This window comes from Sphingopyxis sp. HIX (assembly GCF_001468285.1).
Taxonomy (GTDB): domain Bacteria; phylum Pseudomonadota; class Alphaproteobacteria; order Sphingomonadales; family Sphingomonadaceae; genus Sphingopyxis.
The window spans coordinates 1-53,414 of sequence record NZ_LNSB01000002.1 but is presented as its reverse complement, the minus strand read 5'-3'; the positions used below and the strand labels follow the sequence as shown (position 1 = coordinate 53,414).

Annotated in this window: 69 protein-coding genes (1 of these 69 running past the window's edge); 17 read left to right on the top strand and 52 right to left on the bottom strand. The window is 62.9% G+C overall.

Annotated elements, in window-relative coordinates:
• The 4 genes from ATE62_RS01640 to ATE62_RS01625 form a co-directional block, all read right to left on the bottom strand.
• Positions 1–145: the start of a thiolase family protein gene (locus ATE62_RS01640; RefSeq protein ID WP_058454404.1), read on the bottom strand. 1,121 nt of this gene lie to the left of the window's left edge; 145 of the gene's 1,266 nt are visible here — the first part of the coding sequence; the start codon lies at positions 143–145; its stop codon lies off the left edge, out of view.
• A 75-nt stretch (positions 146–220) separates the two neighbouring features.
• Positions 221–1,234 (bottom strand): NADP-dependent oxidoreductase, encoded by a 1,014-nt coding sequence (locus ATE62_RS01635; protein WP_058454273.1) that lies wholly within the window; start codon positions 1,232–1,234, stop codon positions 221–223.
• A 72-nt stretch (positions 1,235–1,306) separates the two neighbouring features.
• Positions 1,307–2,053, bottom strand: a complete 747-nt coding sequence (locus ATE62_RS01630) for a ferredoxin reductase (protein ID WP_058454272.1) — start codon at positions 2,051–2,053, stop codon at positions 1,307–1,309.
• Positions 2,046–2,651: a sulfite oxidase-like oxidoreductase gene (locus ATE62_RS01625; RefSeq protein WP_024350792.1), complete on the bottom strand. Its 606-nt coding sequence runs from the start codon at positions 2,649–2,651 to the stop codon at positions 2,046–2,048. The genes ATE62_RS01630 and ATE62_RS01625 overlap by 8 nt, the downstream gene beginning before the upstream one ends.
• Before the next feature lie 302 nt (positions 2,652–2,953).
• Here ATE62_RS01625 and nadE point away from each other — a divergent pair, with 302 nt between their 5' ends.
• From nadE to ATE62_RS01595, 6 genes are all read left to right on the top strand, one after another.
• Positions 2,954–3,835, top strand: coding sequence for an ammonia-dependent NAD(+) synthetase (nadE, locus tag ATE62_RS01620; RefSeq protein ID WP_058454271.1), 882 nt, complete (start codon positions 2,954–2,956; stop codon positions 3,833–3,835).
• Positions 3,836–4,069: 234 nt separating this feature from the next.
• Positions 4,070–4,543: a peroxiredoxin family protein gene (locus tag ATE62_RS01615; RefSeq protein WP_024350794.1), complete on the top strand. Its 474-nt coding sequence runs from the start codon at positions 4,070–4,072 to the stop codon at positions 4,541–4,543.
• Between the two features lie 3 nt (positions 4,544–4,546).
• Positions 4,547–5,038, top strand: coding sequence for a DM13 domain-containing protein (locus ATE62_RS01610; protein ID WP_024350795.1), 492 nt, complete (start codon positions 4,547–4,549; stop codon positions 5,036–5,038).
• An 8-nt stretch (positions 5,039–5,046) separates the two neighbouring features.
• Positions 5,047–6,306: an MFS transporter gene (locus ATE62_RS01605; RefSeq protein ID WP_058454403.1), complete on the top strand. Its 1,260-nt coding sequence runs from the start codon at positions 5,047–5,049 to the stop codon at positions 6,304–6,306.
• 76 nt (positions 6,307–6,382) lie between these two features.
• Positions 6,383–7,108 carry an AzlC family ABC transporter permease gene (locus ATE62_RS01600; protein WP_024350797.1) on the top strand — a complete coding sequence of 242 codons (726 nt, stop codon included), beginning with the start codon at positions 6,383–6,385 and terminating at the stop codon, positions 7,106–7,108.
• Positions 7,105–7,401 (top strand): AzlD domain-containing protein, encoded by a 297-nt coding sequence (locus ATE62_RS01595; RefSeq protein ID WP_058454270.1) that lies wholly within the window; start codon positions 7,105–7,107, stop codon positions 7,399–7,401. The genes ATE62_RS01600 and ATE62_RS01595 overlap by 4 nt, the downstream gene beginning before the upstream one ends.
• 106 nt (positions 7,402–7,507) lie before the next feature.
• Here the strand turns inward: ATE62_RS01595 and ATE62_RS01590 are convergent, their stop codons facing one another.
• From ATE62_RS01590 to ATE62_RS01560, 7 genes are all read right to left on the bottom strand, one after another.
• Entirely contained in the window at positions 7,508–7,957 is a 450-nt protein-coding gene (locus tag ATE62_RS01590) for a hypothetical protein (protein ID WP_024350799.1), read from the bottom strand.
• A 76-nt stretch (positions 7,958–8,033) separates the two neighbouring features.
• Positions 8,034–8,561: a hypothetical protein gene (locus ATE62_RS01585; protein WP_231729214.1), complete on the bottom strand. Its 528-nt coding sequence runs from the start codon at positions 8,559–8,561 to the stop codon at positions 8,034–8,036.
• Positions 8,562–8,700: 139 nt separating this feature from the next.
• Positions 8,701–9,669 (bottom strand): magnesium and cobalt transport protein CorA, encoded by a 969-nt coding sequence (locus ATE62_RS01580; RefSeq protein ID WP_058454268.1) that lies wholly within the window; start codon positions 9,667–9,669, stop codon positions 8,701–8,703.
• The gene (locus tag ATE62_RS01575) at positions 9,666–10,370 is read right to left on the bottom strand and encodes a glutathione S-transferase N-terminal domain-containing protein (RefSeq protein WP_024350802.1); all 705 of its coding nucleotides are present in this window, start codon (positions 10,368–10,370) and stop codon (positions 9,666–9,668) included. The genes ATE62_RS01580 and ATE62_RS01575 overlap by 4 nt, the downstream gene beginning before the upstream one ends.
• 134 nt (positions 10,371–10,504) lie before the next feature.
• Entirely contained in the window at positions 10,505–11,044 is a 540-nt protein-coding gene (gene msrA / locus ATE62_RS01570; RefSeq protein ID WP_058454267.1) for a peptide-methionine (S)-S-oxide reductase MsrA, read from the bottom strand.
• 1 nt (position 11,045) lies between these two features.
• Entirely contained in the window at positions 11,046–11,489 is a 444-nt protein-coding gene (gene msrB, locus ATE62_RS01565) for a peptide-methionine (R)-S-oxide reductase MsrB (protein WP_024350804.1), read from the bottom strand.
• Between the two features lie 148 nt (positions 11,490–11,637).
• On the bottom strand, positions 11,638–12,513 hold the full coding sequence (locus ATE62_RS01560) for a LysR family transcriptional regulator (protein ID WP_024588018.1): 876 nt from the start codon (positions 12,511–12,513) through the stop codon (positions 11,638–11,640).
• A gap of 226 nt (positions 12,514–12,739) precedes the next feature.
• On the opposite strand from ATE62_RS01560, the gene ATE62_RS01555 reads away from it, so the two are divergent.
• From ATE62_RS01555 to ATE62_RS01545, 3 genes are all read left to right on the top strand, one after another.
• Positions 12,740–13,966, top strand: a complete 1,227-nt coding sequence (locus tag ATE62_RS01555; RefSeq protein ID WP_058454266.1) for a bifunctional alpha/beta hydrolase/OsmC family protein — start codon at positions 12,740–12,742, stop codon at positions 13,964–13,966.
• Complete coding sequence (msrA, locus tag ATE62_RS01550) at positions 13,932–14,531, top strand: peptide-methionine (S)-S-oxide reductase MsrA (RefSeq protein WP_024350807.1); 600 nt, start codon at positions 13,932–13,934, stop codon at positions 14,529–14,531. The genes ATE62_RS01555 and msrA (ATE62_RS01550) overlap by 35 nt, the downstream gene beginning before the upstream one ends.
• 184 nt (positions 14,532–14,715) lie before the next feature.
• Positions 14,716–15,369, top strand: coding sequence for a ZIP family metal transporter (locus tag ATE62_RS01545; RefSeq protein ID WP_231736032.1), 654 nt, complete (start codon positions 14,716–14,718; stop codon positions 15,367–15,369).
• 20 nt (positions 15,370–15,389) lie between these two features.
• Here the strand turns inward: ATE62_RS01545 and ATE62_RS01540 are convergent, their stop codons facing one another.
• Positions 15,390–15,884, bottom strand: coding sequence for a MarR family winged helix-turn-helix transcriptional regulator (locus tag ATE62_RS01540; RefSeq protein WP_230450755.1), 495 nt, complete (start codon positions 15,882–15,884; stop codon positions 15,390–15,392).
• Positions 15,885–16,196: 312 nt separating this feature from the next.
• The gene (gene rpiA / locus ATE62_RS01535; protein WP_058454264.1) at positions 16,197–16,898 is read right to left on the bottom strand and encodes a ribose-5-phosphate isomerase RpiA; all 702 of its coding nucleotides are present in this window, start codon (positions 16,896–16,898) and stop codon (positions 16,197–16,199) included.
• 258 nt (positions 16,899–17,156) lie between these two features.
• On the opposite strand from rpiA, the gene gap reads away from it, so the two are divergent.
• The 5 genes from gap to ATE62_RS24065 all read left to right on the top strand — a co-directional run bounded on the left by gap (position 17,157) and on the right by ATE62_RS24065 (position 20,147).
• Entirely contained in the window at positions 17,157–18,164 is a 1,008-nt protein-coding gene (gene gap, locus ATE62_RS01525) for a type I glyceraldehyde-3-phosphate dehydrogenase (RefSeq protein WP_058454262.1), read from the top strand.
• A gap of 141 nt (positions 18,165–18,305) precedes the next feature.
• Positions 18,306–18,527: an XRE family transcriptional regulator gene (locus tag ATE62_RS01520; RefSeq protein ID WP_197430705.1), complete on the top strand. Its 222-nt coding sequence runs from the start codon at positions 18,306–18,308 to the stop codon at positions 18,525–18,527.
• A 92-nt stretch (positions 18,528–18,619) separates the two neighbouring features.
• Positions 18,620–19,129, top strand: a complete 510-nt coding sequence (locus ATE62_RS01515; RefSeq protein WP_058454261.1) for a MarR family winged helix-turn-helix transcriptional regulator — start codon at positions 18,620–18,622, stop codon at positions 19,127–19,129.
• A 35-nt stretch (positions 19,130–19,164) separates the two neighbouring features.
• Positions 19,165–19,671: a YkgB family protein gene (locus tag ATE62_RS01510; protein WP_058454260.1), complete on the top strand. Its 507-nt coding sequence runs from the start codon at positions 19,165–19,167 to the stop codon at positions 19,669–19,671.
• An 11-nt stretch (positions 19,672–19,682) separates the two neighbouring features.
• The gene (locus ATE62_RS24065) at positions 19,683–20,147 is read left to right on the top strand and encodes a DUF6314 family protein (protein ID WP_082657592.1); all 465 of its coding nucleotides are present in this window, start codon (positions 19,683–19,685) and stop codon (positions 20,145–20,147) included.
• On the opposite strand, the gene ATE62_RS01505 is transcribed toward ATE62_RS24065, so the two are convergent.
• The 7 genes from ATE62_RS01505 to ATE62_RS22710 all read right to left on the bottom strand — a co-directional run bounded on the left by ATE62_RS01505 (position 20,127) and on the right by ATE62_RS22710 (position 24,840).
• Positions 20,127–20,414, bottom strand: coding sequence for a YeeE/YedE thiosulfate transporter family protein (locus tag ATE62_RS01505; protein ID WP_269433194.1), 288 nt, complete (start codon positions 20,412–20,414; stop codon positions 20,127–20,129). The genes ATE62_RS24065 and ATE62_RS01505 overlap by 21 nt on opposite strands.
• 51 nt (positions 20,415–20,465) lie before the next feature.
• Positions 20,466–21,059, bottom strand: coding sequence for a plasmid pRiA4b ORF-3 family protein (locus ATE62_RS01500; RefSeq protein WP_231729031.1), 594 nt, complete (start codon positions 21,057–21,059; stop codon positions 20,466–20,468).
• A complete protein-coding gene (gene tnpC, locus ATE62_RS22715; RefSeq protein WP_197412009.1) occupies positions 21,056–22,600 on the bottom strand; it encodes an IS66 family transposase in 1,545 nt (514 codons plus the stop codon). The genes ATE62_RS01500 and tnpC overlap by 4 nt, the downstream gene beginning before the upstream one ends.
• Positions 22,601–22,718: 118 nt before the next feature.
• A complete protein-coding gene (tnpB, locus tag ATE62_RS01490) occupies positions 22,719–23,075 on the bottom strand; it encodes an IS66 family insertion sequence element accessory protein TnpB (protein ID WP_058454258.1) in 357 nt (118 codons plus the stop codon).
• A complete protein-coding gene (tnpA, locus tag ATE62_RS01485; protein ID WP_082657577.1) occupies positions 23,072–23,464 on the bottom strand; it encodes an IS66-like element accessory protein TnpA in 393 nt (130 codons plus the stop codon). The genes tnpB and tnpA overlap by 4 nt, the downstream gene beginning before the upstream one ends.
• A gap of 71 nt (positions 23,465–23,535) precedes the next feature.
• A complete protein-coding gene (locus ATE62_RS01480) occupies positions 23,536–24,213 on the bottom strand; it encodes a YeeE/YedE thiosulfate transporter family protein (protein ID WP_082657593.1) in 678 nt (225 codons plus the stop codon).
• 27 nt (positions 24,214–24,240) lie between these two features.
• Positions 24,241–24,840 carry a MarR family winged helix-turn-helix transcriptional regulator gene (locus ATE62_RS22710; RefSeq protein WP_231729033.1) on the bottom strand — a complete coding sequence of 200 codons (600 nt, stop codon included), beginning with the start codon at positions 24,838–24,840 and terminating at the stop codon, positions 24,241–24,243.
• Positions 24,841–24,987: 147 nt separating this feature from the next.
• Between ATE62_RS22710 and ATE62_RS01475 the strand changes: the two genes are divergently transcribed.
• Positions 24,988–25,890, top strand: coding sequence for a LysR family transcriptional regulator (locus ATE62_RS01475; protein WP_058454400.1), 903 nt, complete (start codon positions 24,988–24,990; stop codon positions 25,888–25,890).
• Here ATE62_RS01475 and ATE62_RS01470 read toward each other — a convergent pair.
• From ATE62_RS01470 to ATE62_RS23500, 29 genes are all read right to left on the bottom strand, one after another.
• Positions 25,887–26,126, bottom strand: coding sequence for a DUF2274 domain-containing protein (locus ATE62_RS01470; RefSeq protein WP_081651912.1), 240 nt, complete (start codon positions 26,124–26,126; stop codon positions 25,887–25,889). The genes ATE62_RS01475 and ATE62_RS01470 overlap by 4 nt on opposite strands.
• Positions 26,126–27,262, bottom strand: coding sequence for a TrbI/VirB10 family protein (locus tag ATE62_RS22705; protein ID WP_269433359.1), 1,137 nt, complete (start codon positions 27,260–27,262; stop codon positions 26,126–26,128). The genes ATE62_RS01470 and ATE62_RS22705 overlap by 1 nt, the downstream gene beginning before the upstream one ends.
• Before the next feature lie 80 nt (positions 27,263–27,342).
• A complete protein-coding gene (gene trbG / locus ATE62_RS01455) occupies positions 27,343–28,392 on the bottom strand; it encodes a P-type conjugative transfer protein TrbG (protein WP_058454256.1) in 1,050 nt (349 codons plus the stop codon).
• On the bottom strand, positions 28,389–29,072 hold the full coding sequence (trbF, locus tag ATE62_RS01450; RefSeq protein ID WP_024350821.1) for a conjugal transfer protein TrbF: 684 nt from the start codon (positions 29,070–29,072) through the stop codon (positions 28,389–28,391). The genes trbG and trbF overlap by 4 nt, the downstream gene beginning before the upstream one ends.
• Positions 29,072–30,427, bottom strand: a complete 1,356-nt coding sequence (gene trbL, locus ATE62_RS01445; protein ID WP_024350822.1) for a P-type conjugative transfer protein TrbL — start codon at positions 30,425–30,427, stop codon at positions 29,072–29,074. The genes trbF and trbL overlap by 1 nt, the downstream gene beginning before the upstream one ends.
• 4 nt (positions 30,428–30,431) lie before the next feature.
• A complete protein-coding gene (gene trbK-alt / locus ATE62_RS22700; RefSeq protein ID WP_070154328.1) occupies positions 30,432–30,818 on the bottom strand; it encodes a putative entry exclusion protein TrbK-alt in 387 nt (128 codons plus the stop codon).
• A gap of 11 nt (positions 30,819–30,829) precedes the next feature.
• On the bottom strand, positions 30,830–31,600 hold the full coding sequence (trbJ, locus tag ATE62_RS01440; RefSeq protein WP_029660577.1) for a P-type conjugative transfer protein TrbJ: 771 nt from the start codon (positions 31,598–31,600) through the stop codon (positions 30,830–30,832).
• Positions 31,597–34,050 (bottom strand): conjugal transfer protein TrbE, encoded by a 2,454-nt coding sequence (gene trbE, locus ATE62_RS01435; protein WP_058454255.1) that lies wholly within the window; start codon positions 34,048–34,050, stop codon positions 31,597–31,599. The genes trbJ and trbE overlap by 4 nt, the downstream gene beginning before the upstream one ends.
• A gap of 11 nt (positions 34,051–34,061) precedes the next feature.
• The gene (locus ATE62_RS01430; RefSeq protein WP_027297074.1) at positions 34,062–34,343 is read right to left on the bottom strand and encodes a VirB3 family type IV secretion system protein; all 282 of its coding nucleotides are present in this window, start codon (positions 34,341–34,343) and stop codon (positions 34,062–34,064) included.
• Positions 34,343–34,672 carry a TrbC/VirB2 family protein gene (locus tag ATE62_RS01425; RefSeq protein WP_432215183.1) on the bottom strand — a complete coding sequence of 110 codons (330 nt, stop codon included), beginning with the start codon at positions 34,670–34,672 and terminating at the stop codon, positions 34,343–34,345. Before ATE62_RS01425 ends, ATE62_RS01430 begins: the two co-directional genes overlap by 1 nt.
• Before the next feature lie 2 nt (positions 34,673–34,674).
• Positions 34,675–35,655, bottom strand: a complete 981-nt coding sequence (gene trbB, locus ATE62_RS01420; protein ID WP_058454254.1) for a P-type conjugative transfer ATPase TrbB — start codon at positions 35,653–35,655, stop codon at positions 34,675–34,677.
• A 169-nt stretch (positions 35,656–35,824) separates the two neighbouring features.
• Complete coding sequence (locus ATE62_RS01415) at positions 35,825–36,256, bottom strand: hypothetical protein (protein ID WP_024350828.1); 432 nt, start codon at positions 36,254–36,256, stop codon at positions 35,825–35,827.
• A 9-nt stretch (positions 36,257–36,265) separates the two neighbouring features.
• A complete protein-coding gene (locus ATE62_RS01410; RefSeq protein WP_058454253.1) occupies positions 36,266–38,251 on the bottom strand; it encodes a conjugal transfer protein TraG in 1,986 nt (661 codons plus the stop codon).
• Positions 38,252–38,276: 25 nt separating this feature from the next.
• Entirely contained in the window at positions 38,277–40,016 is a 1,740-nt protein-coding gene (locus ATE62_RS01405) for a relaxase/mobilization nuclease domain-containing protein (RefSeq protein WP_058454252.1), read from the bottom strand.
• A gap of 244 nt (positions 40,017–40,260) precedes the next feature.
• Complete coding sequence (locus ATE62_RS01400) at positions 40,261–41,022, bottom strand: lytic transglycosylase domain-containing protein (protein WP_058454251.1); 762 nt, start codon at positions 41,020–41,022, stop codon at positions 40,261–40,263.
• A gap of 3 nt (positions 41,023–41,025) precedes the next feature.
• Positions 41,026–41,373 (bottom strand): DUF736 domain-containing protein, encoded by a 348-nt coding sequence (locus ATE62_RS01395; RefSeq protein WP_058454250.1) that lies wholly within the window; start codon positions 41,371–41,373, stop codon positions 41,026–41,028.
• Between the two features lie 46 nt (positions 41,374–41,419).
• The gene (locus ATE62_RS01390; protein WP_058454249.1) at positions 41,420–41,965 is read right to left on the bottom strand and encodes a S26 family signal peptidase; all 546 of its coding nucleotides are present in this window, start codon (positions 41,963–41,965) and stop codon (positions 41,420–41,422) included.
• Entirely contained in the window at positions 41,962–42,483 is a 522-nt protein-coding gene (locus ATE62_RS01385; protein WP_058454248.1) for a DUF2840 domain-containing protein, read from the bottom strand. Before ATE62_RS01385 ends, ATE62_RS01390 begins: the two co-directional genes overlap by 4 nt.
• Positions 42,480–42,734 (bottom strand): hypothetical protein, encoded by a 255-nt coding sequence (locus ATE62_RS01380; protein ID WP_058454247.1) that lies wholly within the window; start codon positions 42,732–42,734, stop codon positions 42,480–42,482. Before ATE62_RS01380 ends, ATE62_RS01385 begins: the two co-directional genes overlap by 4 nt.
• A complete protein-coding gene (parA, locus tag ATE62_RS01375; protein WP_027297065.1) occupies positions 42,731–43,369 on the bottom strand; it encodes a ParA family partition ATPase in 639 nt (212 codons plus the stop codon). Before parA ends, ATE62_RS01380 begins: the two co-directional genes overlap by 4 nt.
• Before the next feature lie 208 nt (positions 43,370–43,577).
• Positions 43,578–44,465: a replication initiator protein A gene (locus ATE62_RS01370; protein ID WP_058454246.1), complete on the bottom strand. Its 888-nt coding sequence runs from the start codon at positions 44,463–44,465 to the stop codon at positions 43,578–43,580.
• Positions 44,466–44,478: 13 nt separating this feature from the next.
• A complete protein-coding gene (locus ATE62_RS01365; RefSeq protein ID WP_024350838.1) occupies positions 44,479–44,763 on the bottom strand; it encodes a helix-turn-helix transcriptional regulator in 285 nt (94 codons plus the stop codon).
• A gap of 126 nt (positions 44,764–44,889) precedes the next feature.
• Positions 44,890–45,222 carry a DUF2285 domain-containing protein gene (locus tag ATE62_RS22695; protein ID WP_223850426.1) on the bottom strand — a complete coding sequence of 111 codons (333 nt, stop codon included), beginning with the start codon at positions 45,220–45,222 and terminating at the stop codon, positions 44,890–44,892.
• 115 nt (positions 45,223–45,337) lie between these two features.
• Positions 45,338–45,646: a transcriptional regulator domain-containing protein gene (locus ATE62_RS24095; RefSeq protein WP_072492857.1), complete on the bottom strand. Its 309-nt coding sequence runs from the start codon at positions 45,644–45,646 to the stop codon at positions 45,338–45,340.
• 115 nt (positions 45,647–45,761) lie between these two features.
• The gene (locus ATE62_RS01355) at positions 45,762–46,064 is read right to left on the bottom strand and encodes a DNA -binding domain-containing protein (RefSeq protein ID WP_058454244.1); all 303 of its coding nucleotides are present in this window, start codon (positions 46,062–46,064) and stop codon (positions 45,762–45,764) included.
• A 78-nt stretch (positions 46,065–46,142) separates the two neighbouring features.
• Complete coding sequence (locus ATE62_RS01350) at positions 46,143–46,385, bottom strand: helix-turn-helix domain-containing protein (RefSeq protein ID WP_027297061.1); 243 nt, start codon at positions 46,383–46,385, stop codon at positions 46,143–46,145.
• A 167-nt stretch (positions 46,386–46,552) separates the two neighbouring features.
• Entirely contained in the window at positions 46,553–46,879 is a 327-nt protein-coding gene (locus tag ATE62_RS01345) for a DUF736 domain-containing protein (RefSeq protein ID WP_027297060.1), read from the bottom strand.
• Between the two features lie 556 nt (positions 46,880–47,435).
• The gene (locus ATE62_RS01340; protein WP_058454243.1) at positions 47,436–47,879 is read right to left on the bottom strand and encodes a hypothetical protein; all 444 of its coding nucleotides are present in this window, start codon (positions 47,877–47,879) and stop codon (positions 47,436–47,438) included.
• Between the two features lie 143 nt (positions 47,880–48,022).
• Positions 48,023–48,190 (bottom strand): hypothetical protein, encoded by a 168-nt coding sequence (locus ATE62_RS23500; RefSeq protein ID WP_167541743.1) that lies wholly within the window; start codon positions 48,188–48,190, stop codon positions 48,023–48,025.
• A gap of 313 nt (positions 48,191–48,503) precedes the next feature.
• Here ATE62_RS23500 and ATE62_RS01335 point away from each other — a divergent pair, with 313 nt between their 5' ends.
• The gene (locus tag ATE62_RS01335) at positions 48,504–48,713 is read left to right on the top strand and encodes a hypothetical protein (RefSeq protein WP_058454242.1); all 210 of its coding nucleotides are present in this window, start codon (positions 48,504–48,506) and stop codon (positions 48,711–48,713) included.
• A 14-nt stretch (positions 48,714–48,727) separates the two neighbouring features.
• Entirely contained in the window at positions 48,728–48,946 is a 219-nt protein-coding gene (locus tag ATE62_RS01330; protein WP_027297057.1) for a hypothetical protein, read from the top strand.
• A 24-nt stretch (positions 48,947–48,970) separates the two neighbouring features.
• On the opposite strand, the gene ATE62_RS01325 is transcribed toward ATE62_RS01330, so the two are convergent.
• From ATE62_RS01325 to ATE62_RS01315, 3 genes are all read right to left on the bottom strand, one after another.
• On the bottom strand, positions 48,971–49,894 hold the full coding sequence (locus tag ATE62_RS01325) for a DUF2493 domain-containing protein (protein ID WP_027297056.1): 924 nt from the start codon (positions 49,892–49,894) through the stop codon (positions 48,971–48,973).
• A 296-nt stretch (positions 49,895–50,190) separates the two neighbouring features.
• Positions 50,191–51,225, bottom strand: a complete 1,035-nt coding sequence (locus ATE62_RS01320; protein ID WP_058454241.1) for a DUF7146 domain-containing protein — start codon at positions 51,223–51,225, stop codon at positions 50,191–50,193.
• Entirely contained in the window at positions 51,225–53,075 is a 1,851-nt protein-coding gene (locus ATE62_RS01315; protein ID WP_231736042.1) for a strawberry notch C-terminal domain-containing protein, read from the bottom strand. The genes ATE62_RS01320 and ATE62_RS01315 overlap by 1 nt, the downstream gene beginning before the upstream one ends.
• Positions 53,076–53,414: the final 339 nt, after the last annotated feature.

Genomic DNA, 53,414 nt, shown 5'->3' with positions numbered 1-53,414 from the left:
GATCGGGCTCCGCAAGCTTCGCCATTTCTTGGACGACTGGCACTGACAATGAGGCCGCGTCATAATTTGCCAGCGCTCCTCCGCCACGGCCGAATGGTGTCCGCAAGCCTGCGGCTATGAAAACTGGTTCAGCGAAGCGGCTCACGGTGATCTCCCAAAGCAAAAGATTTTAATTAGACGAGGTGGCGTGGTGCGGTCCGCTGACGGCAGGCGCCGCCCGTCAGGGCGTCTCCCCATCCCTGAGGTCGATGACCATCTTTCCGATGTTTTTTCCGGCGAAGAGATCGAGGAACGCCGAAGGGGTTCTCTCGAGGCCGTGAACAACCGTCTCCTGCCATTTGACCTTCCCATCGGCGATCCACCGGGTGACGTCGCGCTGGAAATCCTCCCAAACCGACATGTTGTGGATGGTGACGAAGCCTTGCAGCAGGAGGCTCTTCTCAATAACCGCATAGATATTGCGGGGACCGACCGGCTCGCTATTGTATTGCTCGATCATTCCGCACAGAGCGAAGCGTGCGAAGTCATTGGCCGCCTCAAGCGCCGCTTCCAGGTGCGTGCCACCGACGTTGTCGAAATAGATGTCGACACCCTTAGGCGCAGCTTCGCGAAGTGCTGCGACCATGTCGTCCGTATTCTTGTAGTTTATCGTGGCATCAGCGCCTGCTTCCTCGCGCAGCCAACGCAATTTGTCCTCGCCGCCCGCGGACGCAACGACTCGGCATTCCTTGATCTTTGCGATTTGGACAGCGAGCGATCCGACCGAACCCGCTGCTGCTGACACGAACACAGTTTCGCCAGCTCGCGGCTTTCCGATCTGGAGCATGCCGATGTAGGCGGCGAAGCCTGGGAAACCGAGCGGGCCCAGATACGCCTGCTCTGGAATCGTCGTATCGATCTTAGTAGCGGATGCGGCGTCGATGATCGCGCGGTCGCGCCAGCCGGCAAAGTGGCTCACGACCTCGCCAGGGCTGAACCGTTCATCCTTGCTTTCGACTATGACGCCGATCGCGGCGCCATCCAGAGGCTCGCCAACTTGGAAGGGCGGCATATAGCTTTCTCGACCGGTCATGCGGCCGCGCATGTAAGGGTCAACGGAGAGCCACCGGTTGGCGACGAGCAGTTGTCCTCGCTCTGGCGCGGGGAGATCCTGCTCGACGAGTTCGAAGTTGTTGGCCTGCGGTAGCCCTTCGGGACGACTTTTAAGGTGAAATTGACGGGCCATGATGGTCATGCGCGAAGCCTTTCCCGGACAGAGCTTGAGCTGGGCGCTCCCGCGTGATGGGATGCGATCATCTGGCCGCCCCTACCCACCGTAGCGCTCGGTCTTGATGATCGAGACGCCCAGCCCTGCCGACAATGCGCTGTCCGTCGCGATGTTGACGAAACCGTTCGACCCGCAAACGAACACGTGGCCCGGGTCGCGACCGAGACGTGCGATTGTCGCCTGGACCATCCCATCGTCGATCCGTCGGCCATAGTCCGAGGCGCGCGTTGGCGCTTCTCGCGTAATCGCGAGCGTCAAGATGAACGTGGGATCGCTCATCTCGATTGAGTGGAGTTCGCTGGAGAAGAGCACGTCCTCAGCGGTTCGCGCCGACAAGAGCAGAGCGACTGGAACGGCCTGTGCCGATGCCCGACGCTGCCGGATCATCGCCATCAGCGGCACCACGCCTGAACCTGCGCCGATCAGCAGCACCGGCTTGTCGGTAGGCTCGGGCCAAAGAAAGTGGCCTCCAAGCGGTCCCCTGAGTTCGATCTCGTCGCCGGCTGCGGCGACGTCGTGGAAGAATGGCGAAACTTCGCCATTCGGCAGGCGCTCGATGGCGAGTTCCAGGATCGGTGAAGAGCCCGCCGACGATGCGATCGAATAACTGCGCATCGCCTGATAGCCGTCTGGGGCGGTCAGCCGGACGTCGACGTGCTGGCCTGCTGTATGGACGAATGGTTCCTGCAACCGCAGGAAAAAGCTCTTGATACTCGGTGTCTGTTGGACGATTTCGTCGATCACGCCTGACTGCCACGACGCGGGTTGCGCATCGAACTCAGTCATGGGTGTACCGTTGCTCGCGCCACGGATCACCGTAGATGTGATAACCGCGCAACTCCCAGAACCCGGCCTCGTCGCGAGTGGTGAACTGCAGCGCATTCACCCACTTGGCGGACTTCCAGAAGTAGAGATGCGGAACAAGAAGGCGCGCCGGTCCGCCATGGTCGCGGGGAAGCGGCTGGCCCGCGTAGCTCAGCGCGACCATAGCTTTGCCGGACAACATGTCCGCGAGCGGAACATTCGTCGAATAGCCATCGTAGCAGTGCGCGAGAACGAAGTCTGTTGGCTGTTTAACTTCAGCGTCAGCGAGGATGTCCTCGATCAGCACGCCTTCCCACTTCGTGTCGAGCTTGGACCAGGACGTGACGCAGTGAATGTCTTTGGTCACTTTGGTCTTTGGAAGGGCGTTGAATTCACTCCAACTCCAGACCTTCACGGGTCTCGGACCGATCTTGACCGTGAACTTCCAGTCGGACGTCTCGATACGAGGCGTTGGCCCAGCGGTAAGAACGGGAAAGTTCTCCACGAGATGTTGACCTGGCGGAATACGGCCCTCGTGGTCGCCGCCTGAACCGCGGCCGGTGAAACCTCTGGTGACCATGCCGAACCCCCTTGCTCGTCACGACAGACCGACCGACTTCATCTCAGGCTAATGCGTAGATGACCCTCGCAAAGGAAAGATATCGAGCGGATCGCAAAGCTGATGTTCAGACAACCGGGTGTTAAATCAGTAGAGACACGCAATTCATCACTATGACTCGCGATAATCCCGCCTCGACTATAGCTTTATATCAGACTGCTTTCCCAATGCCCTGTCGCTATAGTTTCGATAGCTTTGAATCGGTATTGCGTGAGCGTTATGGCTCGTGGGACAGAGAAGCTTCGCGAGGTGAGGTCGCCAGCATGCGACTGCGGCGTGCCCAGGAGGTCGTCATTCCCATCCAAGACGAGATTATCGCAGCGCTCGGCGTTTCGGCGTCGTTCGATGCCCGACGCGAGGCGGTAGAACGCGCCGCCTTCCTCCGCGACTATCTGAGGTCGTCGGGGCAGCGAGCGTATGTGCTTGGAATCAGCGGCGGCGTCGATTCCCTGACGGCGGGCCTAATCGCGCAATCGGCCGTGAAGGATCTGCGTCAGATCGGGTACGAATGCGAGTTTGTAGCGGTGCGGCTGCCCTATGGCGAACAGATGGACGAGCGCGATGCTCAGCTTGCCTTGTCAGCCATCAGGCCCGACCGCGTTGCGGTGATCAATATAAAGCCCGCGACCGACGCGCTGTGGAGCGAGATGACAGGCTCCAATTACGAGTCCGCCGACCCCGGCCTGCGCAGTACGGTGCTCGGGAACATCAAGGCACGCCAACGGATGGTCGCCCAGTTTGCTCTCGCGGGGACCCTGGGCGGCCTTGTGATTGGCACGGACCATGCAGCCGAAGCGGTGATGGGTTTCTTCACAAAGTTCGGCGATGGCGCGGCCGATGTTCTCCCTCTCGCCGGTCTCAATAAGCGGCGCGTTCGCGCGATCGCGTCTCATCTGGGCGCCCCGGCGGAACTGATCAGTAAGGTTCCCACGGCAGATTTGGATGACGCGATGCCGTTACACCCCGACGAAGACGCCTACGGCGTGACCTATGATGAGATAGACGATTACCTCGAAGGAAGGGGTGTGGCCCAGGCGGCGGTCGAGACGATCCAAAGAGCGTACCGAGCCACCGCGCATAAGCGCGCGCTGCCTGTGGCCTCCAACGTGCAGCTTCTGGCGCCGCAAGGGTCGAACGGACGCTAAATTTGCTCCCGCCTAGGACATAGAAACTATGTCACGCCGCTATTGGAAAAGACCGGCGTTGGAATTCATAGTCATCCACGTAAACTCGTGGCCTCGTCGGGTATAGTCGAGACAAGATTTTGGTCTTATCGACTATTTGACGCTCGGGCCGTGGGGCGGTGAAGTATAGCAGTTCCCCTGCGCTCGCGAGTTTTCGCTGCACGTCGGGCACATGCTTCGTGTTCGGAGAGAGGGATGAGCGCGGCCGATCGTCAAGCGCCAGAGCTTCGCATTCATCGGTGGATCGCCGTGGATGGAAGCGACCTTCAGACGCCGATCAAGCTATCGGATCTTGGCGTAGGGCCGAAGATCCTTTTCGCGTTTCAGCACTGGTGCAGGGGCTGCCATCTGCATGGGTTTCCCACACTGCAGAAATTGCATGGTGCGCTGGAGTCCAGAGGCGTCGGATTCGCAGTGATCCAGACGGTCTTCGAAGGAGCGCACGAAAATACATTCGACAAGTTGCGCATCAATCAGGTGGAGTACCGTCTCCCCGTCGCCTTCGGGCACGACGAACCGCCGCCTGGTGCTGCGTTTCCAACGTTCATGGAGGATTACCGGACACGGGGAACGCCGTGGTTCACGGTCATCAATGCCGACGGTCGCATCGTCTTTTCGGATTTCCACCTGGACGCGGATCGTTTGGTGGCAAATTTGGAGAGCTCGTGAAACATGCCACGGTGGCTCATTCTAGCCTGCACCCACTTCGTCGTTGGCATCACAGGCTTTGCTGCCGGCATCTACACGCTGCCTATCCTCACCGCGCCGGCGTCGCCCACTGAAGCTGCGTTGAGGAGTTCGACGCCTGAGGCGCTCTATTCGGGAAAGCTTTCTCGTGATCTAGCCGGCAGCGACCTGCTGCACTGGGGTGAAGGCGAAGTGCAGATCCTGCCTCACCGGATCGCACACATCGGCCGTCTCTCTCCCGGGCCGGACTACAAGCTTTATCTCGCCCCGCACTTCGTCGAGACCGAGGAAGCGTTCCTCGCGATCAAGGACGCGTCGGCCCGGGTCGGCGATGTGAGGACGTTCAACGGCTTCATTATGGAGGTGCCCGCCGACATCGACGTTCGCGACTACAGCGCCGTTGTCATCTGGTGCGAAGCCTTTGATCAGTTCATCAGTTCTGCGGCGTATCAGCCTCCGCGCCAGGCTCGGAAATGAGTCAGGCGATGAACAGCGTGAAGGCGGCCTGCGCGCGGGGGCTCGTTTTGGCGCCGGTCGCAGCGCTATTGTTGAGCGTCGCCACGTTGCTCTTGGGCAATGGTCTACTGGGTACGCTCCTGATCGTGAGGGCTGGGGAGGAAGGCTTTTCAGCTCAAACGATCAGCGCGATGATGTCCCTATACTTTGCGGGCTTCACCATTGGCGCTCTCACGCTGCCCAAGATGATCGTGTCCGTGGGCCATGTGAGGACTTTCGCTGGCTTCGCCGCGATCGCCTCAATGACGGCTCTTCTTCATGTCGCATTCGTGGAGGCGAACGTATGGATGCCGCTTCGCCTTGTGACCGGCTTCGCCTATGCAGGCATGATCCTAGCGACTGAGAGTTGGCTCAACGCGCACGCGATTCAATCCACGCGCGGTCAGCTTTTGTCGATCTTCGGCGTTGTTTCGATGGGTTCATGGGCCCTTGGTCAAGCGCTGCTCAACATCGCGCCGCCTGCAGACGTGACGCTATTCCTGTTCGTCTCGCTGCTGATATCTGCGGCCGTCGTCCCCGTCACGCTACTGCCCAGTCATCCCCCGGCCGAGGTTCAACAGGAGCCCGTCGCCTTTCGCGATCTCGTTGCAATTTCGCCCCTTCCGTCGGTCGGCGTTTTCCTAGCCGGCCTGGCCATCGGCGGCTTCTGGGGACTAGGCCCCAATTTTGCGCAGAGGATTGGCCTCGATGTGGGCGGCATTTCTGCGTTCATGGCTGCGGTCCTTGGTGGAACGCTCGTGCTGCAGTGGCCATTGGGATGGCTATCGGACCGCGTGTCGCGGACACTCGTCATTGCCGGCGCCGCCCTGGCTTCCGCGGCGGCTGCGATCGGCGTAGCGCTGGCTGCGGAGGCGCCTCTGCCTGTGCTACTTGCGGCGGGCGCGCTGTTCGGCGGCTTCGGTATTCCCATCTATTCGCTATGCCTTGCCGTTGCGAATGACGACCTTCCTGCGGGTCGGCTGCTGGGGACCGCTCGCGGACTTCTCCTACTCAACGGGATCGGAACCGCCGCCGGGCCGCTCATCGGAGGCCTGGTGATGGACCTCCTCGGCCCTGGCGGCCTGTTCCTCTACGCAGCGGCACTGCTGACTGCCCTGGCGGTCTTGGCCGGTGTCCGCAGGCACTCAGACCGCTCGGTCAAGACGAGAGCAACACGCTGCCCGAGCACGGCGATGATCACCGGGTCGCTCGACGCGATGATACGAACCCCGGCGGATCAGCGCCGCTGAGACGCCTATGCCGACGACCGAAGGATTGCCAGTCGGCTGTTAGAGGAGCCTGGCTGAGAACAAGGCGGAACGTGTCATGGATGAGAGCGTGAACGCTCTAGCCGCGAGAAACGCATACGAGGCTAAACGGGGGGCGATCGCCATCCTCCCGTTGGCCTTGGGGGCCAGCGTGTACGGCTTGGCCTTTGGTTTCCTGGCCGTACAGGTAGGTTTCCCGTGGTGGGGCGTCGCGATCATGAGCGCCTCTACCCATGCGGGCTCTTCGCAAATCATCGCGGTTGAGCAGTTCGCTTCCACAGGTGTCGTGTTGGGCGCGGTTCTGGCCGGTGCGTCACTCAACCTGCGCTATGTCGGCATCATCGCCTCTTTATCCGAGGTGTTGGCCGGCTTGTCGCTGAGGAAGAAGCTCTTCGCCATCCACATTACTGGCGACGAGAACTGGGCTTTGACGATGTCCGAGCGGGCGAAGTCCCCCGATGTCGGAGCACCATTCCTCATAGGCTCAGGGCTGGTGAACATCTCCATGTGGACAGCCTCCACGACGCTCGGGGCCTTGCTTGGCGCCGCGCTGCCCGATCTCGGACGCTTTGGCCTGAGCTTCGCGTTCACGGCGGCCTTCATTGCGATGGCGCGAGGTCTGTGGCGGGGACGTTCCCAAGTTCTGCCATGGACCATGGCCGCGGCAGCGACCATGGCCGTCATCTCGCTCGGCATGCCCAAAGCTTACGGGATCATCGTCGGCGCATTCTTCGGCTTGGTGGTGACCTTCTTGAAGCGCAGGATCGAGGCGGCAGCCCGATGAGCGCTTCGCACTGGGGTGTTGTCAGTTTGCTCGTTGTGGCTGCGTTTGCGATCCGGGTCGCCGGATTGATTGCCGGTGAACGAATTAGGGTTTCCAGGCAGGCTTGGGTTCTGGACGAGTTGCCTGGGCTGATCGTGGTCAGCTTGGTCGCGTCGTCGTTGATCGGTCAGCCACCTCCAACCTGGATCGCGGCCGGTGTCGCGCTGGGTGCAGCGATCGCCACGAACCAGGTCATCGTGGCGATGGTATTGGGAATGCTCGCCTACGCAGGTCTGGGGTGGCTTAGCTCGTAAGTGCCGATCATCTGAGAGAAGCGGCAATGGGGAGGCCGGATGTCGTCCAGTAAGGCTGCGAACGTCGATGGCCCGCACTCACGATCCGAGGACCGCGGGTCCTCGCCTACGCAACAGCCTCCACGGTCAAATCGCGGCCATTGAACTGCACCGTTTCCCCGGCTCGCGCGCCTTCGATCGCCTCGTAGATCGGGGCCATCGTCGAGATGCCCATCAGTTCCTGCCCATGACAAATGAACCTGCCAGTCGAGACCGAAATGACGAAGTGCTTACCGGACAGCTTGACGACGGCGCCTTCCGAGACTTCTGACTTTGGTCCAAAATCGATTGTCCGGAGTTTGTCGAGCTTATCAACATAGTCATCGAGAGTGTCATCGAGCGCCTCAGCAAAGTCGCTCGCCACCTCGGCTTGCGCCTGCTCGTCGTTCTCGATCGGCTCGCTGCGATCGAGGCGCGCGGTGGAGACGTAATCCAGATACTTCTTGCGAGCGCTTTGCAGCGCCGCGGTTTCAAGCGACAGCATTGTCTCGCGAATATGGTCCTTGTTCCAGTCCATCTCTGCCTCGTTATTTTTGACCTTAAGGGGCATCCCATCCATCGTTGGGGTCTGGGTTTCCCGCGCTCCGCCGACATCATTCGTCGGTAATAACGTCTTCGCCCTGGTAGGGAATCCTGATCAGCCGGGGATCCCGAATAATGCTCGTCACGAGCCAGACGTATGATTGTTCTGCTGTATCGAAGCCGAGGATGCTGAAGGCTCCCCCGAACGGGCATGCCGGAAAGTCAGGGAAGCCTTCCCGCAAAACGTAACGCTCAGGGTCGCGATCAAACTCGCTTTTGTAGACTTTGCGCAGCCCATGCTTGCTCGGCACGTCGGCGTCACCGGCCGGAGCTGTTTCACGATGCTCAAGAAGCCGTTCGGACAGGTCACGGTGACATATCTCGTCGAACACATCGAAGGCATCGATAAGCAGACCTTTATGCTCGGTCGCCGGATCTGTGATGGCGTAGATGTTCGAGGCGTCTTCGGCTCCATCGCCGCTCTCAAGGCGTAATGCGGCATCGACACGAATGCTGCACGCGTCGAGGGTCGATCCGAGTTCGAGATCGACAAGAGCGCCGTCCTTCACACGGTACTCTCGGTCATAGCCCTTAGCCACGAAGGACTGTACGGCGTCCAGAACGTCTCTCACTGGAGTTGTCATCAATGCACCTCGAGTTCGGATTGTAGGGGTTGCGCGCCGACCGAAGGCGCGCTTTGGCTCCGTGACCGACCAGCACTGAAGATGCGGAGCACCATCATAGCCACTTGGCTCGCTTGAAGCGGACGAACAGGAAAAGACAGAACGTCAGCATTAGGCCGAGCACGACGAAATAGCCGTAAGCTGTGTCCAGCTCCGGCATGTTCCTGAAGTTCATTCCATATATGCCCGCGATGGCCGTAGGGACCGCGAGGATCGCCGCCCAGGCAGCGAGCTGGCGCGTGATGACGCCTGTCCTCTGCGCCTCAAGAAGGCTGCTGAATTCGAAGACCGTGGACAGCACCTGGAGGAGGCCATCGACCATGGACTGGACCCGATCGACATGGTCGGCGACATCGTTGAAGTACGGCCGCACCTCAGCGCTGATGCACGGGAAATGTCCGCGAACGAGCTTGCGCACCAGTTCCGCCATAGCGCCAAGGGTTCGCTGGAAACGCGTCAATTCGCATCGCAAGCCGAAGATGCGCGCGACCTCCGCCCGCCCCAGGAAGTCGTCGAGCGATCGCCTCTCCATCGCGAGCACGTCGTCCTCGATCATTTCGAAGATCGGCAGATACTGATCGACGATGCGGTGAAGGATGGCATGCAGGACGTAGTCGACACCCTTACCAAACTGAGCAGGCGAACCCTCAAGCTGCTCGCGAAGATTGCCAAGCGCTCCGGCGTTGCCGTGACGCACGGTGATCAGATGGTTGTGACCAGTGAAGATCGCGGTCTTGCCGTAGCGTATGCGGTCCCCAACCAGCTCGGCCGTCTGAGCGACGACGTAAAGCTCGCCGTTATAGACTTCGAGCTTCGGCGGGCACATCGGATGCATCGCGTTATCAATCGCCAATGGATGCAGATTGTAGGTCGACTGAAGCGCCCTGAGTTCGCTTTCCGAAGGCTCGCTGAGCCCAATCCAGCAGAAGCCAGATCGGTTCTTGTCGAGCTCAACCCGCTCGTCGATAGCGACTTCGCGGATGCGGCGACCCTCGTCGTAATAGTAAGCGGCGATGACGCTCATGCGGGCCTCGCAGGGATAACCAGGCCCCGCTGCACGGCTGGTCGAGCGAGGCCGCGATCCAACCAACCCCGGACGTTCCGGTGTTCGGCGATGCGCAACAGGTCACCGGCGTCATAGGTGCTGACCAGGGCATTGACCCAGCCGAGCGTCGCGATGTCGGCGATGGAATAGTCGTCGACGATCCACTCGCGCCCATCCAGCTGGCGATCCAAGATCCCCAGCAGGCGCTTGGACTCGTCGGCGAACCGTTGCTGAGGCCGCTTGTCCTCGTAGTCCTTTCCGCCCCAACGCAGAAAGAAGCCCAGCTGACCGAACATCGGGCCGATCGCCGACATCTGGAAGAATACCCAACTCAGCACCTCATAACGCCTGGCTTGTCCCGGTGGGATCAATCGGCCCGTCTTCTCGGCGAGGTAAACGAGGATCGCACCGGACTCCCAAACGCCGAGCGGCTCACCATCGGGCCCTGACGGATCGATGATCGCAGGGATCCGCCCGTTTGGGTTCAGCGACACGAAAGCGGGGTCTTTGGCCTCGTTTGTGCTGATGTCGATAAAGTGCGGCTCGTATGGCAGGCCGGTCTCCTCGAGCATGATGGAGACCTTGACGCCGTTGGGCGTGGGCGCTGCATAGAACTGCAGGAGATCGGGATTGGAGGCAGGCCAGCGCTTGGTGATCGGATATGACGAAAGGTCTGGCATGCTGGGGCAATCCTACCAAATCGATGGCCGGCAAGCGGCATGACCGCTTGAGGGGCCGTACGAGGACCGCATCGTTCGCCGATGCGGTCCCATTGCTTGCGATGCAGAGCGCTATGTCGCGATAGGCGCTGCAGCTATTCTGCTGCCGCTCCGGTGGTAGGCTGGGTAGCACCAGCGTCTTGACGCTTGGGGAGCACCCAATTCGCGCGCGGAAAATGGCACGTGTAACCGCCCGGGCGCTTCTCGAGATAGTCTTGGTGCTCCGGCTCCGCTTCCCAGAAATCGCCGACAGGCTCGACTTCGGTGACGACTTTGCCGTCCCACAGTCCGGAGGCGTCGACGTCGGCGATCGTCTCCTCGGCGACCCGCTTCTGCTCATCGTCCACATAGTAGATGCCGGATCGATAGGAGAGGCCGCGATCGTTGCCTTGCCGATCTTTCGTCGTCGGGTCGTGGATCTGGAAGAAGTATTCCAGGATGTTACGGTAACTTGTCGCTGCCGGGTCGAAAATGATCTCGATCCCTTCAGCGTGAGTACCGTGATTGCGATAGGTGGCGTTCGGGACGTCGCCACCGGTGTATCCGACGCGGGTCGACACGATGCCGGGCTGCTTGCGGATCAGATCCTGCATGCCCCAAAAACATCCGCCTGCGAGAACAGCGCGCTGATGCATGTTACGCCTCCTCCACCTGATCGAGATATTCGCCGTAGCCCTCGGCTTCCATCTCATCGCGCGGGATGAAGCGAAGGGCGGCCGAGTTAATGCAATAGCGCAGTCCGCCACGGTCGGCCGGACCGTCGGGGAACACGTGGCCGAGATGGCTGTCGCCATGGACCGATCGAACTTCCGTCCGGACCATGCCGTGCGAACTGTCCCGCACCTCGTTCACGTGCGCGGGGACGATGGGCTTGGTGAAGCTGGGCCAGCCGGATTTCGACTCGAACTTGTCCGTCGATGCGAAAAGCGGCTCTCCGGACACGACATCGACGTAGATGCCCGGTTCTTTGTTATCGTTGTATTCACCGGTGAAGGCTCGCTCCGTGCCGTCTTCCTGGGTGATCCGGCGTTGCTCGGGGGTCAGGCGGTCGATCGCTGCCTGAGACTTTTCAAACTTCATGATCGTCTCCAATACTTGGTTTCAGGGCCAAGGCACATTACGGACATCTTATCTTGCTTGACGGTCACCTCGACTATCGCAGTGCCAATTATATTTATCCAATACGCTGTGCGTATAGTTTCGATAGCTCCGCTGTGATCAGCGGCGTTCAGTTCCACGCGTATCTGGCCGCCATCTGCGCGATCTTCCTGATCTCAACCGGCGCCGTGGAGCCAGAGACCGTCGCGATCACGACCTCTCGCTCGAGGACAAACCCATCGATCGGACGCGTAACCAGACCTTGGGCTGTAGCCGACCGCTCCGGAAGGATGCATATGGCCTCGCCGTCTGCGACGACCCGTTGCACCCAATCGTCACGATCGGACCGGAAGCGCGGCCGCATCAGCACCTCCCGTCGTGCGAAATGGTCTAGGATCTGCTCGCGAAACTCACACTTCAGACGATCAACGAACGGGAACTCCAACAAGTCCTCGCCTCGCACGATATCGCTCGCCGCGAGCGGGTGTTTCGCGGAACAGCCGAGTACGAAGCGCTCACGGAACAGAGGTCGCACATCAAGCTTGCGGTCCGGCCGCGTCTCGCGCGGCAGGATGCATGCGTGATACTTGCCCGACAGCACCTCCGATGTGTCTTCACTCGCCCCGAGCGAATGCATCTTGATCTCGATCGATGGCACTTCTGCCAACGCGCTTTCGAAGAAGGCCGTGAAAAGCTTCGGCCCGACGGTCGGGGCGACGGCTACGTCCAGCACCCGGTGCCTCCCCATGGCCCAGTTTTCAGAATGATGCCGAACACTTTTCATCGCGACTAACATGCGCCGAAACTCAGCCTCCACGTCCTGGCCAAGGCCGGTGAGACGGCTGTTCTTCCCATCGCGATAAATGAGCGGACCGCCGAGCTCTTCCTCCAAGCGGCGGATCGCGCGTGTCAGGCTTGGCTGGGACACACCGCTCAACCGCGCCGCTGCTGTAAAATTCAGCGTCTCGGCCAAGTTGATGAAATAGCTGACCTGATTGAGTTCCATAGCCCTTCGGCCTGCACGCCGTGAATGATGCCGCTTCCAAGACCGGTCTTTTCGACCGCCACCAGAAGTATGCGCGACGCATATAATCACGCTTTAGGGGCTTGTCTATATGCGCCACGCATATAAAAAGAATGTCTTGGACGGCTAGTCCGGGCCTGATGGCGCTTCCGCCAGGGCCCAAGGGTTCCGGTGCACCCACTAAGTCGCCGTGGGAGGCTCGACGCTTATGACAGGAAGACCGTTCACGTTTCCCGGTGGTGGAGGCTCTGATCTAACCGGGTATTTGGAGGCGCCCGAAGGTACGCCTCGCGGCTGGGCTATTTTCGCCCATTGCTTCACTTGCGGGAAAGACAGCCGCGCCGCCGTGTACATCGCACGCGCCCTCTCGCGGGCTGGCATCGGCGTCTTGCGGTTCGACTTCGCCGGCACAGGGATCGAGAGTTCTGCGGATGAAGCGATAAGCTTCGCTTCCGACGTCGATGATCTTAAGGCCGCCGCGGAGGCCATGGCTGTCGCCGGTAAGGCCCCCTCCCTCCTTGTCGGACACAGCCTGGGCGGCACGGCTGCGATCGTAGCCGCCGCCGACTTGCCGGATATCGCAGCGGTAGTGACGATCGGCGCCCCGGCTGATCTTCAGCATATATTGCGCGTCTTTCAACCTGCCGACCTAGACGCGATAGCGAGCGAGGGCGAGGCATCGGTGGATATTGCTGGCAGGCCCTTCCTGATCCGCCGCAGTTTCCTTGAAACGGTCGACGAAGTGGACATCGAGAGGTCTATCGCTGCCCTTCGACGTCCGGTGCTTGTGATGCATTCACCGGTGGATCAAGTCGTGGGTATCGAGCACGCCTCGCGCATCTTCGTCGCGTCGCGCCATCCCAAGAGCTTTGTTTCGCTCGACACGGCCGATCACCTTCTCACCGATGTCGAAGATGCGAATTACGCCTCAGCTATGGTCGCAGCGTGGGCAAGCCGCTTCCTGCCGCCGCTCGCGGCGGACCTTCCACAAGTCGAGTTAGCGAATGGAGTCGTGGCGTCGGAAACGTTGGCGGGGAAGTTCCAACTCACGGTCCGTAGTGGCGAGCACACGCTGTTCGCCGATGAACCAGAATCGGTCGGAGGTCTCGGCAGCGGCCTGTCTCCTTACGAACTGGTGTCGGCCGGACTGGCAGCCTGCACGGTGATGACAATGCGTCTTTACGCGAACCGCAAAGGCTTCCCGCTGGAGCGAGCGACGACGACCGTGCGACACGAGAAAGTGGCGGACATGATGCCTCCCGACCGCTTCACGCGCACCGTCTCTCTCGATGGGCCGCTCAGCGATGAACAGCGGGCGCGCATTCTGGAAATCGCGGATCGGTGTCCGGTCGACCTGACACTCGTCCGAGGCTCGGATGTGCAGACCGAACTTTCGAGCGATGCGCAGCCTGCAGGTGCGGCGCCGGCGAACTGATGTGGTGCACAGAGCGGAGGTTGATCGGATGCAGAGTCTGCCCACTACCGACCAGACGCCGACGCGAACCGAGCGAGCGATACTTGCGGGTGGGTGTTTCTGGGGCCTCGAAGATTTACTTCGCCGCGCGAAGGGCGTCGTGACGACGCGTGTCGGCTACATCGGCGGCGAAATGCCGGACCCGACTTACACGAGACACCATGGTCATGCGGAAGCGGTGGAGGTCACGTTTGATCCTTCGATACTGACATATCGTGCTCTCCTGGAACTCTTCTTCCAAATCCACGATCCGACGACATACGAGCAACAAGGTAACGACGTCGGGCCAAGCTATCGGTCCGCGATTTTCTACACGTCTGAGAAGCAGATGGACGTTGCTCTGGAGACAATCGCCGAGATCGAAGCGTCGGGGCGCTGGCCGGGACCTGTCGTGTCCGAGATCAACCCGGAAGAGCCGTTCTGGGAGGCCGAGCCAGAGCATCAGAAGTACCTCCAGCGTCGACCCGGCGGCTATAGCTGCCACTTCGAGCGACCGGCTTGGCGATTGGACCGAGCGAAACGATGAGCGCGCTGGGACGATCGTCAACGATACGGACGCGAAGGCGCTCGCCCCGCGTCGCTAGGTCAGCTGGGTTCTTGCGATGATACCCGAATACGTAATCGCCGGCTTGTGGGGGCTTTTGTCAGGAAGCGGACTTCTGGTCGGGGCGGTACTTGCGGACGTGCTGTACGGGCGACTCACTCACCGCATGATCTCAGCGGTGATGGGCTTCGGTGGTGGTGTGTTGATTGCCGTGGTCGCTACCGAACTCATCGGTGATCGCGTGTCGGCTGGCATGGGACCCTTGGCGATCTTTGCGCTGCTCGCAGGGGCCGCAATCTTCAGCGGCACAAACTGGTTTCTCTCTGGCAGGGGCGCGAAGCATCGAAAGCGATGCGGTGAATGCACCGAGCAGGCCACTGAACAGGAGCGCCGCGGTAGCGGTGCTGCGATTGCGTTCGGCAGCGTTCTCGACGGCATTCCAGAGGCCCTCGTAATTGGGATGTCCGTGGCTGGCGGAGGCAGGATCAGCCTTGCAGTGGTGGCAGGCTTCTTTTTGGCTAATGTGCCACAGGGTCTGTCGAGCACTTCCGGAATGAAAGTCGCGGGCCGATCGCGAAGCTATATCTACGCGGTCTGGATCGGTATTCCGTTACTTGTTTGCATCGCCGCCGGCACGGGAAACCTTCTGCTCGGCTCGGCGTCCACTCAGGCCCCTGCCATTCTCTCGTTCGCAGCCGGCGCGGTCATAGCGATGCTGGCGGAAGCGATGATCCCTGAAGCTTTCGAGAAGGCGCCGCCGTTCATAGGCCTGATCACGGTCGTGGGGTTTCTGGCGGCGTATCTCATCGCTCAACACTGAAACCTGCGACTTCCAGAGCTCTAAGCCTCGCCGCCGTTCTCGCGGTCTACGCCGCGCTCGTGCAACTCGGCATCGATTGGGCAATTCGTGCAGCCCTCGTAACAGCACAAGCGGCAGATGCGGTAGGAATGCTCGAGGTTTTCCAGGCGATCGCGCAGCACGCGTTCAGCAATGCTGTAAAGAGCGTCCAACTCGGTAGGGGTGAGGATCGATAGTCCCTCAGCGATCACCTTGTCGCGCGAGGCCAAGACCGCATCGCTCGCGACCTTGCCAGCCTCTGTAAGATGGAGGGACCGCGTGCGCCCGTCAGTCGAATGCTCGCGCCGCTCGACCAATCCCTCCGTCGACAAACGGTCCACCAAGCGGACGGTCGCGGCATGAGAAAGTCCCACCCCAACTGACAGCATGCGGATCGATAGCCCTGGCTTATGGGCAATCAACGCAAGCGCCGAGGCGGCGGGTCCAGCTTCTGGCGCCCGCGATGAACTAGCGCGAACGATGTCGTCGCTGATCATGAGTGCGAACGCCCCAAAGATATTTCGATCTCGAGGTCCATCCATTGCCCCATCTATATGTGCGCGAAGCATAGACAGCAAGCCATACCCCTCCAATGCCAAGGGATCGAGGTGACCCGAAAGCAGCGTCTTTACAACGGCTTAGGACGTGCTGCGGATTGCGCGGAAGATTGAAATCCGGGATCTGGGTCGTCCGGTCGCATAAAATGGCGATACCTGGCGGCTATGGATCGGTGTGGGCTGTCGCGATTTTGGCTCCCAAAACGGCCGAATCACATCACCCCTGCGCCAGGGGCCATCCCTCGTCGGCACCTATTGGCGCGGTTCGGCGGTATGCTCTCTGCGCCGCACCTCGACCGTCTCGCCGCGTCCGATCACGACAGTGTCAATCTCGCTGAGAAACAAGCCGTGCTCCATGACGCCGGGGATGGCATCGATCGCTCGGGCGATCTCAATTGGCCTAAGGCCCTCGCCGAAGGCTGCATCCAAGATGTGATTGCTCTGGTCTGTGAGGAATGGTTCTCCCTCGACCGAGCGAAGCCCCACACGGGCTCCAAGGTTGGCAAGATGCGTTCGAACGAACTCGCTCGCGAAGGGCACGACTTCGACCGCCAGAGGAAACTCGCCGAGCCGTCGAACGACTTTGCTTGCGTCTACGATCACGATCATCCGGCTAGAAGCGGCAGCCACGACCTTCTCTCGGAGCAAGGCGCCGCCACCGCCTTTGATCGCCTGAAAGTGGCAATCGATCTCGTCGGCGCCGTCGATCGTGAGGTCTACCGAACCGAACTGCTCAAAAGGAACGAGCGGCACCGCGAGACGACGAGCGAACATTTCGGTCGCTCGGGAGGTGGCGACAGCGGTGATGCGAAGGCCCTGCCGAATGCGGTCGCTCAGGCTTTGAATGGCATACGCTGTTGTGCTTCCGGTCCCAAGTCCAACGAACATGCCGTCTTCGATCTCGTCGACCGCTCTAGCTGCAGCCAGCCTCTTCTCTGCTTCTCGGTTAGACATCTAACGCCACTTCATCTCGCCGGCATGCGTGCCATCACCAGGTCGATTATGAAACCGGGCGGCGCAAACCTAATCCTCCATGCCGACATTGCCTCGTTGACCTGCAGCCAACAGACGGATAGGTCTATGCGTGGCGCATACATAATGTGGATGGTCTGATCGGCAAGCTTTCGCTGCTGGAGACGACCACCGTATGCCAGGCGGCACTGAGCGAAGTGCGTATGCCGGAGCCAGTTCGGCGAACCAGGGGACACAGGCATGACGGTCAAGGTCGCAATCAACGGTTTCGGTCGGATCGGACGACTGGCCTTACGGTCGATCGTCGAACTACGGCGTGACGACATCGAGGTGGTTGCGATCAACGACCTCGGGCCGGTTGCTACGTTGGCGCACCTCCTGAAGTACGATTCAGTTCACGGCCCCTTTCAAGGATCGATAGCCACCGGCGAAGACTGGATCGACATCGGGTCCGGTAAAATCAAAGTGTCTTCGGAGCGCGATCCATCAAAGCTTCCGCATAACGAGCTTGGAGTCGACGTGGCGCTCGAATGCACGGGTTTGTTCACCTCCAAGGAGAAGGCTGAATCGCACATCCGTGCGGGAGCAAAGCGCGTGCTCGTCTCCGCGCCCAGCGAGGGCGCAGACAAGACGATCGTCTTCAAGGTCAATCACGAAACGCTGACAACCGATGATGTCGTCGTATCGAATGGCTCATGCACCACGAATGTCCTCGCGCCCGTCGCGAAGATCCTGAACGATCTATGTGGCATTGAGCGGGGCTACATGACCACGGTTCACGCCTATACCGGTGACCAACCGACGCTGGATACGGTGCATAAGGATCTCTACCGCGCACGGGCAGCCGCGCTGTCGATGATCCCAACCTCGACCGGAGCCGCGAACGCAATCGGACGCGTGCTGCCAGAACTGAAAGGCAAGCTCCATGGCTCGTCAATCCGCGTGCCAACGCCGAACGTATCGGTCGTCGATCTCGCTGTTTCCGCATCCCGGGAGGTCACGATCGACGAAGTGAACGACGCCATTCGTCAGGCTGCGAGTGGTCCTATGAGTGGGGTGCTCGCTTACACGACAGAGCCATTGGTGTCTGTGGATCTGACCCACCGGACCGAATCCTCGATCGTCGCGCTACCCCAGACCGATGTCGTCGATGGCCGGATGGTTCGCGTGCTTGCTTGGTACGACAACGAGTGGAGCTTTGCGACACGCATGGCGGATGTCGCCGTGGTGATGGCGAAGCTCATCTAGCGGATCGGTTGCGGGAAAAGTCGGATCTTGGCGACAAGATGCGTTCGCGAAACGGAGGCATTGAACATGAATGGGCCACTAGCACGTGCAGCGAGAGCGCTCATTCAGTGGCCGCGATCACATGTCGCCAAGATCGCAGGCTTGGAGGAAGAGGCGCTAGCTCAATTCGAAGCCGGCGCCAGCGTGTTTGCAGCCTCGGATCTGACGCGGCTGCGGGACGCGCTCGAACGCGGCGGCGCGGTCTTCATCGGCGAGGACAATAGCGGAGGGCTCGGCGTGAGGCTTAAATTCAACGCCAAGGATGTGCGTGCGATCAATCGGATGGAGGGCGAAGGTGGGCCGGTAGGCACCGACGACGTCTAAGCCTTCCAGCGAACGCTTGTACTCCGGCAAGAGGCTCGACACCGGCCCACAGATATTGTATGCGCGACGCATATATTGCGTGAGTCGCGGCGATGGATGACCCCTCGGATCGCTTGATCAACATCTTTGGCGCGCTGTCTCAAGCGGTGTCTGACCGCGTGCGCTTGGCGATCGCTGAAGCATTCAATGCGGGGGGCGAGACGGCCGCGGCGTTGATCGCGATCGGTCACGCGCCAGGAATGTCGATCGGCCAGGTACGGCAAACTCTCCGGCTTTCGCATGCAGGTGCAGTTCGCGTCGTCGAGAGGCTAGGCGAGCAAGGCCTGGTGGCGAAATCGTTATCGCCCTCTGACCGCCGGGTAGTTCATGTCTCGCTGACCTCGCGTGGTCAGGTGGAGCGGACCAAGCTGCTAGGTCTGCGGAACGCGGCGGTGTCCGAGCTGCTGAGCAAAGTGTCGGCTGACGATCGCGTCGTGCTGGAGCGGGCCGCGGACAACATCCTGTCGTCGCTGTTCTCGGACCTCCACGGCGGCTTGGCAATCTGTCGTCTGTGCGATCAGGCCCGGTGTGCCGATTGCCCAGTCGGCCACCATCGTCCGTGACGCCCTGACGATCATCCCCTTTTGAGGAGTTCGATATGAGTATTTTCGATCGGTATGAATTGCTTGTGCCCGAGCGCAGTCGGAAGGAACTGGCGCTGTTGAGATGGGCGCTCGTGATCGTTTTCTCTTGGTTCGGCGCGATGAAATTCACGGCTTACGAGGCCGATGGCATCGCCCCTTTCATCGGCCATAGTCCGATCATGAGTTGGCTGGGTATGTTCGGGGTACAGGGCCAAAGTTACTTTGTCGGCGTCATCGAGCTGTCGACCGCAGTCGTGCTGGCCTTAGGGGCTTTCCGCCCATCCTTCTCAGCGCTTGGCGCGCTTATGTCGGCGGCGACCTACTTCATCACCCTGACCTTCTTTTTTACGACGCCTGGGGTCGGGGAGCCGACTGCCGGAGGCTTTCCTGCGATATCCGCCGCTCCTGGCCAGTTTCTGCTGAAGGACGCAGTTTTGCTGGCGGCATCACTTGTGCTGCTGCTTGCGTCGGTCCAACCCAAAAATGAGCGCCTTGGGCCGATGACCATCGATCGGTCGTGAACATAGGCACGATGGTCTTGGACACGCTCCGTGGAGAGTGGGCGCTTCGTCGCAACGTCGATCCGACGGGCGAACAACTGATTGGCGACGCGGATTTCGCTTCGACAGGTGAATCCGCGCTCACCTATCGAGAAAGCGGGATACTTCGGCTTCGGGATGGCCGCGAACTCTCAGCGTCTCGGCAATATCGGTACTGCGCGGTCGGCCACCGAGTAGACGTTCAGTTCGCAGACGGACCGAACACCGGGAAGCTGTTTCTCAACCTTGCATTCTCGCGCAAGAATTGGGGGTACGAGGCAACAGACACCCACTTCTGCGGTGACGACGCCTATCACGCTTTTTACCGAATTCTCGACGCAGGATCTTTCGAGACAGTTATAGGGGTCATTGGTCCACGAAAGGCGTACGACCTGCGGAGCCGGTACTCAAAGGTGTCACCAACGACGCCGGACCGTCTACTTTTTCCCCTGGCCTGACGCGCCGTTCCTGGCCAGTCTGTCACGCGCTTCGAATCCGAAAACGATCGTGGTCGTCATCACAAGGTAGGCGACTATGCCGCCCGGAGAAAGCGTAGGCATTGCGGCAAGGATTAAAGCGTCGTTGCCACCGGGTATCAGGCCGATGCCTATTCCCATCAACGCGCCGCCGGCGATCGACCGCAGGATGCCGGCGGCCGTCGGCCGCTGGAGACGCAAGCGACCCTGGCGCACGGATGCCGTGATGGCTCCCGCAACTGAGGCAATGACCGCAACCAGTGCGTAAGCGCCGACGGAAGGTGGCGTTGACGCGGCCTGTCAGGCTTTGCGGCGTGTCCGCGGCGCCCATTTTTTCGCGAGCGCTTCCAGCCTTGCCTCGATCAGTGGGATATCGGGCTGGGCGTTGGGATCATGGTCGTCGCCGAGGGTATCGAGCGCTTCTTCATGATATTCATGCTGGGGGTCGCCGAACGCTTCGAGTTTTTCGGCGTAACCCCATGGGCCGCCACAGTCCTCTGGCGGCCGCATGCCTACTGCATTGAGAATGAGCGGATATGTCAGGTGCGGGCTGGCCGCGCTGACGCGCTCGATCTTGACGCTATGCTCCCAGGCGTCGCCAAAGTCGTAGAGATATCGGAAGGTCTTTCGCCTGGTGTCCGCCAGAACCTGAGCGAGAGTGGCCTTACGGGCATCGAGCGGTCCGTCGAAGCCATATTCAGGATCAGGGATGCCGAAGCCGGTTTGCCCGAAGCTCATTTCCCACAGGTGAGAGTCCGTCCAGGAGAAGGCAGTCTGGAAGACGGTGTGCAGACGATCGAGCCGGATATTGAGCGGCACCTCCAGCGTTCGGCTGACGATGGGCGGGACATCGTCCAGCGTAATCTTCATCCGCACGACAGTGCCGTTGCTCACGCAGCCTTCTCCAGATCGTTGGTCAGCCTTGATGCCTGCCAGTTCCACGGCAAGAAGTCATCGATCCGATTGATCGGGTGATCACCGATGCGCTCGATGACGTCAGTGAACCATGCCTCGGGCTCGACGCCGTTGAGCCGGCATGTGCCCGCCAGGGCGTAGAAGAGCGCCGCCGCTTCTCCCCCCTTCATGGAGCCGACGAACATCCAGTTCCGGCGCCCGAGCGCGACACCGCGCAGGGCGTTCTCCACCAGATTGTTGCTGATCTCGAGCCGACCGTCATCGCAGTAACGGATCATGGCCTGCCAGCGGTTGAGCGGATAGCGACAGGCACGCGCCAGATTGCTGTCGGAAGACAGGCCACGGTTCTGGGTTTCAAGCCAGACGCGCAAAGCCTCGAGCTTCGGCACCGCCTTGATCTGGCGGATGCGTCTTCGCTCATCAGGTGGCGCACCCTTGATATCGCGCTCGATGGCGAAGAGTTCGGCGATCCGCACGACCGCCTCCGCCGCGATCGGTGACGGGCTCTTATCCAGGATGTCGGTAAACTTCCGGCGCGCGTGGCTCCAGCATCCCACTTCGACGATATCCCTGAGCGCCTTGGTCTTGGGGTCACGGTAAAGTGCGTTGTACCCGGCAAAGCCGTCTGCCTGTAGATACCCCCGATAGTCGGCGAGATGTTCTGCCGGATGCGCTCCGCCACGATCGGCGCTGAAGCGGAAGACCACGGCAGGCGGGCTCATGTCGCCGCTGGAGCGGTCATCACGCAGATATACCCAGAAGTGCCCGGTCCGGCTGCCGTCGCCATTGCCCAGCAAGGTGACCGGCGTGTCGTCACCATGAATCTTGGCGGCTTCCCGGATATAGGCGAACAGCCGCTCGCCCAGCGGCGCCAGCAGCCATGCCAGTTTCCGTGCCCAGCGGCTCATCACGTCCCGATCGATGTGGAGTCCCACGCGGCGAAAGATCACTGACTGCCGGTGCCAGGGCTGATGATCGACAAAGCGGCTCACGACGAGGTGGGCCAGCAAGGCGCTGCTCGCCATCACCTTGGGCAGCGGCAGATCGACAGCGGGCGCCTGGCGGATCTGTTCGCAGGACCGGCACACCAGTCTTGGCCGCACGTGACGGATGACCCGGAAGCGCGCAGGGACATAGTCGAGGACCTCAGTGACAGCCTCGTCGATCTGTACTGACGGCCCGTTACAACCGGTACTGCACGGGCGGGGCTGATGATCGACTGTATGACGCGGGAAGTGCGAAGGAAGCGGAACACGGCCGCCGGATTTGCGGGCCGATTTCACCACAAGCGGCGCCGCCACCTCATCGTTGGCGGGTTCTGGTGCATCGACCTCCTCGAACATCAGCCGCAGCTGGGCGATATCCATTTTCTCGGAGCTGCGGCCGAACTGGACGCGCAGCAGCCGCGCGACGCGATGCTCGAGCTTTTCGATCCGCAAGGTCTGGGCTTTGACGGTGGCTTGCGCCGCCGTCAGTTCGGCCCGTTCCTGCTCCATGACATCGGCCATCTCCAGCAGCATTTTCTGCAGGAGAACCGGGTCTGTGGGAAGGCGATCAAGGGCGAACCGCATGCCGCCGATAATAGCCGAAGCCCACGGTAAATCCTACATAAAATGGCGGTTTTCCTGATCTTTGTGGCTATGCGAGCCTCGGCGTGATCACCTCGTCGTGGACGATCGCCTGCTTCCAGTTCAGCCCTTCGACGAGCATCGCAAGCTGGGCTGCCGACAGGCGTAGCGCGCCCTCATGAGCACGAGGCCACACGAACTTTCCGCGCTCGAGACGCTTCGCATACACGCATAGCCCGGACCCGTCCCAGACCAAGGCCTTCAACCTGTCGCCCCTTTTCCCGCGGAACAAGAAAACCGCCCCCGAGAAGGGATCAAGCTGAAGAATATTGCGCACCTGCGCCGACAGCCCATCAAACCCCTTGCGCATGTCGCACGGCGCCAGCGACAGATAGATTTTCGTCGAAGGCGGGAACGCCAGGCTCATTGATCCAGCTCCCGCAGGACATCGAGCACCTGTTTCAGGGCGGCCCGATCGACCTCGCCATCAACCAACACCGTCAGGCCGCACCGCCCTCGAACCTCAATCCGCCCTGGCTCCCGAGCTTTGGCCGACGGCGAAGACGATGCCAATTCGACAGGCACGAAGCCCGCCATCGCTCCGCGAAGCAGCTGCTTGCGCCAGGTATAAAGCTGGCCTGTTCCAACGCTGTGCCGCCGAGCCACGGCCGATACGATCGCCCCCGGCGCCGTCGTCTCCTTCAGGATCGCCAGCTTCTCCTCGTCGCTCCAGTTCCGACGCCGCTTCACCCGTACAAGCGCTCCGCCATCACCGCGACCGCTCATACGAGGCTCGTTTGACTGCTCGATGTCCATGCTCACGCCTCCTCAAAGGCCGCGAGCTTTCCTATTCCGGTGCCGGCAACAAGGCCGCCTTCCGTCGGCGCTTACACCAGTGCGACCTCGCCTGTTGGCGACATTCGAAGAGGAAGGCCGCGTTGGATAAGGTCAGCGAATGTCCATGCTGGCGAAAGCGCGTAGAGAAGCCCACCAGTGATACCGAGGCCGATCATTGAAGCGCCAAATGCCCAGCTCTGCCTTCTTCGCGGTGGGGTCTTCCGCGATACGAAGATCACCGCCAGCGCGAGCACGACGGCTAAGGCAAGAAGCGTCGCGGCCCCAGGGACACTCGGCCTAGCGATGGAACTTGGCCATGTCGCGACGGCGCCAAACCGGCCGAAATCAGCGGCCAAGATGCCGATTGCCAGTCCGGCAGGAAGGGCAAGCAACCGCATCTCTCCATCCCCTAACCGTGCCAGTGAACCTAGCAGGCAGGTGTCATTTATGAGCGCGCCGAGGCCGAAGGCGATGGCGCCGATGATGAGGAGGCCGTTGACGCTCGTCGAGAGTGGGAGGGTCGCGTTCAGCGTCCCCGCCCAGGCGAGCGGTATCGCAATAAGGCCAGCAGCCGCAGACGCCGCAACAAATCCGACGAACATTCTTGGTCGGCGCCGTTGCTGCAACTCATGAGCCGCTACGACCAAGCACGTGCCGCCTCGGTTCGCAGAATACCCGAACCAGAAGGCCAGTATGCATATGAGAAAGTCGAACGCGATCGATGCCAAAGATATCAAGCCTGCCTCGGTTTCTCGTCAGCCCTTGTGCGAAGGGCGCCGGCGCAGCTGGCGGGCGGGCTGAGATGCATTTTCAGCCGGTGTCTGTCCCCGGTAGCCAACCACGGGCCACATAGTCTCGACACCAGATTTCTCGTAACCGTTTGCGATAAGGAGCCGCTCGGACAATCGGCCTAGTTTGTTCAGGTCAGCCGGCGACAGCGGCGAGACACACGCTGCAATCACTTGTTCGCGCGCTCTGAGCAGAGCGCCGGTCATTTTCACACCTGCATTGGTCAAGTGGATAAAGCGCGCCCTCTTGTCCGCCGTGTGTCGCCGCCTTTCCACCAGGTGATCGGATTCGAGCCTATCGATCAATCGGACTGTTCCCGCATGCGAAAGCCGGATCCGGCTCGCAAGGACACTGATAGGTAATCCCGGCTCGAAGCTAAGGAAAACCATCAATGCAGCCGCGGGGCCGCTCGGCGAAAGCGAGGCTGATGCGCTCGCGATGCTGTCAGCTACCGCGAGCGCAAGTGCACCAAAATGATATTTGGCGGCCTCGGGCTCCATCCGGGAAGAATATATGCGCCACGCATAGACATCAAGCGCTCGAATATGTATGACCGGCGCATACATCTATCACGGATTCGGAGATGGTCATGCTCACTGATGGGCTCGGCTTGGATTCCCCATCTGAGATCGAAACGCGGGGCCTCCAGCAAAGGCTTTGGAGCATCGCGCGCTGCTCGTGTGAACGGAAGCCGGGAACCGGGAATGCGCGTCATGCCTGATCTGACGCTCGATCTTCGATACCTTAAGTATGCTATCCATGTCGCCGAAGCGGGTAGTTTCCGCAGGGCGGCGGATCGCCTTTCAATATCGCAATCAACGGTCAGCCGCCGCGTTCAGATGCTCGAACGGCAGCTTGGCGTTTCCCTGTTCAAGCGCACGCGATCGGGCGCTGGATTGACGCCGGAAGGAGAGCGATTTCTGCAGCAAGCTGCGGTCGGGGCGAGGTATCTTCGCGAGGCCGCCACTGAGATGCGATCGGTCCGTAAACTTACGACTGGACTAGTCAGGTTCGGGATGCTCGAGGCGTTTCCGGCATGTCCCATAATCGACCTCTTGGCGACCTTTAGACAGCGACACCCGACGATCGAGGTGAAGCTCGAAGAAGGCACGTCAGAGCAGAACACCCTCGGCGTGGAGCGCGGGCTGCTAGACGCGGCGATCAGCCTGGCCGCAACGAAGGGCCCTCCGTTTCAGATTCGACGGTTGTGCGAACCCGACCTCTTCGTTGCCCTATCACCCATACACCAACTCGCGTCGCGACCGCGGCTCGCCTGGGAGGACATTTGCAACGAAGTCTTTCTTGTCCGCTCCGATGGTGCCGGGCGCGAACTCGCAGCTATTCTCCGGCGGATGCTGGGCGCTGCCGAAGAGGCGATCCAACTGTCTATCCAGCAGGTCAGCAGGGAAACACTTCTGACCATGGTCGAGCAAGGCTTCGGGCTGACGATAACGAGCGTCGTGGATCGGCCTGATATTGCATTGGTTCCGCTCACACCCGCGCGGGCGCCGACGGCGTCTATGATTTCGTCGAGCGATAACGACAATCCGGCTCTGCCGCTGCTGCTGAAGTGCTTCAATGTCCTGCCAGCCTTCACGCGGAGCAGCGCCAGCTAATCGGAGGCGTTCTGGGTCTTCGTACGCCTAGCCTTCGAGAACCCTCGATCGGTTGCGATGAACCGCTGCAACATCGGTACGATCAACCGCGCGGGCTCGACAGCAGGCATACCTTGTTCGCGCCCTAACAAATCCGCGTAGTCGGAAAGGTCTTGGTGGAGAGCCGCCGGCAGCTCCACCTGAACCTTGATCGGCTTCTCGTCGGCGATGGGACCTAGCTTGAGCTTCGACATCATCAGCCCCCATAAGGTTCGAGAACGAGATCACGGGTCACGACGACACGGACAGGAAATCCCGGCCGGATCGTCAATGTTGGAGCCACGTTGAGCTGCCGTCTGACGATCTGCTGACCGGCATCGTTGATCGTGTCTTGACCGCCATTCCGGATCGCCTGGATGAGACGGTCGTCATTGTCGGCGGCGAGCTCGGCGCCGACTCCGAGAAGAGTCGAGAGACCGGCGGCCTTGGCAAGATCCCACCAGTGGTAATCGACGCCATCCTGCAGGCCGGCATAGCCTTCGACGTCTGCGCCGGGCTGGCGCTCGAGCACTATCGAACGGCCATTTGGGAAGATCAGTCGATTCCAGACTAGCAGGACGCGGCTTTGACCGAATTGCACATTGTTATCGTACTGGCCGATAATGCGCGTGCCTTGTGGCACGAGCAGAATGCGCCCTGTCGGGCTGTCGTAGATGTTTTCGGTCACCTGAGCGGTGATCTGGCCCGGGAGGTCGGATCGGATGCCGGTTATAAGAGCTGCCGCGATAACTGCGCCGGCCTGAAGTACATTTGGCGACGCTGGAGCAACGACGCGATCGGGCGACACCGTCCGTCGATCGGTCGCTGCGTTCAGGAAAGCGTTCTGACGCTCCTGCGCGGAGGGTGTGGCCGGCGGAGGCGCGAGGCCGAGGCTCGCCAAATCCGGAGCGTGCGGGAGTGCTGGGGCAGCTCCCGCTGCAGCGGGAGCGCCCCGGCTGTCCGATCCGGAGAAGAGGCGGCTGGTCCGCGCGGTCTCGATCTCCTGAAGGCGGCGCTGCTCTTCCGCGCTGATACCGGGGTTGGGCGTGGCGATAACGGGAGCGGGCACCGGCTGTCCGCGATCCTGGGTGCTGAGGATCGGTCGGCCGAGGTCACCGGGAAGGGGCGGACCGAGTTGGGGCACGCCACTGTAATCTCGCGGCAGGCCGGCCAAGCCGTCAGCCGTCGAGCGATTCTCGGTCGAATAGAGTTCGTCGTTGGGCCGACCGGCGTCGCGCGTCTGGAGCGCGTAGAGCAGTGCACCACCAAGGCCGACGCTGGCGACAAGACCAAGGCCGGCGAGGACCTTGCGCGATAGTCGAGTGACGCGGGGCGGTTCGGCGCGCAGACGCATCGGCGCTGGCAAGACCGGCTCGCCGGTCAGGGGCTGTGCATCATCGTCTGGCACTTCCTCATTTGGGGGCGAGTTCGCGCTCACGAGGTGGGCCTCCCGTCGGTTCGGACGATCCTGACGCGCTTCTGCTCGCGACCGGAACCGAACCGCAGTTCCGCCGCCGCGAAGAGTCGATCGACGATCATGTGGTGGCCGCGAACGCGGTAGTTCACCAGTTCTGAGGTGTTGCCCTCGGGCCCGACGACGAAGAGCGGCGGCATCTCGCCCTGACCAATGCCTCGCGGAAACTCGATGAAGACCTGGCGACCGTCGTCGAAGGCGCGCAGTGGGCGCCAAGGAGCGCGGTCACCCTCGATGGCATAGCGGAAATTGACGTTCGCGAGATCGACACCGCTCGCAACCGGTTGAGCGGCCTGCGCGTCGGAATTCTGCCGGCGCAGCGCGATGAGTTGATCCTGCGGATACTGCCAGGACACTGAAGCCATGTAGGTTCGCTCTGTCGACCGCAACTCCATGTGATAGGTGCGCATGTTGGTGTTGATGACCAGGTTCGTCATCAGGTCGGCCCGTGTGGGCTTCACGAGGATGTGGATCTGGCGCGTCGCGCCCGATCCGCTCTCGGTGTCGCCGATGATCCAGCGCACCGTGTCCCCGGCCGCAACAGGGCCTGCGCCGACGAGCTGTTCGCCGGGCTGAAGCGCGATGTCGGTGATCTGACCGACAGCGGTATATACCTGATAGAGCGCGCCTTGCGTCCAGGGATAGACCTGCATGGAGTTGATGAAGCCGTCGCGCACCGGCTGGACGCGGGCCGCCTCATTAGCCTGGTTGACGCGCGCCGTTGGGTTGGCGGGCTCGGGCGCGCGTCGCGTCTCCGGCACACGCTGCAACTGGCCGGGTAGCGGCAGCGGCCGCGGCAGTTCGACCACGGTGACGGGCGCTGGCGGATCGACGGTCTGCACGGCGGGAGCCGCGTTGTCGTAGGAGATCTCGGGCGGTGGGTTCGTGGTGGCGCAGCCCGCGAGCGCAGTTGTCGCCAGCAGGACCATCGGGATTGCGGCTCTGCGGAGAGCCGGGATTACAAGTGCGTGTGAAGCCGGGTTTCCGGCTTTACGGAAAGACGGCTTCATTGCCCAAGCTCCCGTGACCAATTGATGGCGTTGACATAGATGCCGAGCGGGTTTGCCCTCAGCCGATCGGCGTTGCGGGGGACCTGCACGACGATCGTCAGGATCGCGGTCCAGCGCGTGGTCTCGGCGAGCTGGCCGTTCTCATAGCGGCGCTCGACCCAGGCGACGCGGAAGCTGTCGGGCGAGGCGCGGATGACGCTTGAGACATCGACAGCAACCTGCTGTCGGCCGACCCGCGTGAACGGGTCGTTCGAGCGAGCATAGTCGTTGAGCGCCATGGCGCCGCGATCAGTGGTGAAGTCGTACGCCCGTAGCCAGTTCTGGCGCACGATGATCGCGTCCGCCGGGATGCTGCGAACCTGTTCGATGAAGCGCGCGAGATGAAAGGCGATTTGTGGATCGGTGGGCCGGAAGTCGGCCTCGGCGGGTGCGACCGCCTGGGACTGACCCAGTCGATCGACCTGCACGACCCACGGCACGACGGTCCCGCGAGCTGATTGCACGACGAGGGCGGTGGCGAACCCCGCCGTAAGGATCAGCGAGCCGAAAGCCATCAGCCGCCAGTTTTTCGCCTGGATCCTGGAGGCCCCGATCCGATCGTCCCAGACTTGGGCAGCACGTTGATACGGCGTCTCCGGCTCGGGTGCCTTGCCGTAGTGAGTGGATGGTCGTTTGAACATTAGCGGTCGCCTTGAGTCAGATTTACCGAGGAACCGCCGCCATGGGCGTCGCCAGAGCGGACGGCATGAGCCGTGGCCTGGGCGGCGTGAGTCATTTGCTGGGACCGGCGCATTCTCTGCGCCCAAGCCGGCGGCCCGCCAGCGCTCGCAGGCGCCGCGCCATCGCTGGCGGCATCACCCCCTATCGAGCCCATGGTGGACGTTCCGCCTGTCGCTTCGAACGCCGCTTTGCCGCCTGCGTTGAAGCTTGACCTCATTGTGTCGGCAGCGCGCGATGCGGCACGGCGCAGAGGTGAGACAGCCGCGCTGCCGCCTGCACGCGCAACGCCTCCGAGGCCGGAGGCCACCCCGGCCGCGCCGGACTGTCCGGCTGCGCCAAGGCTGTAGGCTGTGGACGCTCCACCCGCGATGGCGGCGCCACCACGAGCTGCGGCTGCCGCACCGCCTGCCAAGGCCGCGCCGCCGGAGGCTGCTGCACCGACGGCGCCGGCGCCAAGAGCGACCACGCCGCCCGCTGCGAGGCCGGTTCCTATCGCCGCGCCTGCACTGAGCTGCGGGCCGCCAGAAACGAGCCCGGTGGCGATTCCGGGACCAAAAATGCCGAGGCCGAGAAGTGACAACGCGGCCAGCACGATCGCCATGGCTTCGTCGATCGACGGATTCTGCCCGCCAAAACCGGAAGTGAACTCTGAGAAGAGCGTTGACCCGATGCCGATGATGACAGCGAGGACCAGAACCTTGATGCCGGAGGAGATGACGTTGCCGAGCACGCGCTCGGCCATAAACGCGGATTTGCCGAACAGGCCGAACGGGATCAGGACGAAGCCGGCGAGCGTCGTCAGCTTGAATTCAATGAGGGTGACGAACAGCTGGATGGCGAGAATGAAGAAGGCGAGCAGGACCAGCGCCCAGGCAAGAAACATGCAGGCAATCTGGATGAAGTTCTCGAAGAACGACCAGTAGCCCATCAGGCTGGAGATGGAGTCGAGCAATGGTCGACCGGCGTCTAGGCCGGTCTGCGCGACTCTTCCCGGGCGCATGAGGTCCGCAGTTGAAAATCCGGTGCCACTCGCCTTCAGCCCGAGACCGGCGAAGCTCTCGAAGACGATACGTGCGAGGTTGTTCCAGTTGCCGATGATGTAGGCGAAGACGCCGACGAAGAGCGTTTTCTTCACCAGCCGCGCCATGATGTCGTCGTCGGCGCCCCAGCTCCAGAACAGTGCCGCGAGCGTCACGTCGATGACGATCAGGGTCGTGGCGATGAAGGCGACCTCTCCGCTAAGCAGGCCGAACCCGCTGTCGATGTAGCGAGTGAAGACCTCGAGGAAGTGGTCGATGACGCCGGTGTTGCCCATGATGCTATCGCGCTTCGTTGATCTGTGGCGTGCTCGGCGCGGTCGGCGCGTGATCTTGCGCGTCTGTCCCTCGTGGTTGAGGGCTGAAGACGTCACCGATGGGTGATGCTACGTCCGGCAAGCGCTCGACGGGACGAGAACCGGGCGCGAGAAAGCGGTGTCGGTTCTCGGCCCAGGCCCGGCGGCAGGCGGGGTCTCGCGGACCTTCTTCACCGAGTGCCTGGCAGCGGATGAGCGCGTCGCGCAGGGGATCCGCAGTTTCTTGAGGCGTTCGTCCGGACGACCAAGCCTCAGGCACTTCCTCTTTCCGGGACATCTCGATCGCGGTCGCGGTGACCGCAACCGCGACGAAAATCACGGCGCCCATCCGAGCGACCAATTTGCCGTCCACGGTCGGTCCCCTCAATTGCCGTTCGGGAACATGCGCGCATTGCCCGGCTGGTAGCCGCTGCCGGGCGTGAGAAAGCGACGGCGCTGCTCACGACCCTGTTCCGCCGCTGCGGCGCGCTCGGCTTCGGATAGGCTCTGAGCGCGCCCGTTAGCGGCGACGACGGCGGTGAGGTCGGCGAGCTGTTGGGCCTGCAGTGCGAGCAGTTGATTGCCGGCCTGCGTCGCCTGCAACGCCCCCGTCGCGCCCTGGCTTTGGCCGATAAGCGCTGACATCTCCGTACGGTTGGTGTCGATGTTGCCGACAACACCCGCCTGGACCCGCATAGCGTCCTGCAGACCACCGACAGTGTTCTGCCAGCGCTCCCGCGCCTGTGTGACGAGCGCCTGATCCGAGGCGGACATCGAGGCATTGCCATAGGTGGTCTGGAATGCTCGGTCGATCTGTTGGACGTTAAGGGCTATCCCCTGCGCCTCGCTCAGAAGCTGTTGCGTCCGCTGAACCGACTGTTGAAGCTGCTGAAGCGAAGAGTGCGGGAGGCTGGCAAGATTGCGCGCCTGATTGATCAGCATCTGAGCTTCGTTCTGAAGCTGAGTGATCTGCTGATTCACCTGCTGGAGGGTCCGCGCCGCAGTGAGGACGTTCTGGGCATAGTTCGTTGGGTCGTAGACGATCCACTGAGCGGCAGCCGGGGTGCTGAGGACCGGTGAAAGTGCGAGCGGGACCGCGAGGAGTGCGGCCGTCACGCGCAGTGCGCGACTGTGGGTTTGAATCAGACGTGTCATGGACGTGCCTCCGGGTCTTGTTGATTGACGTTGGTGAGGTCGGTGATCAGGTCGGCAGCCCAGTCGAGTCGGTTGGCCGCCAGCCACTCGGCGAGGAACCCCTCGGTGCCGCTTCGGGCGTGGACATCGGCGATCATCGCTTGATGCTGTTTGGATGAGGCTGCGCACAGCGCCAGCGCCACATCCGACAGGCCCAGCTCGAACAGGCGATTGCCCCGTCGCGACTGGCAGTAATAGTCTCGCTTGGGCGTTGCCCGCGCGAGGATTTCGATCTGCCGGTCGTTGAGACCGAAGCGGCGGTAAATCGCGGTGATCTGCGGCTCGACCGCGCGCTCGTTCGGCAGGAGGATGCGCGTTTGGCAGCTCTCGATAATCGCCGGCGCTATCGCAGAGCCGTCGATGTCGGAGAGCGACTGGGTGGCGAAGATGACGCTGGCGTTTTTCTTGCGCAGCGTCTTCAGCCATTCGCGGAGTTGTCCGGCGAAGCCGTCGTCGTCGAGGGCGAGCCAACCTTCATCCACGATCAGGAGTGTCGGCCGGCCGTCGAGGCGGTCCTCGATGCGATGGAAGAGATAGGCGAGCACCGCTGCCGCTGCACCGGTGCCGATCAGACCTTCGGTCTCGAAAGCCTGGACATGCGCCTCGCCGAGATGCTCGGCCTCAGCGTCCAACAGCCGGCCATAGGGGCCGCCGACGCAGTAGGGTCGCAGCGCCTGTTTCAGGTCATTGGACTGGAGAAGTACCGACAGCCCGGTCAACGTGCGCTCGGCGACCGGCGCTGACGCCAACGACGAAAGCGCCGACCACAGATGCTCCTTGACCTCGGGCGTGACCGGCACGCTCTCTCGGGAGAGGATCGCGATCAGCCAGTCGGAGGCCCAGGCGCGCTCGGCGACGTCGTCGATGCGGGCGAGCGGCTGGAGCGACACACTCTCCTCGGAACCCTCGGTCAAACCGCCGCCGAGATCATGCCAGTCGCCCTGCATGGCGAGCGCCGCGGCGCGGATCGATCCGCCGAAGTCGAAGGCGAAGACCTGAGATTGTGCATAGCGGCGGAACTGGAGCGCCATGAGTGCGAGAAGCACCGATTTACCGGCGCCGGTCGGCCCGACGATCAGCGTATGACCGACATCGCCGACGTGGATGGAAAGCCGGAACGGGGTCGAGCCCTCCGTTCTGCCGTAAAGCAGTGGGGGTGCATCGAAGTGCTCGTCCCGTTCCGGTCCCGCCCACACCGCTGACAGCGGGATCATGTGAGCGAGATTCAATGTGCTGATGGGCGGCTGGCGGATGTTGGCGTAGACATGCCCGGGGAGTGAGCCCAGCCAGGCGTCGACAGCATTGATGGTCTCAGTCATCGCCGTGAAGTCGCGGCCCTGAATGACCTTTTCCACAAGCCGGAGCTTCTCGGCCGCGACGCGGGGATCATCGTCCCAGACGGTGATGGTCGCGGTCACGTAGGCTTGGCCGGCATAGTCGGCGCCCAGTTCCTGCAGCGCCATATCAGCGTCAGCGGCCTTGTTGGCTGCGTCAGTGTCAACGAGCGCCGATGCCTCGTTGGTCATCACCTCTTTGAGAATGGCGGCGATCGACTTGCGCTTTGCGAACCACTGCCGCCTGATCTTCGTCAGCAGCTTGGTCGCGTCGGTCTTGTCGAGCAGGATCGCTCGGGTCGACCAGCGATAGGGAAAGGCGAGCCGGTTCAGCTCGTCGAGGATGCCGGGCGTCGTCGCGGTCGGGAAGCCGACGATAGTGAGGATGCGTACGTGCGCATCTCCAAGCCGGGGCTCCAGCCCGCCGGTAAGCGGCTGATCGGCGAGCAAAGCGTCGAGGTACATCGGCGTTTCGGGCACGCGGACGCGATGGCGCTTCGTCGAGATCGTCGAATGCAGGTAGGTGAGCGTTTCGGCGTCATCGAGCCATACGCACTCCGGCATGAAGGCGTCTATCAGGTTGAGGATACGGTCGGTGCGATCGACAAAACTTCGGAGCACTTCGCGCGCATCGACGCCGGCATGGTCCCGACCCTCGTAGAGCCAGGTCTCGGCACGGGCGGCATCCTCGGCCGGCGGTAGATAAAGGAATGTGAGGAAGTAGCTGGACTCGAAATGGGCGCCGGCTTCTTCAAAGTCTGCCTTGCGCTCGGCATCGACAAGCGCCGAAGCGCTGTCGGCAAATGTGCTTGCCGGATATGACACCGCGCCATGGCGCTGCGCTTCGACGAATATGGCCCAGCCGGAACCGAGGCGACGGAAGGCGTTGTTCAGCCGGCCAGCGACGGCGACGAGCTCGGCTGGCACTGCGCTGTCGAGGTCAGGACCGCGAAAGCGGGCCGAACGCTGCAGACTGCCGTCTTTGTTGAGGACGACGCCTTCGCCGGCGAGCGCCGCCCAGGGTAGGAAGTCGGCAAGCCGGGTATTCCGATTGCGGTATTCGGATAGGTTCATCACTGCCCGGCTCCTCAAGTCGCCAAGTGGCCGGGGATGCGCAGATGTTTGCGCACGACGTCGACAAATTGCGCATCACGTTTGGCCGCCCAGACGGCGGCGAAGTGGCCGACTGCCCATAGCGCCAGCCCGACCAGCCAAAGGCGAAGGCCCAAGCCAAGCGCGGCGGCCAGGGTGCCATTGAGGATCGCGAGCGAGCGCGGCGCACCGCCGAGCAGGATGTGCTCGGTCAGCGCACGATGAACCGGCACGGAAAAGCCCGGCACGTCCGCGCTATGATCCGCTCCAACGGCCATCAGACAAGCGCCCCGCCGCCGAACGAGAAGAACGACAGGAAGAAGCTCGACGCGGCGAAGGCGATCGACAGGCCGAACACGATCTGGATCAGGCGGCGCGCTCCGCCCGACGTGTCGCCGAAGGCGAGAGTCAGGCCGGTGATGATGATGATCATCACCGCGATGATCTTTGCGACCGGGCCCTCGATCGATTCGAGGATCGACTGCAGAGGAGCTTCCCATGGCATCGACGAACCGGACGCATGAGCGGCAGGTGCGAGGGCTATGGAAATGAAAGTGACGGAAGCCGCCGTGGCGATGTGACGGCGGATGCGCAGGGCATGCTTGATCATTACCTGTCTCCTGAGATGGACGGAATTGTTGGAGTGACGCAGTAGTCACCGTCGGGGCCCATGCCTTCGACGCGGGCAAGCTCGGTCAGGCGGCGCGAGGAGCCGCGGCCGGAGAGCACCGCAACCAGATCAATGGTCTCGGCGATCAGCGCGCGCGGAACCGTGACGACGGCTTCCTGGATGAGTTGCTCCATCCGGCGAAGAGCGCCGATAGCGGTGCCGGCGTGGATCGTGCCGACGCCGCCGGGATGGCCGGTGCCCCAGGCCTTCAGCAGATCGAGCGCCTCTGCACCGCGCACTTCGCCGATCGGGATGCGGTCGGGACGAAGACGCAGCGAGGAACGGACAAGATCGGAGAGAGAAGCGACGCCGTCCTTCGTGCGCATTGCGACCAGGTTTGGCGCGGCGCATTGCAGTTCACGGGTGTCCTCGATCAACACGACGCGATCGGATGTCTTCGATACCTCCGCTAACAGGGCGTTCGTGAGCGTGGTCTTACCGGTGGAGGTGCCGCCGGCGACGAGGATGTTCCGCCTATGAAGAACGGCCTGACGCAGCGTTTCGGCTTGGTCGGACAGCATGATGCCAGCCGCGACATAGTCATCGAGCGTGAACACGGCGACGGCTGGCTTCCGGATCGCGAAAGCCGGCGCTGACACCACCGGCGGCAGAAGGCCCTCAAACCGCTCCCCTGTTTCAGGCAGTTCGGCGGAGACGCGGGGCGCCCCGGCATGAACCTCGGCCCCGACGTGATGTGCGACAAGTCGAACGATGCGTTCGCCGTCGGCTGGAGATAGGCGTTCACCGGTGTCGGAGAGACCTTCCGACAACCGGTCGACCCAGAGCCGCCCGTCGGGGTTGAGCATCACCTCGACGATCGCGGGGTCTTCCAGAAACGTGGCGATCGCCGGGCCGAGCGCAGTGCGCAGCATCCGAGCACCGCGAAGGATCGCCTCCGATTTCTGGTGAGCTGCCGTCACGTCGTCCCCGTTCTTTTGCGGGACCGCCGCGGGCGCCCCTGGATCGGGGATGAGTAGAAGAGGCAGAAATCATGGCGTGACAACAACCATCATGTGGCCGTCGTACTGTGGCGTACAAAGACAGGGAAACGGCGGAACGGTCGAATACTTGTGATACGTCAAACAGTGATTATTCCGCGTCGCGCGCGGGGATGTCTTCCGCGATTTCCTGCCTGAGCTTCGGACCTTGCGCGAGTCGTCTGCCGAGCGCGGTCACGAAGGCTTCGTAGCGCTCCGACGCTTTGGCGCGAGCCGCGACCTGCGCCGGCTCCGGCAACGGCGGGTTGGAGGTCAGCCAGAAGCGGATGAACACGGCGAGCGTCTCGACCGATATTCCCAGATCGCGCTCCATGCGCGCCATGCGTCGGTCGAGCTGGTCAAGCCGCTTCGTCGTCGCGGCCTCCTGACGCTCGGCAGCGTCCGGCGAGAGGAATGAAGCGATACCGGCCTCGGCTACCAGTGACAGGGACAGATCGCGCCGGGCAGCATGGGCTGCGAGCGCCTTCATGACGTCCGGGTCGAGATAGACCGACAGCCGCTGCTTCTTCAAAGGTTTGGTCACCCCCGCCTCCTACAGATCGATGCCATCGCCAGGATCGAGCGATGCCTGCCGAGCGACCTGGCGCATGGTCTGCGTCATGCGGCTGAGGCGCGCAGCATCCTCATCGACGTCGTCGCGAGGATCGATCTCGAATTCGTTGTCGACGATCGCCTTGCGTTCGACGGTTTTCATGCGGCTCAGTTCAGGCTGATGCCGTTGCTCGGAGTCCGTCGGGTCGTCGTCGGCTAGGTTATCTGCCGTAGCTGGCGCACTCAGCACGGGAGGTTCCGGTATGGCGAGCGCGCTCCAATCGTCGGCTCGAGCGCTTGCGGGCTTCGTGAGTGCGGGAGGCGTAAGGATGCGCTCCTGAAGCCGACGATCCTCGTAATAGCGTGCCTTCTTTGCGCGGATAGGCGGGATGCCGGCGACCATGACGATCTCGTCTGACGGCGGGAGCTGCATGATCTCGCCCGGCGTGAGCAATTGCCGTGCAGTCTCCGAGCGCGACACCATCAGGTGGCCGAGCCAGGGCGATAGCCGGTGGCCGGCATAGTTCTTCATGGCCTTCATTTCGGTCGCGGTGCCAAGCGCATCCGAAACGCGCTTCGCAGTTCGCTCGTCGTTGGTGGCGAAGCTGACGCGCACATGGCAGTTATCGAGGATCGAGTTGTTCGGACCGTAGGCTTTCTCGATTTGGTTCAGCGATTGCGCGATGAGGAACGCCTTCAGACCGTAACCCGCCATGAAGGCGAGCGCGCTCTCGAAAAAGTCCAAGCGCCCAAGCGCAGGAAACTCGTCGAGCATGAGCAGCAGCCGATGGCGATTGCCTTTCGCCTGGAGGTCCTCGGTCAGACGGCGGCCGACCTGATTAAGGATCAGGCGGATCAGCGGCTTGGTCCGGTTTATGTCAGATGGCGGCACCACGAGGTAGAGCGTGGTCGGATACTTGCCGCCGACCATGTCGGCGATGCGCCAGTCGCACCGACGGGTAACTGCCGCGACCACGGGATCGCGATACAGGCCGAGGAACGACATCGCTGTCGACAACACCCCGGAGCGCTCGTTATCGGACTTGTTGAGCAGCTCGCGGGCGGCGCTGGCAATCACCGGATGTGGACCGGCCTCGCCGAGATGGGCGGTCTTCATCATCGCCGCGAGCGTCGACTCGATCGGGCGCTTCGGATCGGAGAGGAAGGCGGCGACGCCGGCCAACGTCTTGTCGGCCTCTGCGTACAGGACATGCAGGATCGCGCCGACCAGAAGCGCGTGCGATGTCTTCTCCCAGTGATTTCGCTTTTCGAGCGAGCCTTCCGGGTCGACGAGAATGTCTGCGATGTTCTGCACGTCGCGGACTTCCCATTCGCCGCGGCGCACTTCGAGCAGTGGGTTGTAGGCCGCCGACTTCGCGTTCGTCGGATCGAAGAGCAGCACGCGGCCATGCCGTGCGCGATAGCCGGCGGTGAGCGTCCAGTTCTCGCCCTTGATGTCGTGGACGATCGCCGACCCCGGCCAGGTCAGGAGCGAAGGCACCACCAGGCCCACGCCCTTGCCGGAACGGGTCGGCGCGAAGCACAGCACATGCTCCGGACCGTCATGGCGGAGATACTCGCGCTCATGCCTGCCGAGTACGACTCCGTCGGGGCCGAGCAGTCCTGCCGCCTTCACCTCTTCCGGTCGTGCCCAGCGGGCCGAGCCATAGGTCTCGACATTCTTGGCTTCACGCGCCCGCCATACCGACATGCCGATCGCGACGGCGATGGAGATGAAGCCACCCGACGCGGCGATGTAGGCGCCCTCGACGAAGATCGGCGGCGCATAGGCGTCGTAGAAATACCACCACCAGAAGAAGGCCGGGGGATAATAGATCGGCCATCCGGCCAGTTCGAACCAAGGCTGACCGAGCTGGGGCTGGAAGCCGAGACGGTAGGCTGTCCATTGCGTGGCGCCCCAGGTCGTCATCAAGACGATCAGGAACACGGTGAGGATCTGCCCCCAGAGGATTTTCGTCGCCGACATGGCAGGCACTCCTTTCTTGGTGGGGCTACATGCCGAGGCCGCGATTGCGGCCGAAGCTCCAGTCGACGCCGCCGCCCCCGCGTGAGACCCCGGAGACGTGCTGGCCGAGTTGACGTTCGAGAGACGGCGTCCAGGGCACGAGCTGGAAGCCGAGCCCGTCGTCGATCATGGCGAAGCGGCCCGAGGCGAGCGCAAAGCGTTGCCGATAGGTGCCCGCTACATACTCACCCGTTCCGGCCTTGGTGAATGGCCGGCCGGTTTCGGCCGCGAGCTTCTCGCCGAGCGCTTCGACCTCGCGCTGGCGCAGCGAGTCGATCAGTCCGGGCGAGAAGCTGACGCCACGGGTCTGCCGTTCGGCGAGCCCTTGGTGGATAAGATGCTCGGCGCGTCGGTCCATTGCCTGCCGCACCTCCGCGCCAAAGCCGCCACCACCGAGAGCCACCGGTTCGCGGGCGATGGCCTGCCGGTCGAGCCAGGTGGCGCCGGTCGCATGGACCTGCTGTTCGATATCGAGATCGGATCGAACAGCGAGTGCGACACGGCGGCGGCCCTGCACGTCGTCAAACTTGCGCAGCTCGACGATCGAACCCGGCGCGCTGTCGGCAGCCGCGTCGAGATCGGGGAGCTTAATATGATGGGTTCGCCCGTCGGTGCCGTCGACTACGGCGTAGGCCGTGCCCTTCAGTTCGTTGTCGAGACCGCGATCGACCAGACGCCCGATGACAGGGTCATCGATGCTTTCGCCCGCGAGCACATAGCTTCCGGCGCCACGCTCTATGCCGCGCTCGGTCAGGCCACGATGGATGCGCTTGATGATGTCGCCGCGTTCACCGAGGGCGCGCAGCGTCTTCTCCGCAGTCTCCGAGACAACCCACTGACCGGGACCGACCTGATCGGCGAGATCAAGCGTCTCCAGCTTGCGCAGCCTGCCGACCTTCAACGCGTGGAACTCGTCAGGCTTCTGATCGGGACGTGGCGCGAGGTCGACGATGCCGGTGCGATAGCTGTCGCGGGAGATCTGCCGATCGAGATCGGTCCAGCGTTCCGCCTCGACCTGACGTCCGAGGTTACGACGGATCTCCTGCTCGGTGCGGGGCCCCAGTTCCTGGGTGACGAGGTCTTGCGCGCGGGCGCGCATGCCTTCCTTGATGTAGTCGCGGGAGATTACGAGGTCCTGGCTGTCGTCGGTACGTCCCCGCAGGATGATGTGGACATGGGGATTGTCGGTGTTCCAATGATCGACGCCGACCCAATCGAGCTTGGTGCCGAGGTCCTTTTCCATCTGCCCCATCAGGTCGCGGGCGTATGTCCTGAGGTCGGACATCTCCGTTGCGTCCTCCGGTGAGACGATGAAGCGGAAATGATGGCGGTCGTCCTGGGTTCGCTCAGCGAAGGCCTTCGGATCGGCGTCTCCGGTCTCGGGACCGAACAGCTGGGCCTTCTCCCCGTCCCGGGTAACACCCTCGCGCCGGAGGTAGCTGAGGTGGGCGCTAAGCGGCGCGGCCTTAGCGGTGTGCCGCACGACGCGCGTCTTGATAACCACGTTGCGCGACCGGCTGGTCAGGAGCCGGTTTGCCTGCACTGTCGCGCGTTGTCCGCGACCGAACCGCGAGCGATTGCTCGTGGTGATCTGGCCGGAGCGCGAGATGCGGCCGCCAGCCCGCTGTGCGGCCGCAAGTGCCTGAGCGATGAAGGGCCGTGCCTGTTGCGCGCGTGTCGAGCGGATGCGGCCAGGCCGGATGCGGAAATCGTCCTCGCCGCTCATCGCCAAAGCTCCGCACATCGCGCAAAGCGAAGGAACCACTTGGAAAAATGGCGATTGCGCAGGCTGCGCCAGTTGGGCGCACCTCGCGCAAATGCGCCATAAGTCCCTGAAAACACACGACCGCACCAAGCCGCACATCGCCGGCTTTTATCTCGCCATCGTTCGGTTGTGCTGACTGCTCCCCCTCCGCAGACTGCCCATCTCCCGCCAAGGCACGCCACGGTACGCACGGGTGCGAACGCGGTCATCGCGGTCCCCCGGAAACGCTGCGCGTAACGAAAAGGCCATCGGTGGGCGAAGCCACGGGGCCTTGATCGCGCACCGGGGCCGCCGCCGTGGCGGTGTCCGGCTTGCCGTCAGACTGCAACGGCACGGCAGCCTCTCTGCCGGCCGACTGTACGACGAAGAGCGGCGCTCTCGTCCAAGTTAGCGGATCGGCGGCCGCCACCATGACAGGGCCGGTGAGTTCACCGCCCCCGACGATGGGGGCGAGCGTCGCGACATAGGCGCGCGTTTCGGCCGGCAATGGGCGGCCGGCGAGATACTCTTCGTAGCGGCCCGGACCCGCGTTGTACGCCGCCAAAAACCCCGGCGATCCGTAGCGGTCGTGCATCTCGCGCAGATATGCAGCACCCGCCAGAATGTTGTCCCGGGGGTCGTAGGGGTTGCCGCCGAGCCGATGCCGGACGCGCAACTCCTCCCACGTGGCGGGCATGATTTGCATCAGGCTCATTGCGCCGGCCGACGAGATCGCGCGCACATCGCCCGCGCTTTCGACGCGCATGACGGCACGAATCCACGTTTCTGGAACGCCAAACCGCTGAGACGCCTCTGCGATGTACGCGCCATAGGGATCGCTGCGTGATGGCTGCTCGACCTGCGCCTGCTGGGCGCAGGCAGTGCTCGCGGCGGATCCGGCGAGGACCAGGCCGGAAAGGAGAAGGAGAGCTGCACGTCGGAGGGCGATCCTCCCTCCGACGACAGGTTTGATGCGTGTGGCGGGCATCGTTCAGTCCAGCTCGCCGCGCTTTGGCGGGCGGTTCCAGTGCAGGGCCCAGGCGGACTTGTCGTCGGCCGACTGGAACAGGTTGGCGCGGATCGGATGTTCGAAGGTCGGATCGTCAAGCTGCAGCGAGACGTATTCGCCGGCCTTCTCGCCGGTGCGCTTCCAGCCCGCGCCGATCTCCGCGCCGGTCTCGTTGCTCATGGTGTCGAGCACATGGACGCGGTAGTCGGGCGCGTTCTCAGCTTCGGATGGCTCGGCCGCGACGATGATGATGTCCTGGTGCAGGGAAAGTGTCGTCAGATGGCCGATGAAGCCATCATTCTCGCGCATGAATTGACCGATCACGGGCATTGTTCGTCTCCTTAAGATTGCGGTGGACAGGGTCATGGGCGCGCCGTCACCGCGTCGGCGCGCGCCAGACGAAGCGGCCATCGCCGTCCTCGTCGGTGTAGAGAGGGGTGGCCCGGCCGATCACGGCGGTGGCCGGAAGCGGGCCGAAGTAGCGGCCGTCGAGACTGTCGCGGACCTGCCAGTTCATCAGGAACAACTCTCCAGCCGCGACCAAGCGGCAGCCCTGCCAAACGGGGAGCGGGCGACCGCGACGATCGCGATCGAGGGCGTCGCCGATCGGCAGGCCGTCGACCGTGATGGCGAGCCCGGTCCGGCAAACCCGTTGACCCGGGAGCGCGGCGACGCGCTTCAAGAGCGGCACGCCGCGTGGCAGGTAGTCGCCATCGGACAGGAATGTTGCGAGCGGCTCGGGCGCGTCGACCGCCACCAGATCGGTCACGTCGAGGGCGCCCACATCGCCGATTGTGTAGAAGCCGACCGGCGTGCTGGCTGAAGCGTTCCAGATGAGGCGCGGCGCGAATGAGGCGATCGAGGCGAGGCCGAGAAGCGATACGGCCGCCGTCGTGACGATGGCGTAGGAGAGCCGGGTCATGCGCCGATCTCCCGACGTAGGAGAAAGGCCTGGTGCTGTCGCAGGCCGTAGGCGCGCGGCGCTTCGCCGACAGTCAGCCGGTTGTGGACGTGACGCCAATGATCCGGCGAGACCTCGATCGGGTCGATGCCGCGCGCCTCGATCGCGTCGATGGCTTGGAGCATGCGCTCCACCTTCGGCCAGCCGTCGACGCGCAAGAGGATGTCCGCGCCGGGCGTGACGGTCGGCATCGTCTGGCACGGCGCAGCAGGCTCAACAGCACGCAGGATGTCGAGGCGCGAGAGCACGGTCCCGTGCTCATTTGCGGCCCATCGGACCAGCGCAAAGATACTTCCGGGAGGGAAGAAGAGGATGCGTCGGCGCCGGTCGAGGATCTGTTCGCGTAGCTCGCGACCGAACCGTATCCATTGCTCCGTTCGCTTCTCGACCCAAGTAAGTTCGACCTGGGTGAGAGTGTCGGCCGGCAGCTCGATGGCGGCGCGGCCGACGCGCATTGGCGCGGCGACATGGCCGGTCATGATCCTTCTCCTGAGGGGGGTGGGAATTCGCGCTCGAACAGCGCGCGCAGCATGTCGGCGACGGTCTGACCGCGCTGGAAGGCGGCAATCTTGATGCGGCCGCGCATATCCGCAGTCACGTCGATCGTCAGTCGCGCCGAGAAGTCCTCGCCGGCTTGTGCGCGCGGGTGGTGGCGCTCGGGCGCCTTGATCCAGCTCTCCGGATCGACCGGACGCGCCGCGAAGCTGCGTTTCGGGGACCGCGCGCTCATGCGCCGATCCTCGCGACTTCCGCCGCGAGCGCGGCGATCTCGCGCGCGCCAGGGCAATCCTCGTCCTGCTCGGCGGCGAGCCGGCCGGTCTGCACGACATCGGCGAAGACGATGCGCTGGCCGATCGTGGTCGAGAGCAAGGGCGGGTCGTGATCCGCGAGCGTTTCGGCGGTCTCGCGCGCCAACACGGTGCGAGCCGCGCAGCGGTTCAGCACGAAGCGGGCGGCGAGCTGCGGGCGGTAGATGCGTGCCTCCCCGAGCAGCGAGAGCATTTCGGCGGAGGCCCAGCCATCGAGCGGCGACGGCTGCACCGGAATGAGCACGAGATCGGCCGCGAGCAGCGCCGAGCGCATCAGCCCAGCGACGCGCGGCGGGCCGTCGATGACGACATGGTCAACGTCGCGGGCCAACTCCGGCGCTTCGCGGTGGAGCGTGTCGCGGGCCAGGCCGACGACACCGAACAGTCGCTCCAACCCCTCTCGGCTGCGCTGCTGCGACCAGTCGAGCGCCGAACCCTGGGGGTCGGCGTCGATCAGCGTCACGCGCTGTCCACGGCGAGCCCATTCGCCGGCGAGGTGCAGGGCGAGCGTCGTCTTCCCGACGCCGCCCTTCTGGTTGAGCAGCGCGACGATCATGACGGTCTCCCGGCGATCGGGGACTCGTCCACAGCGGCCGAAAAGCACGGTCGCGTTAGAAAGATTCCGTAGGAATCTAGGTTAGATAAGTTACAGGGCTTGCAAGTCGCTGATTCAGCGCGAGGATTCGTCGAATCCGGTCCCCGATAGCACGAGACTTCGGTCCCCGATGGCACGATAGTGCCGGTCCCCGATAGCACGAGACGATTCACAGCTTATCCCCAGGGCGAGTTTTCGAGCGGCGACGGCGGCGCGGAATGCCAAGCGCGTCGGGATCGGTGGGTGCGAAGGACAGGATGTCGGGACCGCCGACGCACTGCTCGATGGTGAGCTGATACCCGGGGAGCGGCTGCCGGCGGACGATCTCGCGGAGGTCGTAGGCAAAGTGCTTGAGCGGCGAGAGGCTACCCGACTTTGCATGGAGGTGCGGAAAGTCGAAGCTCCAGCCGAACTCCTGCTTGCCGCCGTGCTTGCGCACCAGGCGGTACAGCCAGCGCTCCAGCCCTCCGGTCAGGCCGAAGTAGTTGCGGTCGATGGTGAGCACCAGCGCGTCGTCGAGCACTGCGCTGTAAAACCAGTCGGGAACGATGAGTTCGAGGCCGAGCGGCCTGCCGCGTTGGTCGGCTCGTTCCTTCCACTCGTTGATCCAGGAGAACCGGTGCATCCGACGCTCTGTCGGCTGGCGGATCGAGGTCGCGACGGTCGTCGACTGCAGTCGGTCGAGTGCGGCCTTGAGCCGATCGTAATCCCGCAGCGATACGCCGCGGCCGATGAAGTTCAGGATTTCATACGGGGTCGTGGCCATCAGCCGCGATGGCTGGAGCCCCACGTCGCGAGCCTCGACGATCTGTGAGGCGGCCCAGATGAGGATGTCGGCGTCCCAGATCGTCGCCATGCCATGCTCGGGCACTGCCTCGACACGGATCTTGACCGAGCCGGCCTTGAAGTCGATCGGCGCAAGCCGCTTCGACTTGGCGAGCGAGAAGAATGGATAGGCCATCAGGTCCTGCGCATCGCGAGGCGCCAAGTCACCGGGCAGCGCCCGGAAGAGGTCGAGTTGCGCTCTCTCGTCGCTGCGTTGATGGCGGGACGACATCACGGAGACCGGATCAGCGAAGGCCGGAAGTGCCGGCGTTGCGGCCTTGGGAGGCCGCAGCTTTCGCAGGAGCGACGATGCCGCCACGCGGATCCGAGGTCGAGGTCACCAAGCCGCGATCGGCCCACGCCTGCAGGTCGGTCAGCGAATAGACCACCCGTCCACCGAGCTTCCGGTAGGTCGGTCCGGTGCCATATGTTCGGTGCTTTTCGAGCGTGCGCTCCGACAGCCCGAGAAAGCGCGCGGCTTCCTCTGTCCTGAGGTAGCGTGGCGGCATGGGGGCGGCCGTTTCGTCCATGATCGAACCTCCGTGGTTTCGCGGCGCCTGCCTCGGACAGGCGGCGGATTGCGGTCACGGTGGCGCGATTGCGGCGGTCGGCACGATGTCGAAGTAAAGGAGATAAGTTCGACACCCTTTGGGGGGTCAGCGGTCTCGGCGTGGCCGACGCAAGATCGAACGATAGCCGCCCTGGACGAGCTTCGCGCCGTCTCTAGCCAGGCGAATGGTCGTCTCGCGGATTGCGCTGCCTACCCACGAGGCTGCGTCGTGATCATGTTTGGGAAAGACGGCGTCGGCGATTGCACGATACGTCGCTCCGGATGCCCGACCGTCGAGGACGCGCAGCATTTCGCGCGCCCGCTTTTGTCGGGATCGGGTGATACGCGGATCCGGCGGGACGGTTTTTCCAGCGAGAGCCGCCCAAAAACGAGCCAGCGCGCTCAGGCGGTCGGGCGTAAGCTCATCGAGAAGGACCATGGCCGCGAGACTTCCGGCACCGTCGCGGAAAGAAGCGTCGAACTTTTCGCCCCGGATCTGAAGGCGCAGCATCTCGCCATCGATGCCATTTATGGCCTGCGCCCTGATGAAATCGTCAAGTGAGGGAGGCGTGTGAGCCGTCGGGATTTTGCCGAGGACGACGATCGATGGATCGAAGTGGGCGTCCCAAAAGACTGGAGAGACGATTGCAGATGCAGAAGGGTCTGCCGGGAAATCGCAACCCCCATCGGGATGTAAACTCCCGGGTCAGTTCTTCGGTGTTGTCGCCTGCCTGGAGGAATTCGTCGTATGATCGCCGGTACTCGGTGTTTCTCCGCAAAAACTCCCAGGCAAGATCTCCGGGAGACAGAGCATCGACATAGTCGTAAGCGGCCTCTGACCGCCAAGAATCTTCTTCAGACATCCTCCACAGCCTCCGCAGTTTTAGCGCGCGAATTGAGCTGCGGACACGATTCCAAGTTGTGTGAGGGCTGGGAATAACGAAGGCGGAGCAACGTGATGCGAAACCTGCATCACGTTCAGTTCACGCGGCCGGCCAGCAAACCGCTATAGCCGTTCTTCGTCATCCACTTTGCGCGCGCGAGATGCGAGCGGTGAACGCGCTCGGCACGCTCGGGCTCGGCGTTCACCGAAATCCCGAAAATCGTCTCGACGACGTCTGCCCAGGAAGCGCCTTGCGCTTCGGCATCCAGCAAACGCAGGTAAAGCTTCACATTGGCCGCGTCATACGCGGTCGGCGTCGCGCTGCTTGGCGGTTCATCAAGAAATAAGCTTGTAGTCACGGCGTTCCCCGGCGCGGATATCCATCCATACTGGAGCATTTTGTTAACGATCTTACGAGCGAGCTTCTAGCGCAACCCGATGAGAGGGGCGTTTGCGAGTTCGCTCCTCGCGTGCCGTCAGGCTTGCCCTTTGCGATCAACCACCATCACTCCCACACCACGGTCGGAGCTCAGGAACACGACGCCATTCTGTTCGAAAGCGCGCCTGACCTCATCCCGCGTGCTCTCGTACACCTCGAGGCCACTGGCGGACTCGAGGCGCTTGAGGGCGGTCAGAGATACGCGAGCCTTGTCAGCGAGCGTCTCCTGTGTCCAACCCAGCAACGCGCGCGCGGCCCGTGATTGTCGGGCGGTGATCATGCATGATCACCTCCCACTCGGACCTACGCGCACGCCAGAACTACGACTATAATAGTCGCCCTATGCCAGTTTGGCCACCGCAAAGCCGACCGGGCAAACGTCAGCTGATTCGGTTGCCAGAAAGCTGAAAGGCCCCGACCTTCTGGCCGGGGCCTTGCGCGGAGGCCTCAGTCGCCGCGCCGCCCGCTCGGGCGGGACCAGATCAGCGAGAAGGTATCGCCGTCCTCGTCGTCGAAGAGGTTGGCGTAGATCGGGGCGTTGAAGCTCGGATCGTCGAGCTTGAGGCCGAGATAGTCGCGGCCCTCGTTGGAGCGCTTCGACCAGGCGGCGCCGATCTCGGCGCGGCCCACCAGGACGCGGTGGCTGGGAGCGTTCTCGCCAGTGGCGCGGGTATCGGGGACGATGCGCACGCCCTTGGCCTGGACGCTGAGGGTGACGATTTCGCCGGTGAACTCGTTCGAGCCGGTCTTCTTGAAGGTGCCGATGGTCGCCATTGTAATTCTCCGTTTTCCGTTCCCGAGCCCGCACCATTGCGGCCTCGATGGCGATCGGCAGGCCGGAGGCGGTCGACGGCGCACCCCGAAGGGGCCTGACAGCTTAGGAGGGCTTTCTTGTCTCGCGAGGAATGACGGCGCAGCCGGCAGGGGAAGAAAGTTCGACGCGGCTGTTGCGTCATAGGCGATCGAGGCGAAGCCGTACTTCGGCCAGATCAGGCCATTGAAGAGGCCGTTTGGAGCGGTCTAGGCACGGTCAGATAACGGAGAAGATGGCGACCCTCCCGCATCGGCAAGTTGGCGCAGGGTGTGCGCAGCGGCTTCGTTCCCCATCGACAGGCATTGCTCCAGCATCTCCGTCCACTGCCACCGGGAGTGTCTCTGCCTTCGGTGCACGGACGGATGCGCTGCCGGTGTTGCCCAAAGCGCTCCCCCGCGGGTTGCTTTTCGGGGCGATGAACAATCAGCACCCACCGCTTCATCTGCAACCTCGGAGGCTACGAGGATATGCTTTGTTCGGTGCTGTTCCGGTCCGCCGAGACGACGTCGACAAAGATCATGCCCGAGTAAGGTCCGGGCTGGATGGGCTGGGAGTCGCCACTAGTCCAGCGACCCGGAGGAAGGCGGTGATCCCGACCGCGACGGCCCCGAAGATCGAAAACGCCATCTGCCACGCTTCCGACGGCATCAGGTGCTTCACGATGCCATGGGTGGCATGAAAACCCGCGATCGCCGCCGGGGCGACGAAGGCGATCGCCACGACGAGTTTCAGCCACATCGAGCGGACGAAGGCGATCAGGAGGTGCCCGATGGCGAGCGTCATCGCCGCCGCGAGCGCGCCCACGACGACAGCGCCGGCAATGCCGGCGCCGCCTTCGTTGGCCCAGGCGCCCGTCGTCACGCCGACGAAGGCGGGCAGAGCGAAAACGGCCAAGGTGAACACCAGCCAGCAGAGCAGGCCGACGGCGAAGAGGGATGCGAGTATGGCAAAGACGATCATGGCAGTGGTTTCCAATCGTTCATGGCTGACGATCGCGCCTCCACCACCACCACAGCGCGCCTGAAGTATAGCGAATGACAAGCCGGGACGGGAGCGGAAATCCTGCCGGACTTCCGCTTGCGGCCGTGAAGCCTTGCCCGCGATCAGTGGGCGAAGGGATCAACCTCATGGACGATCGCGGCGAGTTCGCCGTCATATTCGCCCGCGGGCATGACACCCATGCTGCCGTCGCCCGCCTGGAAGATGACAATCGAGACCATCAGGGTGGTGGCGAGGCTGAAGGCGAAGGCGTGAGCTTGATTGAGGGACATCTGCTGGGCTCCTGCTGGAGCGGGGGACCATCCCCCGCCGACAGGCGCCCGAAGTGTTCGGCCGTGGACTGCAATCACCGCGCAGGCGTAGCCGCAGCGGCGGCATGCTGGCATAGCCGACCCTTCATGGGTTGATGGCGACAAGTCCGCGGCTGGACCAAGGATCAGCGCTGATAGGCGGAGGTGGTCTTCGCGTCGGGAGACCCGTTTTACAGTCTCGACACTGCTTTCGACTCAGCCTCGCGTCGTGTCCTCAGATGGCTATTTGCGCTATGCTCTTGGCAGCAAGTGTAGAGTCGCGAAGGGCTGGACGATGGCGGAGTTCACAGGAAGGAGCCTGCACCTCTTGAAGAAGGCTTTGACGATCGCTGTGCTGGCGATCGAGCGGCAGCCGGGCCCCTTCCAGTCGTCTTCGGACCAAGCGGATATGAAAGCGCTTCTCGACGCGTTGATCGAAAACGACACCGAGCTTGCCTTCTACGCGCGATCCGCCCGTATCGCAGTGACAGGCGAGCCAGACTGAACGTGGGGCTGCCAATGACGGAGACGCTCGCTTTCGAGAAGCGACACAAGGACGGAAGCTTGTGGGTCGTCGGCCAGACGATGGAGGGACAACCTACCGGATACTGGGAGTGGTTTCGCCGGGACGGTTCGAAGCTGCGGTCCGGCTACTTCGACGACGGTCAGCAGGTTGGTGATTGGACCACGTATGATCGCTCCGGGTGCGTCTACAAAGTCACGAAGATGAAGCGCTAGGCAGCGGCGCATGCGTGGCGGCGCTTACGCGCCGCCGTGCTTCCAAACCGGAATGCCGAGTTTCTTGGCCTTGTCGGCGAGGTTGTCATTTATGCCCGTGCCCGGGAAGTGCAGCACGCCCTTCGGCACGATCTCGAGCATCTGGTCATTCCGCTTGAACGGTGCCGACCGTCCGTGCTTGGTCCAATCGGGTGCAAAGCCGATCTGCGGAACGTTGCGGTTCGATGCCCAGAGCGAGGCGATCCTCTCGGCACCCTTTGGCGACTTTCCATGGACGAGAACCATGCCGGCGTGCTTGGCGTGAACCTGATCGAGCTTTGCCCAGATAAGCTGGTGATCATTGAAGTCGAGGCCGCCGGTGACGACGATCTTGGGGCCAGGCGGCAGGAGCACCTCTTGATCGGCGCGCTTCTTCGCCATCAAGAAGTCGCGGCTGTCGATCATCGCCGAAGTCAGATTGCGATGGTTGACCTTCGATCCGCTGCGCGGGAGCCAAGGCTTGCCGACGTGGCGTTCGTAGTGTTCGGCGGCCTGGTCGCGCATTAGCTCGAAGGCGTTCTGGCGCTCTATCAGCGTGATCCCCTCTGCGATCAGGCGCTCCAGTTCGACCGATTTCACCTCGCTGCCGTCCTGTTCGCGCTGCGCCCGCTTCTGGGACTGCTCATTGTCATCCAGTTCGCGGCCGATCCGGTCGGTCGCGCGGTGGAAAACGTTCACGGTCGACCAGAGGAGATCGTCGAGGTCAGGTTCGAGGCGCGTGTCTGCCAGGGTGCCGATTAGAGCGTCGAAGATGTCGGCGACGGCGCCCGCGACCTGGTTGCCGTCCGGCAGAAGCCGCTGGTCGGGCTCGTCGGTGAAGGGTCGGTAGCCGTGAAGTTGCAGTTCGTTAAGGACATGGTCGGTGGGTGAGGACTCGTGATGCGGTTCGTAGTCGTCGTGATCGCGCATGGGATGCTCCATCGGTTGGACCGCGACCGTCGCGGCCTTCATGGCGACGAAGCCCGCGGGCCGGACGGCCGGGCACCCGGAGCGAAAGCGTAGGGCTCGATGGCTAAGGCCGGCTATTTTGCTTCGCGATGGAAAGCGGCCTCTGGGCCGCGCCGGAAAATAGTTGGCCGCCGCCATTGCCCGGTTGGCCGGCTTGTGGGCCGATCGCCCTCTCGAAGGCCGAGGCGCGGTCCCCCTCCGATGGATGATGCATCCGCCGAGCACGACGGCGAACCTCACGCCCGTTCTCCTGCCGGCTATGCCGCCAACGCCATGAAGCGCGCGATGTCCTGCGGCGCGACCTGCAACCGGGCTTCCACGCTCAATGCGTCCAGGCCGAGGCTGCGCAGATCCTCGTTGAAGTCGCCCAGCTGCGGCGAGATGACAATCGGCTCGATCCCGGCCGCGTCGGCCCGTTCAATGAGGGTGTCGCGCGCAGCGTCACCGGCCGGATCGTTGTCGCGGACGATGTAGAGCCGCCGCAGTGTGTCGGGGAACAGGATGGCAGCGAGATGGGCCGCGGAGAGCGCCGCCAGCATAGGCATGTCGGGAAGGACCTGACGAAGCGACAGGACGGTCTCGATGCCTTCGCCCGCCGCTATCACATCGCTGCCTATGCCGAAGCGGACCGCGTTGCCGAGAAGATCGCCCATGGCTCGCCTCGGCGTGTCGATTGGCGCCTTGTCGCGGCGGCGCGGATCGAGCCAGGTGCGATGCGCCCCGGTGATCTTGCCGTCGAGGTCGGTGACGGCCGCGATCATCGCCGGCCAGGTCTCGGTCGGCGAATGCTCTTCGGGGCGATAATAGCAGCGCGGGTGGAAATGCAGGCTTCCGGTTCCGCGCAAATCCGTAATGCCGCGTTCCCGTAAATATGTTTGTACGAGCGTGCCGTGGATCGGCTGCGACATGCGGACCAGTCGGCGGGCCGCTTCGGGGGAGCCATGCGGCGCTGGGTTCTGCCGCTCGTGCTGACGGGCCTCCGGTGCCGGCGGCATCGAGAGAAAGGTCCGCGCCTCGTCGGCGACATCCTTGAAGTCGATGAGGCCGCAGCTTTCTCGGATGACGTCGAGGAGATCGCCATGCTCGCCGGTGGCCGCGTCGGTCCATTTGCCGGCGGGACCTTTCGGCGTGTCCTTGAGCCGGACATACATCGAGCGGCCGGGTGTGTTGCGCGCATCGCCCACGAGCCAGTAGTTGCCCTCGCGGCGACCGCTGGAAAGATAATGCCGGCACACCGCCTCGGCCTGCCGGCCGAGACGGTGCGCGAGATCGGAAGCGTCCTGACGTGCCATCACGCGGCCTCCCGCTCGGAGATGCGAGCCACGGGATATGTATCGAGCACCTTGGCGAGGACGCCCGGTCCGGCGGAGTCGGCCGGCACGAAAAAGCGGAGCTTCCACGAGATGATCTCGCTGAACAGGCCGTAGGTGCGCAGCCGGTCCCGCATCGCCTCGGTGAAGCCGGTCAGCTCCAGGCGCTGGGCATTCATGACGCGGGCGCGCCGAAGCTGAAGGCCGTCAGCGAGATCGAGGATCGTCGTGCCGTCCATCAGAGCGGTGAAGGCCTGCTCAGGGGTCAGCGATGTTGCGCCCGTGGTGACGGCGTTTGCCGCCCAGGCGGGCGAGACGCGGCGGCCGATGATGCGCTCGCCGCCATCGGTCTGGAGCCGGTAGACCCGCGTCGACTCGTTTGGCAGCCGCTTCCAGATCGGCAACAACAGGCCGGCGACAATGTGGATCGTGCTGTCGGAAAACTCCGGCACGTCATTCAACTCAGCCCACCACGCGGCGGCGAAGGCGGCGCGATCGGCTTCCTCCCAATGGCTCTCACCCATCATGCGCAGCGGCGCATAGTGCTGCTCCATCGGCCGGACCAGGCAGACGCGGCGCTCGATCTCGCCATCGTCGAGCATCATCGATGGTGCGGAAATCTGCACGGCGGCGCGGCCGGAGCGACCATTGACCAGGAGCCGTGCGCGCGGATCGGAGAGATGATCGAGCGCGTCGGCGAGGCTCGTCGGTCGATTGCGCTCCCGGCGGGTGATGGTGAGAAGCCGCGTTTCCGCGCCGGTGCCCGGGTGCGTATGGATCACCTCGCTGCCGGTGACGATGAAGCTCTCGGCCTGCAGCGTTTCGAGTCCGACGTCATAGACTCCACTGCGAACCGCCCCGTCGACCTTTGCCGTCAGGAGCTGCTCAAACGCCGTAAAAAGCACGCCCTGCAGGTCGATGGTCAGCGCGAGCAGACGGTTGAGGAAGGTCGTGATCGGCGGCAGCTCGTCCTTGATGCCGTTGTCATCCGTGAGTTTGAGTCCGGTGGCGGACTCAAAGCGGTCGAGCGAGCAGTTCTCGACCTTGCCACGCACGAGCAGCAGATAGAGCTGGCGCAGCGCATCGCGCGCATAGGGGCTTTCGAGATTGTCCTCTGGCCGGAAGAGACCCTGTCCGCCGGTCTGGCGCTGCCCACGCGTGATGGCGCCGAGTGTATCGAGCCTACGCGCGATCGTGGAGAGGAAGCGCTTCTCAGCCTTCACGTCAGTGGCGATCGGGCGGAAGAGCGGCGGTTGAGCTTGATTGGTCCTGTTGGTCCGACCGAGACCCTGGATCGCCGCATCGGCCTTCCAGCCCGGCTCCAGCAGATAGTGGATACGCAGGCGCTGGTTCTTCGCGCCAAGATCGGCGTGATAGCTGCGCCCCGTACCGCCCGCATCTGAGAAGACCAGGATGCGCTTCTGGTCGTCCATGAAGGCGGCGGCCTCGGCGAGATTGGCCGAGCCCGCCCGATTTTCGACGGCAAGGCGATCGCCCTTGCGCACAACGCGCCGTGAACGGCCGGTGACCTCGGCGACGACATCGGAGCCAAAGCGCTGGACGATCTGGTCGAGGGCGCCTGGAACGGGTTCTAGCGATGCGAGCCGTTCGATCAGCTCGTCACGGCGGGCGACGGCCTCCCTGCTCTCGATGGGGTGACCGTCCCGGAAGACTGGCCGCGACGACAGATTGCCCTCGCTGTCGGAGAACGGCTCGTAGAGCTGCACCGGGAAGGAATAGGCGAGATAGTCGAGGACATATTCCCGCGGCGTGATGTCGACACGCACGTCGTTCCATTCCTCGGTCGGGATCTCGGCCAGTCGGCGCTCCATCAGTGCCTCGCCGGTTGAGACGATCTGAATGACGGCGCTATGCCCGTCGGCCAGGTCCTGCTCGATCGAGCGGATCAGCGTCGGGGTCTTCATGCTGGTCAGCAGATGACCGAAGAACCGCTGCTTAGCGCTTTCGAATGCAGAACGCGCGGCCGATTTCGCCTGACGGTTCAGGGTGCCGCTATCGCCGGTGATGTTGGCGGCCTGCATCGCGGCGTCGAGATGGTTATGGATGATGGCTTATCGCGAGGAAGCGGTAATGCGGAGGAGCGCGGCGTAACCGGCGAATTCCCATGATAGTGTGCGCAGTTGCTGCGCATTATATTGGTTGCGAACCTC

Bases quoted from the DNA above. Each gene is read 5' to 3' on its own strand.
- ATE62_RS22705 (WP_269433359.1), bottom strand. From the start codon at position 27,262: ATGCGTCTGCGCGCCGAACCGCCCCGCGTCACTCGACTATCGCGCAAG.
- ATE62_RS01385 (WP_058454248.1), bottom strand. From the start codon at position 42,483: ATGACCGGCCATGTCGCCGCGCCAATGCGCGTCGGCCGCGCCGCCATC.
- ATE62_RS01625 (WP_024350792.1), bottom strand. From the start codon at position 2,651: ATGGTCACCAGAGGTTTCACCGGCCGCGGTTCAGGCGGCGACCACGAG.
- gap (WP_058454262.1), top strand. From the start codon at position 17,157: ATGACGGTCAAGGTCGCAATCAACGGTTTCGGTCGGATCGGACGACTG.
- ATE62_RS01430 (WP_027297074.1), bottom strand. From the start codon at position 34,343: ATGGCCGTTGGAGCGGATCATAGCGCGGACGTGCCGGGCTTTTCCGTG.
- ATE62_RS01575 (WP_024350802.1), bottom strand. From the start codon at position 10,370: ATGCCAGACCTTTCGTCATATCCGATCACCAAGCGCTGGCCTGCCTCC.
- ATE62_RS01330 (WP_027297057.1), top strand. From the start codon at position 48,728: ATGACGGAGACGCTCGCTTTCGAGAAGCGACACAAGGACGGAAGCTTG.
- ATE62_RS01515 (WP_058454261.1), top strand. From the start codon at position 18,620: ATGGATGACCCCTCGGATCGCTTGATCAACATCTTTGGCGCGCTGTCT.
- ATE62_RS01335 (WP_058454242.1), top strand. From the start codon at position 48,504: ATGGCGGAGTTCACAGGAAGGAGCCTGCACCTCTTGAAGAAGGCTTTG.
- tnpC (WP_197412009.1), bottom strand. From the start codon at position 22,600: ATGCTGCTGGAGATGGCCGATGTCATGGAGCAGGAACGGGCCGAACTG.
- tnpA (WP_082657577.1), bottom strand. From the start codon at position 23,464: ATGGACATCGAGCAGTCAAACGAGCCTCGTATGAGCGGTCGCGGTGAT.
- ATE62_RS01340 (WP_058454243.1), bottom strand. From the start codon at position 47,879: ATGATCGTCTTTGCCATACTCGCATCCCTCTTCGCCGTCGGCCTGCTC.
- ATE62_RS01580 (WP_058454268.1), bottom strand. From the start codon at position 9,669: ATGAGCGTCATCGCCGCTTACTATTACGACGAGGGTCGCCGCATCCGC.
- ATE62_RS01405 (WP_058454252.1), bottom strand. From the start codon at position 40,016: ATGAGCGGCGAGGACGATTTCCGCATCCGGCCTGGCCGCATCCGCTCG.
- trbL (WP_024350822.1), bottom strand. From the start codon at position 30,427: ATGGGCAACACCGGCGTCATCGACCACTTCCTCGAGGTCTTCACTCGC.
- ATE62_RS01380 (WP_058454247.1), bottom strand. From the start codon at position 42,734: ATGAGCGCGCGGTCCCCGAAACGCAGCTTCGCGGCGCGTCCGGTCGAT.
- ATE62_RS01345 (WP_027297060.1), bottom strand. From the start codon at position 46,879: ATGGCGACCATCGGCACCTTCAAGAAGACCGGCTCGAACGAGTTCACC.
- ATE62_RS01610 (WP_024350795.1), top strand. From the start codon at position 4,547: ATGCCACGGTGGCTCATTCTAGCCTGCACCCACTTCGTCGTTGGCATC.
- ATE62_RS01395 (WP_058454250.1), bottom strand. From the start codon at position 41,373: ATGCCCGTGATCGGTCAATTCATGCGCGAGAATGATGGCTTCATCGGC.
- ATE62_RS01475 (WP_058454400.1), top strand. From the start codon at position 24,988: ATGCCTGATCTGACGCTCGATCTTCGATACCTTAAGTATGCTATCCAT.
- ATE62_RS01555 (WP_058454266.1), top strand. From the start codon at position 12,740: ATGACAGGAAGACCGTTCACGTTTCCCGGTGGTGGAGGCTCTGATCTA.
- ATE62_RS01595 (WP_058454270.1), top strand. From the start codon at position 7,105: ATGAGCGCTTCGCACTGGGGTGTTGTCAGTTTGCTCGTTGTGGCTGCG.
- msrA (WP_058454267.1), bottom strand. From the start codon at position 11,044: ATGCATCAGCGCGCTGTTCTCGCAGGCGGATGTTTTTGGGGCATGCAG.
- ATE62_RS24095 (WP_072492857.1), bottom strand. From the start codon at position 45,646: ATGTCTGAAGAAGATTCTTGGCGGTCAGAGGCCGCTTACGACTATGTC.
- parA (WP_027297065.1), bottom strand. From the start codon at position 43,369: ATGATCGTCGCGCTGCTCAACCAGAAGGGCGGCGTCGGGAAGACGACG.
- ATE62_RS24065 (WP_082657592.1), top strand. From the start codon at position 19,683: ATGGTCTTGGACACGCTCCGTGGAGAGTGGGCGCTTCGTCGCAACGTC.
- trbJ (WP_029660577.1), bottom strand. From the start codon at position 31,600: ATGACACGTCTGATTCAAACCCACAGTCGCGCACTGCGCGTGACGGCC.
- ATE62_RS01470 (WP_081651912.1), bottom strand. From the start codon at position 26,126: ATGATGTCGAAGCTCAAGCTAGGTCCCATCGCCGACGAGAAGCCGATC.
- trbF (WP_024350821.1), bottom strand. From the start codon at position 29,072: ATGTTCAAACGACCATCCACTCACTACGGCAAGGCACCCGAGCCGGAG.
- rpiA (WP_058454264.1), bottom strand. From the start codon at position 16,898: ATGTCTAACCGAGAAGCAGAGAAGAGGCTGGCTGCAGCTAGAGCGGTC.
- ATE62_RS01615 (WP_024350794.1), top strand. From the start codon at position 4,070: ATGAGCGCGGCCGATCGTCAAGCGCCAGAGCTTCGCATTCATCGGTGG.
- ATE62_RS01400 (WP_058454251.1), bottom strand. From the start codon at position 41,022: ATGCCCGCCACACGCATCAAACCTGTCGTCGGAGGGAGGATCGCCCTC.
- nadE (WP_058454271.1), top strand. From the start codon at position 2,954: ATGCGACTGCGGCGTGCCCAGGAGGTCGTCATTCCCATCCAAGACGAG.
- ATE62_RS22695 (WP_223850426.1), bottom strand. From the start codon at position 45,222: ATGGTCCTTCTCGATGAGCTTACGCCCGACCGCCTGAGCGCGCTGGCT.
- ATE62_RS01560 (WP_024588018.1), bottom strand. From the start codon at position 12,513: ATGGAACTCAATCAGGTCAGCTATTTCATCAACTTGGCCGAGACGCTG.
- ATE62_RS01545 (WP_231736032.1), top strand. From the start codon at position 14,716: ATGATCTCAGCGGTGATGGGCTTCGGTGGTGGTGTGTTGATTGCCGTG.
- ATE62_RS01350 (WP_027297061.1), bottom strand. From the start codon at position 46,385: ATGATCACCGCCCGACAATCACGGGCCGCGCGCGCGTTGCTGGGTTGG.
- ATE62_RS01630 (WP_058454272.1), bottom strand. From the start codon at position 2,053: ATGACTGAGTTCGATGCGCAACCCGCGTCGTGGCAGTCAGGCGTGATC.
- msrB (WP_024350804.1), bottom strand. From the start codon at position 11,489: ATGAAGTTTGAAAAGTCTCAGGCAGCGATCGACCGCCTGACCCCCGAG.
- ATE62_RS01325 (WP_027297056.1), bottom strand. From the start codon at position 49,894: ATGCGCGATCACGACGACTACGAACCGCATCACGAGTCCTCACCCACC.
- ATE62_RS01635 (WP_058454273.1), bottom strand. From the start codon at position 1,234: ATGACCATCATGGCCCGTCAATTTCACCTTAAAAGTCGTCCCGAAGGG.
- ATE62_RS01315 (WP_231736042.1), bottom strand. From the start codon at position 53,075: ATGGAGCGCCGACTGGCCGAGATCCCGACCGAGGAATGGAACGACGTG.
- ATE62_RS01605 (WP_058454403.1), top strand. From the start codon at position 5,047: ATGAACAGCGTGAAGGCGGCCTGCGCGCGGGGGCTCGTTTTGGCGCCG.
- msrA (WP_024350807.1), top strand. From the start codon at position 13,932: ATGCGCAGCCTGCAGGTGCGGCGCCGGCGAACTGATGTGGTGCACAGA.
- ATE62_RS01355 (WP_058454244.1), bottom strand. From the start codon at position 46,064: ATGCTCCAGTATGGATGGATATCCGCGCCGGGGAACGCCGTGACTACA.
- ATE62_RS23500 (WP_167541743.1), bottom strand. From the start codon at position 48,190: ATGTCCCTCAATCAAGCTCACGCCTTCGCCTTCAGCCTCGCCACCACC.
- ATE62_RS01590 (WP_024350799.1), bottom strand. From the start codon at position 7,957: ATGGACTGGAACAAGGACCATATTCGCGAGACAATGCTGTCGCTTGAA.
- ATE62_RS01540 (WP_230450755.1), bottom strand. From the start codon at position 15,884: ATGATCAGCGACGACATCGTTCGCGCTAGTTCATCGCGGGCGCCAGAA.
- ATE62_RS01510 (WP_058454260.1), top strand. From the start codon at position 19,165: ATGAGTATTTTCGATCGGTATGAATTGCTTGTGCCCGAGCGCAGTCGG.
- ATE62_RS01370 (WP_058454246.1), bottom strand. From the start codon at position 44,465: ATGTCGTCCCGCCATCAACGCAGCGACGAGAGAGCGCAACTCGACCTC.
- ATE62_RS22710 (WP_231729033.1), bottom strand. From the start codon at position 24,840: ATGTATGCGCCGGTCATACATATTCGAGCGCTTGATGTCTATGCGTGG.
- ATE62_RS01600 (WP_024350797.1), top strand. From the start codon at position 6,383: ATGGATGAGAGCGTGAACGCTCTAGCCGCGAGAAACGCATACGAGGCT.
- tnpB (WP_058454258.1), bottom strand. From the start codon at position 23,075: ATGAGCCTGGCGTTCCCGCCTTCGACGAAAATCTATCTGTCGCTGGCG.
- ATE62_RS01410 (WP_058454253.1), bottom strand. From the start codon at position 38,251: ATGTCGGCGACGAAAATCCTCTGGGGGCAGATCCTCACCGTGTTCCTG.
- trbG (WP_058454256.1), bottom strand. From the start codon at position 28,392: ATGAAGCCGTCTTTCCGTAAAGCCGGAAACCCGGCTTCACACGCACTT.
- ATE62_RS01390 (WP_058454249.1), bottom strand. From the start codon at position 41,965: ATGACCCGGCTCTCCTACGCCATCGTCACGACGGCGGCCGTATCGCTT.
- ATE62_RS01320 (WP_058454241.1), bottom strand. From the start codon at position 51,225: ATGGCACGTCAGGACGCTTCCGATCTCGCGCACCGTCTCGGCCGGCAG.
- ATE62_RS01365 (WP_024350838.1), bottom strand. From the start codon at position 44,763: ATGGACGAAACGGCCGCCCCCATGCCGCCACGCTACCTCAGGACAGAG.